The organism is Oricola nitratireducens (assembly GCF_014904745.1).
Classification (GTDB): Bacteria; Pseudomonadota; Alphaproteobacteria; order Rhizobiales; family Rhizobiaceae; genus Oricola; species Oricola nitratireducens.
The window spans coordinates 111,105-168,775 of record NZ_JACZCS010000008.1; the positions used below are offsets into that span (position 1 = coordinate 111,105).

49 protein-coding genes (2 of these 49 cut by a window edge) are annotated in these 57,671 nt (G+C 63.9%); 27 read left to right on the forward strand and 22 right to left on the reverse strand.

Annotation, left to right across the window (positions count from 1 at the left end):
• Positions 1 to 1,072, forward strand: partial view of a phosphoserine transaminase gene (locus IG169_RS04780; RefSeq protein WP_210325860.1) — the 3' portion only. 107 nt of this gene lie to the left of the window's left edge; the window shows 1,072 of its 1,179 coding nt (coding positions 108–1,179); its start codon lies off the left edge, out of view; the stop codon is at positions 1,070 to 1,072.
• Positions 1,073 to 1,138: 66 nt separating this feature from the next.
• Complete coding sequence (gene serA, locus IG169_RS04785) at positions 1,139 to 2,734, forward strand: phosphoglycerate dehydrogenase (protein WP_193175019.1); 1,596 nt, start codon at positions 1,139 to 1,141, stop codon at positions 2,732 to 2,734.
• A 209-nt stretch (positions 2,735 to 2,943) separates the two neighbouring features.
• On the opposite strand, the gene IG169_RS04790 is transcribed toward serA, so the two are convergent.
• Positions 2,944 to 3,342, reverse strand: a complete 399-nt coding sequence (locus IG169_RS04790; RefSeq protein ID WP_193175020.1) for a VOC family protein — start codon at positions 3,340 to 3,342, stop codon at positions 2,944 to 2,946.
• 243 nt (positions 3,343 to 3,585) lie between these two features.
• Positions 3,586 to 4,500, reverse strand: a complete 915-nt coding sequence (locus IG169_RS04795; RefSeq protein WP_193175021.1) for a DMT family transporter — start codon at positions 4,498 to 4,500, stop codon at positions 3,586 to 3,588.
• A 192-nt stretch (positions 4,501 to 4,692) separates the two neighbouring features.
• Between IG169_RS04795 and IG169_RS04800 the strand changes: the two genes are divergently transcribed.
• The gene (locus IG169_RS04800; protein ID WP_193175022.1) at positions 4,693 to 5,991 is read left to right on the forward strand and encodes an adenylosuccinate synthase; all 1,299 of its coding nucleotides are present in this window, start codon (positions 4,693 to 4,695) and stop codon (positions 5,989 to 5,991) included.
• Positions 5,992 to 6,032: 41 nt separating this feature from the next.
• Entirely contained in the window at positions 6,033 to 7,619 is a 1,587-nt protein-coding gene (locus tag IG169_RS04805; protein WP_193175023.1) for a hypothetical protein, read from the forward strand.
• Between the two features lie 72 nt (positions 7,620 to 7,691).
• Here the strand turns inward: IG169_RS04805 and rpoH are convergent, their stop codons facing one another.
• On the reverse strand, positions 7,692 to 8,591 hold the full coding sequence (rpoH, locus tag IG169_RS04810) for an RNA polymerase sigma factor RpoH (protein ID WP_193175024.1): 900 nt from the start codon (positions 8,589 to 8,591) through the stop codon (positions 7,692 to 7,694).
• Between the two features lie 169 nt (positions 8,592 to 8,760).
• Entirely contained in the window at positions 8,761 to 9,804 is a 1,044-nt protein-coding gene (locus IG169_RS04815; RefSeq protein ID WP_193175025.1) for an RluA family pseudouridine synthase, read from the reverse strand.
• Positions 9,805 to 9,857: 53 nt separating this feature from the next.
• On the opposite strand from IG169_RS04815, the gene IG169_RS04820 reads away from it, so the two are divergent.
• The 7 genes from IG169_RS04820 (at position 9,858) to IG169_RS24315 (ending at position 18,077) form a co-directional block, all read left to right on the forward strand.
• Complete coding sequence (locus IG169_RS04820) at positions 9,858 to 10,199, forward strand: DUF6476 family protein (protein ID WP_193175026.1); 342 nt, start codon at positions 9,858 to 9,860, stop codon at positions 10,197 to 10,199.
• A gap of 171 nt (positions 10,200 to 10,370) precedes the next feature.
• On the forward strand, positions 10,371 to 11,465 hold the full coding sequence (locus IG169_RS04825; RefSeq protein WP_193175027.1) for an ABC transporter ATP-binding protein: 1,095 nt from the start codon (positions 10,371 to 10,373) through the stop codon (positions 11,463 to 11,465).
• Between the two features lie 90 nt (positions 11,466 to 11,555).
• Positions 11,556 to 12,683: an extracellular solute-binding protein gene (locus IG169_RS04830; protein ID WP_193175028.1), complete on the forward strand. Its 1,128-nt coding sequence runs from the start codon at positions 11,556 to 11,558 to the stop codon at positions 12,681 to 12,683.
• Positions 12,684 to 12,750: 67 nt separating this feature from the next.
• Positions 12,751 to 14,031, forward strand: coding sequence for an ABC transporter permease (locus IG169_RS04835; RefSeq protein ID WP_193175029.1), 1,281 nt, complete (start codon positions 12,751 to 12,753; stop codon positions 14,029 to 14,031).
• A 10-nt stretch (positions 14,032 to 14,041) separates the two neighbouring features.
• Positions 14,042 to 14,896, forward strand: a complete 855-nt coding sequence (locus IG169_RS04840) for an ABC transporter permease (protein WP_193175030.1) — start codon at positions 14,042 to 14,044, stop codon at positions 14,894 to 14,896.
• A gap of 155 nt (positions 14,897 to 15,051) precedes the next feature.
• A complete protein-coding gene (locus IG169_RS04845; RefSeq protein WP_193175031.1) occupies positions 15,052 to 16,284 on the forward strand; it encodes a M24 family metallopeptidase in 1,233 nt (410 codons plus the stop codon).
• A 113-nt stretch (positions 16,285 to 16,397) separates the two neighbouring features.
• Positions 16,398 to 18,077, forward strand: a complete 1,680-nt coding sequence (locus IG169_RS24315) for a SulP family inorganic anion transporter (RefSeq protein WP_193175032.1) — start codon at positions 16,398 to 16,400, stop codon at positions 18,075 to 18,077.
• Positions 18,078 to 18,174: 97 nt separating this feature from the next.
• Here the strand turns inward: IG169_RS24315 and IG169_RS04855 are convergent, their stop codons facing one another.
• The 3 genes from IG169_RS04855 to IG169_RS04865 all read right to left on the reverse strand — a co-directional run bounded on the left by IG169_RS04855 (position 18,175) and on the right by IG169_RS04865 (position 20,519).
• Positions 18,175 to 19,023, reverse strand: coding sequence for a class III extradiol dioxygenase family protein (locus IG169_RS04855; protein ID WP_193175033.1), 849 nt, complete (start codon positions 19,021 to 19,023; stop codon positions 18,175 to 18,177).
• A gap of 12 nt (positions 19,024 to 19,035) precedes the next feature.
• Positions 19,036 to 19,392, reverse strand: a complete 357-nt coding sequence (locus IG169_RS04860; RefSeq protein ID WP_193175034.1) for a protocatechuate 4,5-dioxygenase subunit alpha — start codon at positions 19,390 to 19,392, stop codon at positions 19,036 to 19,038.
• A gap of 257 nt (positions 19,393 to 19,649) precedes the next feature.
• Complete coding sequence (locus tag IG169_RS04865) at positions 19,650 to 20,519, reverse strand: amidohydrolase family protein (RefSeq protein ID WP_193175035.1); 870 nt, start codon at positions 20,517 to 20,519, stop codon at positions 19,650 to 19,652.
• 177 nt (positions 20,520 to 20,696) lie between these two features.
• Between IG169_RS04865 and IG169_RS04870 the strand changes: the two genes are divergently transcribed.
• The 13 genes from IG169_RS04870 to IG169_RS04930 all read left to right on the forward strand — a co-directional run bounded on the left by IG169_RS04870 (position 20,697) and on the right by IG169_RS04930 (position 36,928).
• Complete coding sequence (locus IG169_RS04870) at positions 20,697 to 21,935, forward strand: LysR family transcriptional regulator (RefSeq protein WP_193175036.1); 1,239 nt, start codon at positions 20,697 to 20,699, stop codon at positions 21,933 to 21,935.
• Between the two features lie 131 nt (positions 21,936 to 22,066).
• Positions 22,067 to 23,011, forward strand: coding sequence for a Gfo/Idh/MocA family oxidoreductase (locus IG169_RS04875; protein ID WP_193175037.1), 945 nt, complete (start codon positions 22,067 to 22,069; stop codon positions 23,009 to 23,011).
• A gap of 161 nt (positions 23,012 to 23,172) precedes the next feature.
• On the forward strand, positions 23,173 to 24,465 hold the full coding sequence (locus IG169_RS04880) for an NAD(P)/FAD-dependent oxidoreductase (protein WP_193175038.1): 1,293 nt from the start codon (positions 23,173 to 23,175) through the stop codon (positions 24,463 to 24,465).
• A 71-nt stretch (positions 24,466 to 24,536) separates the two neighbouring features.
• Positions 24,537 to 24,737 (forward strand): YgaP family membrane protein, encoded by a 201-nt coding sequence (locus tag IG169_RS04885; protein WP_193175039.1) that lies wholly within the window; start codon positions 24,537 to 24,539, stop codon positions 24,735 to 24,737.
• 289 nt (positions 24,738 to 25,026) lie between these two features.
• Positions 25,027 to 27,870 carry a molybdopterin oxidoreductase family protein gene (locus IG169_RS04890; RefSeq protein WP_193175040.1) on the forward strand — a complete coding sequence of 948 codons (2,844 nt, stop codon included), beginning with the start codon at positions 25,027 to 25,029 and terminating at the stop codon, positions 27,868 to 27,870.
• The gene (locus IG169_RS04895) at positions 27,867 to 28,616 is read left to right on the forward strand and encodes a 4Fe-4S dicluster domain-containing protein (RefSeq protein WP_193175041.1); all 750 of its coding nucleotides are present in this window, start codon (positions 27,867 to 27,869) and stop codon (positions 28,614 to 28,616) included. Before IG169_RS04890 ends, IG169_RS04895 begins: the two co-directional genes overlap by 4 nt.
• On the forward strand, positions 28,616 to 29,542 hold the full coding sequence (locus tag IG169_RS04900; RefSeq protein ID WP_193175042.1) for a dimethyl sulfoxide reductase anchor subunit family protein: 927 nt from the start codon (positions 28,616 to 28,618) through the stop codon (positions 29,540 to 29,542). Before IG169_RS04895 ends, IG169_RS04900 begins: the two co-directional genes overlap by 1 nt.
• A 78-nt stretch (positions 29,543 to 29,620) precedes the next feature.
• Positions 29,621 to 31,087, forward strand: coding sequence for a M81 family metallopeptidase (locus IG169_RS04905; RefSeq protein ID WP_193175043.1), 1,467 nt, complete (start codon positions 29,621 to 29,623; stop codon positions 31,085 to 31,087).
• A 28-nt stretch (positions 31,088 to 31,115) separates the two neighbouring features.
• Entirely contained in the window at positions 31,116 to 32,228 is a 1,113-nt protein-coding gene (locus IG169_RS04910; RefSeq protein WP_193175044.1) for an acetoin utilization protein AcuC, read from the forward strand.
• Positions 32,229 to 32,332: 104 nt separating this feature from the next.
• Positions 32,333 to 33,376, forward strand: coding sequence for a radical SAM protein (locus IG169_RS04915; RefSeq protein WP_193175045.1), 1,044 nt, complete (start codon positions 32,333 to 32,335; stop codon positions 33,374 to 33,376).
• A 7-nt stretch (positions 33,377 to 33,383) separates the two neighbouring features.
• Positions 33,384 to 34,523, forward strand: coding sequence for a geranylgeranyl reductase family protein (locus tag IG169_RS04920; RefSeq protein ID WP_193175046.1), 1,140 nt, complete (start codon positions 33,384 to 33,386; stop codon positions 34,521 to 34,523).
• The gene (locus IG169_RS04925) at positions 34,520 to 35,809 is read left to right on the forward strand and encodes a radical SAM protein (RefSeq protein ID WP_193175047.1); all 1,290 of its coding nucleotides are present in this window, start codon (positions 34,520 to 34,522) and stop codon (positions 35,807 to 35,809) included. The genes IG169_RS04920 and IG169_RS04925 overlap by 4 nt, the downstream gene beginning before the upstream one ends.
• Positions 35,810 to 35,845: 36 nt before the next feature.
• On the forward strand, positions 35,846 to 36,928 hold the full coding sequence (locus IG169_RS04930) for a lipoyl protein ligase domain-containing protein (protein ID WP_193175048.1): 1,083 nt from the start codon (positions 35,846 to 35,848) through the stop codon (positions 36,926 to 36,928).
• A 97-nt stretch (positions 36,929 to 37,025) separates the two neighbouring features.
• Here IG169_RS04930 and IG169_RS04935 read toward each other — a convergent pair whose 3' ends face one another.
• The 8 genes from IG169_RS04935 to IG169_RS04970 all read right to left on the reverse strand — a co-directional run bounded on the left by IG169_RS04935 (position 37,026) and on the right by IG169_RS04970 (position 44,028).
• A complete protein-coding gene (locus IG169_RS04935) occupies positions 37,026 to 37,697 on the reverse strand; it encodes an outer membrane protein (RefSeq protein ID WP_193175049.1) in 672 nt (223 codons plus the stop codon).
• A gap of 220 nt (positions 37,698 to 37,917) precedes the next feature.
• The gene (gene speB, locus IG169_RS04940) at positions 37,918 to 38,889 is read right to left on the reverse strand and encodes an agmatinase (RefSeq protein WP_193175050.1); all 972 of its coding nucleotides are present in this window, start codon (positions 38,887 to 38,889) and stop codon (positions 37,918 to 37,920) included.
• A 26-nt stretch (positions 38,890 to 38,915) separates the two neighbouring features.
• Positions 38,916 to 39,677: an SDR family NAD(P)-dependent oxidoreductase gene (locus IG169_RS04945; protein WP_193175051.1), complete on the reverse strand. Its 762-nt coding sequence runs from the start codon at positions 39,675 to 39,677 to the stop codon at positions 38,916 to 38,918.
• Positions 39,674 to 40,453: an SDR family NAD(P)-dependent oxidoreductase gene (locus IG169_RS04950; RefSeq protein ID WP_193175052.1), complete on the reverse strand. Its 780-nt coding sequence runs from the start codon at positions 40,451 to 40,453 to the stop codon at positions 39,674 to 39,676. The genes IG169_RS04945 and IG169_RS04950 overlap by 4 nt, the downstream gene beginning before the upstream one ends.
• A gap of 7 nt (positions 40,454 to 40,460) precedes the next feature.
• Entirely contained in the window at positions 40,461 to 41,231 is a 771-nt protein-coding gene (locus IG169_RS04955; protein ID WP_193175053.1) for a creatininase, read from the reverse strand.
• Positions 41,232 to 41,245: 14 nt separating this feature from the next.
• On the reverse strand, positions 41,246 to 42,061 hold the full coding sequence (locus IG169_RS04960; RefSeq protein ID WP_193175054.1) for an ABC transporter ATP-binding protein: 816 nt from the start codon (positions 42,059 to 42,061) through the stop codon (positions 41,246 to 41,248).
• Positions 42,058 to 42,882, reverse strand: coding sequence for an ABC transporter permease (locus IG169_RS04965; RefSeq protein ID WP_193175055.1), 825 nt, complete (start codon positions 42,880 to 42,882; stop codon positions 42,058 to 42,060). Before IG169_RS04965 ends, IG169_RS04960 begins: the two co-directional genes overlap by 4 nt.
• Positions 42,883 to 42,963: 81 nt before the next feature.
• Positions 42,964 to 44,028 (reverse strand): ABC transporter substrate-binding protein, encoded by a 1,065-nt coding sequence (locus tag IG169_RS04970; protein ID WP_193175056.1) that lies wholly within the window; start codon positions 44,026 to 44,028, stop codon positions 42,964 to 42,966.
• Positions 44,029 to 44,155: 127 nt separating this feature from the next.
• Here IG169_RS04970 and IG169_RS04975 point away from each other — a divergent pair, with 127 nt between their 5' ends.
• The 3 genes from IG169_RS04975 to IG169_RS04985 all read left to right on the forward strand — a co-directional run bounded on the left by IG169_RS04975 (position 44,156) and on the right by IG169_RS04985 (position 49,284).
• Positions 44,156 to 44,770, forward strand: coding sequence for a TetR/AcrR family transcriptional regulator (locus IG169_RS04975; RefSeq protein ID WP_193175057.1), 615 nt, complete (start codon positions 44,156 to 44,158; stop codon positions 44,768 to 44,770).
• Between the two features lie 120 nt (positions 44,771 to 44,890).
• Positions 44,891 to 46,186: an efflux RND transporter periplasmic adaptor subunit gene (locus tag IG169_RS04980; protein WP_193175058.1), complete on the forward strand. Its 1,296-nt coding sequence runs from the start codon at positions 44,891 to 44,893 to the stop codon at positions 46,184 to 46,186.
• Positions 46,183 to 49,284 (forward strand): efflux RND transporter permease subunit, encoded by a 3,102-nt coding sequence (locus tag IG169_RS04985; RefSeq protein ID WP_193175059.1) that lies wholly within the window; start codon positions 46,183 to 46,185, stop codon positions 49,282 to 49,284. Before IG169_RS04980 ends, IG169_RS04985 begins: the two co-directional genes overlap by 4 nt.
• An 8-nt stretch (positions 49,285 to 49,292) precedes the next feature.
• Here the strand turns inward: IG169_RS04985 and IG169_RS04990 are convergent, their stop codons facing one another.
• From IG169_RS04990 to IG169_RS05020, 7 genes are all read right to left on the reverse strand, one after another.
• A complete protein-coding gene (locus IG169_RS04990; RefSeq protein ID WP_193175060.1) occupies positions 49,293 to 50,261 on the reverse strand; it encodes an SLAC1 anion channel family protein in 969 nt (322 codons plus the stop codon).
• A gap of 123 nt (positions 50,262 to 50,384) precedes the next feature.
• Positions 50,385 to 50,510: a cytochrome bd-I oxidase subunit CydX gene (gene cydX, locus IG169_RS04995; RefSeq protein WP_193175061.1), complete on the reverse strand. Its 126-nt coding sequence runs from the start codon at positions 50,508 to 50,510 to the stop codon at positions 50,385 to 50,387.
• Positions 50,511 to 50,525: 15 nt separating this feature from the next.
• Positions 50,526 to 51,689 carry a cytochrome d ubiquinol oxidase subunit II gene (gene cydB, locus IG169_RS05000; protein ID WP_193175062.1) on the reverse strand — a complete coding sequence of 388 codons (1,164 nt, stop codon included), beginning with the start codon at positions 51,687 to 51,689 and terminating at the stop codon, positions 50,526 to 50,528.
• Positions 51,690 to 51,694: 5 nt separating this feature from the next.
• Positions 51,695 to 53,305, reverse strand: coding sequence for a cytochrome ubiquinol oxidase subunit I (locus tag IG169_RS05005; protein ID WP_193175063.1), 1,611 nt, complete (start codon positions 53,303 to 53,305; stop codon positions 51,695 to 51,697).
• Between the two features lie 119 nt (positions 53,306 to 53,424).
• A complete protein-coding gene (gene cydC / locus IG169_RS05010; RefSeq protein WP_193175064.1) occupies positions 53,425 to 55,089 on the reverse strand; it encodes a thiol reductant ABC exporter subunit CydC in 1,665 nt (554 codons plus the stop codon).
• Positions 55,086 to 56,783 (reverse strand): thiol reductant ABC exporter subunit CydD, encoded by a 1,698-nt coding sequence (gene cydD / locus IG169_RS05015; protein ID WP_193175065.1) that lies wholly within the window; start codon positions 56,781 to 56,783, stop codon positions 55,086 to 55,088. The genes cydC and cydD overlap by 4 nt, the downstream gene beginning before the upstream one ends.
• Positions 56,784 to 56,959: 176 nt before the next feature.
• Positions 56,960 to 57,671, reverse strand: the 3' end of a protein-coding gene (locus IG169_RS05020) for a DHA2 family efflux MFS transporter permease subunit (RefSeq protein WP_193175066.1). 845 nt of this gene lie beyond the right edge of the window; the window shows 712 of its 1,557 coding nt (coding positions 846–1,557); the start codon falls outside the window, past its right edge — the gene reads right to left on this strand; its stop codon occupies positions 56,960 to 56,962.

Here is a 57,671-nt window from a genome sequence, read left to right on the forward strand (position 1 = left end):
CGCGCTCGGCCGCTCCCACCGCTCCAAGCCAGGCAAGGCGAAACTCGCCGAAGCGATCGCGCTGACGCGCGAGATCCTCGGCGTGCCGGCGTCGCACCGGATCGGCATCGTGCCGGCTTCCGACACCGGCGCCGTCGAGATGGCGCTGTGGTCGATGCTCGGCGCGCGCGGCGTCGACATGGTGGCGTGGGAATCCTTCGGGTCCGGCTGGGTCACCGACGTCGTCAAGCAGCTGAAGCTCGACGACGTGCGGCGCATTGAGGCCGGTTACGGCGAACTGCCCGATCTCTCCACCATCGATTTTTCCCGCGACGTCGTCTTCACCTGGAACGGCACGACCTCCGGTGTGCGGGTTCCGAACGCGGACTTCATCCCGGCCGATCGGGAGGGCCTGACGATTTGCGACGCGACCTCGGCGGCGTTTGCCCAGGCGCTCGATTTCGACAAGCTCGACGTGACCACCTTCTCCTGGCAGAAAGTGCTGGGCGGCGAGGGCGGCCATGGCGTTCTCATCCTGTCGCCGCGCGCCGTCGAACGGCTCGAAAGCTACACGCCGGCATGGCCGCTGCCGAAGATCTTCCGCATGACCAAGGGCGGCAAGCTGATCGAGGGCATCTTCAAGGGCGAGACGATCAACACGCCGTCGATGCTGTGCGTCGAGGATTATCTCGACGCGCTTAACTGGGCGAAATCGCTCGGTGGGCTCGGCGCGCTGATGGCGCGGGCGGACGCCAACTTCAAGGTCATCCAGGATCACGCCGACGCCAGCCCGTGGCTGGAGAACCTCGCCGTCGATCCGGCGACGCGCTCCAACACCTCGGTGTGCCTGAAGATCGTCGATCCGGCGGTCACCGCGCTGTCCGACGAGGATCAGGCGGCGTTCGCCAAGGGCATGGTCTCGGCCCTCGACAAGGAAGGCGTCGCCTTCGATCTCGGCGCCTATCGCGACGCGCCGCCCGGATTGCGCATCTGGGCCGGGGCGACCGTCGAAGCCTCCGATCTCGCGGCGCTGATGCCGTGGCTCGACTGGGCGTTCGAAACCCAAAAGGCAGCGCTCAAGGCTGCCGCCTGACCCGATTTCCGGGCGGCCGCCGGCCGCCCTCTTTCCCCGCATTCATATCCATCGAAGGAGGCCTTCATGGCACCGCGCGTACTCGTATCGGACAAGCTGTCCGAAACCGCCGTTCAAATCTTCCGCGATCGCGGCATCGACGTCGATTTCCAGCCGGATGTCGGCAAGGACAAGGAAAAGCTGCTTGAAATCATCGGCCAGTATGACGGCCTGGCGATCCGTTCGGCGACCAAAGCCACCGAGAAACTGATCGAAGCCGCGACCAATCTCAAGGTCATCGGTCGCGCCGGCATCGGCGTCGACAATGTCGACATCCCGGCCGCCTCGCGGCGCGGCATCATTGTGATGAACACGCCCTTCGGCAATTCGATCACGACCGCCGAACATGCGATCGCGATGCTCTTCGCCGTCGCACGCCAGCTGCCCGAGGCCGACACCTCGACGCGGGCCGGCAAGTGGGAGAAGTCGAAATTCATGGGCGTCGAGATCACCGGCAAGACGCTGGGTCTCATCGGCTGCGGCAATATCGGCTCGATCGTCGCGCAGCGTGCCATCGGCCTGAAAATGCATGTCGTCGCCTACGATCCGTTCCTGTCGCCGGAAAGGGCGCAGGAACTGGGCGTCGAAAAAGTGGAGCTGGACGAGCTGTTCGCCCGCGCCGACTTCATCACGCTGCACACGCCACTGACCGACAAGACCCGCAACATCATCGACGCCATGGCGATCGCCAAGATGAAGAACGGCGTGCGTATCATCAACTGCGCGCGCGGCGGCCTGATCAAGGAAGAAGACCTCGTCGCCGCGCTGAAGAGCGGCAAGGTGGCGGGCGCCGGCATCGATGTGTTCGAGGTGGAACCGGCCACCAAGAACGAGCTGTTCCACCTGCCGAACGTCGTCTGCACGCCGCATCTGGGCGCCTCGACGATGGAAGCGCAGGAAAATGTCGCGCTGCACATCGCCGAGCAGATGTCGGACTACCTGCTGAAAGGCGCGGTCACCAACGCGATCAACATGCCGTCGATCTCGGCGGAGGAAGCGCCGCGGCTGAAGCCGTTCGTCAAGCTGGCCGAGGTGCTGGGCGCATTCGTCGGCCAGGTGACCGAGAGCGCGATCAAGGAGGTCGAAATCCTCTATGATGGCTCGACCGCCGAGATGAACACCAAGGCACTGACCAGCGCGGCGCTTGCCGGGCTGATCCGGCCGCAGGTCGCCGACGTGAACATGGTTTCCGCGCCGGTGATGGTGAAGGAACGCGGGATCATCGTTTCCGAGGTCAAGCGCGACAAGACCGGCGTGTTCGACGGCTACATCAAGCTGACGGTGAAGACGGCGAACCAGACGCGCTCCGTCGCCGGCACGGTGTTCTCCGACGGCAAGCCGCGCTTCATCCAGATCAAGGGCATCAATCTCGACGCCGAGATCGGCCAGCACATGGTCTATACGACCAACAACGACGCGCCGGGCATCATCGGCCTGCTCGGCACCACCTTCGGCAAGCACGGCGTCAACATCGCCAACTTCCAGCTCGGCCGCAATCGGCCGGGCGGCGACGCCATCGCGCTGCTCTATGTCGACGAGCCGGTCAGCGAGGCGGTGCTGGACGAAGTGCGCGCCTTCCCGGAGATCCTGTCGGCCAAACCGCTGGTCTTCGACGTGAACTGAGGCCTGTTGTTATTCACGCCTGAAGGGGCTGCAAACAGCGCCTTTGTGCGCTTCCGGTGCTCACGTACCTTTATGTACGCTCCGCTCCGGTTCTCCGAAGGCACTGTTTTCGCCGCCTACAGCCGCGAATCCCAACAGGCCACAGGCTTTGGTGAACGGCATTTTGCCTTGGCGGCCTCGAATCCGAACGGTTCGAGGCCGCACTGCGTTTATTTCCTGAATTTCCTGATCGCATCCGCGCTGACGGGCGTGAAAAGATTGACCAGTGCGCCGTCGGGATCGCGAAAGAGCAAAGAGCGGTTTCCCCAGGGCAGGGTCTTCGGCTCCTGGACGACATCGTTCAGAACCGGTTTCAGGCGCTCGTATTCCTTGTCCACGTCGTCGACGAGGAATTCGACGATCGTGCTGCGATTGGCGCCGGGCCGGGTATCGCCGGCCTCGAACATCTGCAAGGTGCGCGTGCTGCCGATCGCCAGGGTGCAGGAAGGGGTCGCGATTTCGGCGAAATCCTCGCCGAACCATGATGGCGCGAGGCCGGTCACCTGCCCGTAGAATCCGGCCAGGCGTTGGATGTCTCCTGTAATGATGCGTATCGAGACGAAATTCATTGTAACTTTCCCTTGGCGACGAGCGTTTGTGCGGAGATTCGCGCCGGATCGTAGCCGAGGCCTCCTGACACCCTTCCGTCAGGAGACAGCCCGCCATGCCATGTCATGGCGGGGATGGCTCAAAAGTGATCGCCGCCTGCTTCGGCCGGCGGCTTTTTCGTGCTATCCTGATGGCACCAATCCGGTTGCTGCCCGGACGCGCCACAATAGGACAAAAAATTTGACCCATCGCGCGGTCCGACGTCAGCGGCCGGATTTGCTTGTCCGCCCCGCACTTCTCTCGGAAAGCCATATCCCGCCGATGACCAGCGCCAGCGCAATGGCGTGATAGGGATGGAACCGCTCGCCCAGGATCGCGATGGCGAGCAGGGTGCCGAACACCGGCACCATGTTGATGAACAGGCTGGCGCGGTTGGGACCGATCAGTTCGACGCCGCGCATATAGAAGACCTGCGACAGGATCGACGGGAAGATCGCCGTGTAGGCGGCGACCGCGAAACCGGTCATGTCAGGCATGACGCCTCCGCGCGACAATTGTTCCCACACGGCAAACGGCCAGGACGTCACCATGGCCGAGAACGACATCACGACCATCAATGTCTGCCAGTTGACCGCGGGCTTGTAGCGCAGCGCCACGGTGTAGCCGCCATAGGCGAGGATGGCGATCAGCATGATCGCATCGCCGCGGTTGATATCGAGGGCGGCGAGGCGCGCGAGGTCGCCGCCGGAGGCGGTGACCGCGACGCCAACGAGAGACAGCAGAAAGCCGAACACCTGCACCGGCCCGACGCGCATGCCGAAAAGCGCGAAATTGGCGATGAAGATCACCATCGGCATGCCGGACTGCTCGATCGTGACATTGATCGCCGAGGTGTGCTGCAAAGCCGAATAGAGGGCGAGGTTGAACAGCGAAAAGCCTGCCGCGCCGAGCGCGAGCATGACCGGCAGGCTTCTGCGCGCCCGCGGCCATTCCTTCTTCAGATGCGGGAAGCCGATCGCCAGGATGACGACAAAGGCCATTGTCCAGCGCACGGCGGTCAGCGTCATTGGCGGGATGTGGCCGACCGCAAGCTTGCCGGCGACGGCATTACCGCCCCAGAACAGGGCTGTGGCCGTCAGCAGGAGATAGGCGGCGCGGCTTGCGGAAGGGGCGGCCATGCGGGGTATCCGTGAAGGGAAGGGGCAGGCGTGTGCTAAACGAAAGGGCACGGGAGGTAAACAAGGGCGCCGGAGCCGTATTTCAATGTTTTTTATGCGGATAGAGGTTTTGGGCGAATTGCCTATCGCGCTTTCGCGGGTCAACGTCTAAAACGCCGCGGGTTTGACACAATAATTCGGGATTGAAGCGAAATGACCAATGTGGTGGTGATCGGCAGCCAGTGGGGCGACGAGGGCAAGGGCAAGATTGTCGACTGGCTCTCCGAGCGCGCCGACGTGGTCGTGCGCTTCCAGGGCGGCCACAATGCCGGCCACACGCTGGTCATCGACGGGATCAGCTACAAGCTGTCGCTGCTTCCTTCCGGCGTCGTGCGCGAGGGCAAGTTCTCCGTCATCGGCAATGGCGTCGTTTTCGATCCGCACGCCTTCGTGGCGGAACTCGGCAGGCTGGCCGATCAGGGCGTCATCGTCGGGCCGGACCGGCTGCGCATCGCCGAGAACACCGCGCTTATCCTGTCGGTTCACCGCGAACTCGACGGCATCCGCGAGGACGCGGCGTCGAATTCCGGCACCAAGATCGGCACGACGCGGCGCGGCATCGGCCCCGCCTACGAGGACAAGGTCGGACGGCGCGCCATCCGCGTCATGGACCTCAAGAACATGGACACGCTGCCGGCCAAGGTCGACCGGTTGCTGACGCATCACAACGCGCTTCGCCGCGGACTCGGCTACGACGAGGTGGCGCACGAGACCCTCATGGAGGAACTGCGCTCGGTCGCCGACACGATCATTCCCTATATCGATCGCGTCTGGAAAATCCTCGACGACTATCGCCGCCGCGGCGCGCGCATCTTGTTCGAGGGCGCGCAGGGCACGCTGCTCGACATCGATCACGGCACCTATCCGTTCGTGACCTCCTCGAACACCACCGCCGGCCAGGCCGCGACGGGTTCCGGCATGGGTCCCGGCAGCGTCGGCTATGTGCTCGGCATCACCAAGGCCTATACGACGCGCGTCGGCGAGGGGCCGTTCCCGACCGAACAGGACAATGAGGTCGGCCAGTTTCTCGGCGAGAAGGGCCACGAATTCGGCACGGTGACCGGGCGCAAAAGGCGCTGCGGCTGGTTCGACGCGGTGCTGGTGCGCCAGGCGGTGGCGATCAACGGGATCACCGGCATTGCGCTGACCAAGCTCGACGTGCTCGACGGACTGGACGAAATCAAGATCTGCGTCGGTTACAAGCTCGACGGCGAGGAGATCGATTATCTTCCGGCCAGCCAGGGCGCGCAGGCGCGCGTCGAGCCCATCTACGAGACCGTGGAAGGCTGGAAGGCGACGACCGCGGGCGCGCGGACATGGAACGATCTGCCCGCCCAGGCGGTGAAATATGTTCGCCACATCGAGGAATTGATCGGGGCGCCGGTGGCGTTGCTGTCGACGAGCCCCGAGCGTGATGACACGATACTTGTGACCGACCCTTTTCAAGACTAGGTTACGGGACATAAGAAGAAACCGCACAACGGATTGAATACATGGCAGATTTTGAGGCCGTCCTCAGAAAAACGCTGGATGGAATGACCGATCCCGCACCGGAAGTACGTGCGAAGGTCTATGACCGCGCCCGCGCGACGATCAACCGGCAGATCGAGGCGATGGAAAAGCGGCCGTCCGAGCAGGCCATCCAGCGGCAGTTTGAAAAGCTTGAAGCGGCCATCGCCGGCATCGAGGCGCGATACGCCGCGCCGGAGGCGCCCGTCGAAACGGTGGACGGCTCCGATCTCGATCACCTGTTCGAGGACGACGTCGCGGCCCCTGCCGCCGAACCCCGCGAGCCGGAGCCCGAGCCCGAGCATGAGCCGGTGGTCGAAAGCTATCGGGAGCCAGAGTCCGAAAGCCGGCAAGAGCCGGAGCCGGAAATGGCCGAGAGCTGGCAGCAGCCGGAGGCCGGAGAAGAAAAGGATCCGCTGGCGGAATTCCTCGCCGAGCAGGAAGCCGCGGCCCATGCTGAGCTTACCGCCGAGCCCGAAATACGCGAGGAACCGCGCGCGGAAATCCGGCACGAGGAGCCCGTGCGCAAGCCGGCGGCCGCGCCGCCGGCAAAGGCGGGGCGCGGTCCGCTGATATGGATCGGCGCGGCAGTTGCCGTGTTGCTGATCGCGGGTATCGCCGCCTATGCGGGCCGCGACACGATCATGGCGATGTTCGGTTCGTCGGGCGAGACACAGATGGCCGGTGGCGTTCCGGTTCGCGAAGTGCCGAGTACGACCGTGACGCCGGAAGACACCGATCAGGGTACGGACACCGGACAACCGGCCGATGCCGCGCCGGCGGACGAGACCGACGCGCCGGAGAAATTCACCCAGCGGCTAACATCGGACGGACAGGAAGTCGACAGCGGCCCGGCGCAGTCGCCGGGTACGGAAGGCGAGGGCACGTCGATTGCCGGTCAGACCGGCAATGCCGGCGACCAGATGGCAAGCGGCGGCGACAGTGCGACCGCCGGTGCGCCGGCGGCGGATGCGGCCGGCAGTGGCGACCAGGGGACGCTGCCGGTCGGACAGCGCGCGATCTTCTATCAGGAACGCACGGGCTCGCAGGCCGGCACGGCTGAAGCCGGCGCCACGGTCTGGTCTGTCGTCCAGGAGTCGCCCGGCGGCGACCTGCCGCCCGAACCGGCGATCCGCGCCGAAGCGAGCATCCCGGAACTCGACCTGACGATGGAGATGACGATCCGGCGCAACGCGGACGAAACCTTCCCGGCAAGCCACGTGATCGAATTGCTGTTCCGGATGCCGGACACGTTCGAGGGCCGGGGCATCGCCGACGTCCAGCGCATCACCTTCAAGGGCACCGAACAGGATCCCGGCAACGCGCTGATCGGTGTCGCGGCGCCGCTCGACACGAACATCTTCCTGATCGCGCTGACCGACGCGCAAACGGCGATCGAGACCAATCTCAACCTGATGCAGCGCGAAGAATGGATCGACATTCCGATGCAGTATGTCAGCGGCCGGCGCGCATTGATCACGCTGGAAAAGGGCATCCCGGGCGAGCAGGTCTTCAACGAGGTGCTGTCCGCCTGGAAAGAAAAGACCGACACCACGGCCACGCAGAACTGAGAAAGCGGCAGGTCCGAAAACAAAAAGGCCGGGCGAAAGCCCGGCCTTTTCCGTTTCGTTTTGTGGTTGCGGTCAGGCGACCGGACGCAGCGCCTTGGCCTGTTCGGCGGCGGCGGCCTTGACCGCGTCCTGAACCTTCTCGAAGGCGCGGACCTCGATCTGGCGCACGCGTTCGCGCGAGATATCGAACTCGCCGGACAGTTCCTCGAGCGTCAGCGGATCCTCGGCGAGGCGGCGCATCTGGAAGATGCGGCGTTCGCGGTCGTTGAGGACGTTCATCGCCTCGTGCAGCAGGGCGGAGCGCTGCTCGCGCTCGTCTTCCTCGATCAGCATCTCTTCCTGGCTGTCGCTGTCGTCGACGAGCCAGTCCTGCCACTGGCCGTTCTCGCCGTCGGTGGCCTTGATCGGCGCATTGAGCGAGGCGTCGCCAGCCATGCGCTGGTTCATCGACAGCACTTCCTCTTCGGAGACGTGCAATTCGGTCGCGATCTGCTTGACCTGCTCGGGATTGAGGTCGGCGTCGCCGAGCGCGCGGATCTTGTTCTTCGCCTTGCGCAGGTTGAAGAACAGGCGTTTCTGGTTGGCGGTCGTGCCCATTTTCACGAGGCTCCAGGACCGCAGGATGTATTCTTGGATCGAAGCCTTGATCCACCACATGGCATAGGTCGCAAGGCGGAAGCCGCGTTCGGGTTCGAAGCGCTTGACCGCCTGCATGAGGCCGACATTGCCTTCCGAGATCACTTCGCCGATCGGCAGGCCGTAGCCGCGATATCCCATCGCGATCTTGGCGACGAGACGCAGGTGGCTGGTGACGAGCTGGTGAGCGGCGTCGGGATCGTCATGCTCGTGATACCGCTTGGCGAGCATGTACTCCTGCTGCGGCTGCAGCATCGGGAAACGGCGGATTTCCTCAAGGTAGCGGGTCAGGCCGCCTTCACCGCCGTAAAGGCTGGGGAGACTTGATTGGGCCATTCGTAAAGCACCCTTTCATTTTGCGAGGTTCCCGCGAAATTGCGGCAAACACTGGGCGCGCCCGTCGTTTCGACCGGGCGCATACAAGATGGGAGCGCAAGTCTGCTTACACTCCCACATTTGCCAAGTAAGCCTTGATCGGGGCGGTTTCAAGGCTTGTAGACGGGTTTCAGGTCTTGCCGAAGGCTTGGCGGAAGCCCGACGCAAGCTCCGTCATGTCGGCGGGAAGCGGGGACTGGAAGGTCATCAGTTCGCCGCTTGCCGGATGTTCGAACGCAAGGCTCGCCGCATGCAGCGCCTGACGGGTGAAGCCGGACACGGCCTCGCGCAATGGCGAAGGCAGGGTGTTGGCCTTGGTCGAAAAGCCCTTGCCGTAATCCTGGTCGCCGATAAGCGGATGGCCGACATGCGCCATGTGGACACGGATCTGGTGGGTCCGGCCGGTCTCGAGGCGGCACTCGACGAGGCTTGCGACGGGGCTGGCGCCGGTCGGATCGCCATAGCGTTCCAGGACCTTGAAATGGGTCACGGCATAGCGCGCGTCGGGCTGTGTCTCGCCGACGACAGCCTGTTTCATCCGGTCGCGCGACGACCGGCCGAGAAAGGTCTCGATCGTACCGGTCATCCGGTCCGGGGCGCCCCAGACAAGCGCGAGATAGGCGCGGCGCATGCCGGTGGTCCGGCCGTGATCGGCGAATTGCGCGCTCAGGGCCTGGTGGGCGCGATCGTTCTTGGCGACGACCATGACGCCGCTCGTCTCCTTGTCGAGGCGGTGGACGATGCCCGGCCGTTTCACTCCGCCGATCCCGGACAGGGTGTCGCCGCAGTGGGCGAGGAGCGCGTTGACGAGGGTTCCGGAAGGGTTGCCGGGTCCGGGATGAACGACCAGCCCCGCAGGCTTGTCGATCACGATCACGTCGGCGTCCTCGTAAAGGACCGAGAGCGGGATCGCCTCCGGCGCCGGCTCGGGATCTTCCGGTTCGGGCAGGGCGAGTTCGACGCGATCGCCGGCGCGCAGCTTGCGTTTCGGCTCGGCCACGGTTTCGCCGTTGAGGCGGACCCGGCCCTGCTCGATCAAATGCTTGATGCGGTTGCGCGACAGGGTTCCGGCGCAGGCTCCCGTCAGCCACTGGTCGAGGCGGGCGCCCGCAGCGGCTTCGTCGGCGGTGAAGGCTTCCAATTCGCCCTCGCGTTCGTTAAGGCCGGTTCCCATGGTCACTTCATCATTTCTTCCGGCCGGACGGCCGGTATCCGGGCTTCGACACAATGGCTGATCCAGCAGACGATTTCGACGACGACAAGCCGCTCGATCCGGCGATGGAGAAGGTGCGGCGCAAGCTCGCCCGGCTCATGGCAGTTTCGATCGGCATCATGCTGGTCGGCCTTATGGCCGTGCTGGGCGCGGTTGTCTACAAGTCCGCTGGCAGCGGTGTGCCGCAGGGGACGATGGAGGCGGTGATCGACCTGCCGGACGGGTTCACCGTTTCCGACACCGCCGTCTCGGACAATCGCATCCTGTTCTTCGGCACGACCGGTGACGGCGCCACCCGCGTCCTCATCTATGACGCGAATTCGGCAAGCCTGATCGCCAATCACCGCGTGCAATAGGTGCGCGCATGCGCCGAACTGCGTAATTTAATGGCGGAATCAGGCACATGACGAAAAAAAACGCAGCTATCTCTTTACAAGCGGCAGACAGTTTCGTTTTCATGTTCCCCACGGGCATGGATCGAATGGGTTTGGGCCGTTTGTGCGCGGGATGGCCGGCAGGGAGACAACATGAGCGAAAACCGGGGTGCGGCTGTCCGCTACGAGAGCGTGCAGAAAAGTTACGATGGTGAGAACTTAGTCGTCAAAGATCTCAACCTAGACATTGCCCGGGGCGAGTTTCTGACCATGCTCGGGCCTTCCGGCTCCGGAAAAACCACCTGCCTGATGATGCTGGCCGGCTTCGAGCCCGCCACCCACGGCGAAATCTTCCTCAACGACCGTCCGATCAACAATGTGCCGCCGCACAAGCGCGGCATTGGCATGGTCTTCCAGAACTATGCGCTGTTTCCGCATATGAGCGTGGCGGAAAATCTCGCCTTTCCGCTGCAGGTGCGCGGCATGGACAAGTCGGAGCAGCAGGCGAAGGTCAAACGCGCGCTCGAGATGGTCGAGCTCGGGACGTTCGGTTCGCGCAGACCGGCGCAGCTTTCGGGCGGCCAGCAGCAGCGCGTCGCTGTCGCGCGGGCGCTGGTGTTCGACCCCGAACTGGTGCTGATGGACGAGCCGCTGGGCGCGCTCGACAAGCAGCTGCGCGAGCAGATGCAGTACGAAATCAAGCACATCCACGACAATCTCGGCGTGACGATCGTCTATGTGACGCATGACCAGACGGAAGCGCTGACGATGTCAGACCGCGTCGCGGTGTTCAACGACGGCGTGATCCAGCAGCTTTCCTCGCCGGACGCGCTTTACGAAAGCCCGCAGAATTCCTTCGTCGCGCAGTTCATCGGCGAGAACAACAAGCTGAACGGCCGCGTTACCGCCGTCGACGGCAGCGAATGCGTCGTCGAGGTCCCCGGCGGGATCAGCCTGAAGGCCGACGCGGTGAACATTTCCGGCGTCGGCTCGAAGACGACGCTGTCGCTCAGGCCGGAACGCGTCGAGCTGCAGCCGGAAAAAGAGATGGACAACATGATCGACGGGAAGGTCGAGGAACTGATCTATCTCGGTGACCACATCCGCGTTCGGATGAACGTCGCGGGAAACCGCGAATTCGTCGTCAAGGTGCGCAACCGCGGGGAGCGGCGGCAGATCGCCGAAGGCGATACGGTCAAGATCGGCTGGGCGGCATCCGACTGCAAGGCGCTCGACGCCGTTGCATGAACCTGAATTTGCCGGGATCGCATCCGCGCCCGGCAAAATGGTTGTGGCGGTCAGTCATGCCGTCCGACCTTCATCGAAAGGGAGAAAGTGATGAAACTGAAACTCATGCTACTTGCGACCGTCGCTGGCGTCGCATTTGCAGCACCGGCCGTTACGGAAGAGCTGCCGCCCTGCGACAATTGCTCTGATTCCATGACCATCGTGTCCTGGGGCGGTGCCTACTCGAAATCGCAGCTCAAGGCCTATCACGAGCCCTACCAGGCGCTGACCGGCATCACGATCGTCAACGACGAATCGTCGAACGAGGCCGTCGCTAAGCTGCGCGCCATGAACGAGGCCAACAACATCACCTGGGATCTCGTCGACGTGGAAGGCCCGGACGCCGTGCGCCTTTGCGACGAGGGCCTGGCGATGCCGATCAATGCGGACGAACTGCTCGCTCCGGCTCCGGACGGCACGCCCGCTTCGGAAGACTTCGGCGATTCGCTGATCTCCGATTGCTTCATCCCGCAGATCGTGTTCTCCACGACCTTCGGCTACCGCACTGACGTTGCCGCATGGAACGGCAAGGTGCCGACCTCGGTCTGCGACGTCTTCGACCTCGAAAACTTCCCCGGCAAGCGGGCGCTTGAAAAGCGCCCGAAGAAGAACATCGAGTGGGCGCTGCTCTGCGACGGTGTTGCGAAGGCGGATCTTTATGACGTGATGGCAACCGACGAGGGCATCGACCGCGCGCTCGCCAAGCTCGACACGATCAAGAGCGACGTGATCTGGTGGTCGGCCGGCGCCGACACGCCGCAACTTCTCGCCGACGGCGAAATCGTCATGGGCTCGACCTATAACGGCCGCCTGTTCTCGGTGATCGAGGAACAGCACCAGCCGGTCGCGATGCTTTGGGACTACCAGGTCTTCGATTTCGACGGCTGGATCATTCCGGCCGGCTTGCCGGAAGACCGCCTGAACCGCGTGAAGCACTATCTGCGCTTCGCGACCGACACGCAGCGCCTCGCCGACCAGGCCAAGTACATCTCCTACGGCCCGGCACGCGCATCGTCGGCGCCGCTGGTCGGCAAGCATGCCGAACTCGGCATCGAGATGGCGCCGCACATGCCGACCGATCCGGCCAACATGAAGAACATCCTGGTCAACAACATCGACTGGTGGGCCGACTATTCCGACGACGTCGACGCCAAGTTCCAGGCTTGGCTGGCGAAGTAAGTTATCATGCACATGCGGTGCGGCGGATTTCCGCCGCACCGCGAACCGCAAACCGCAGGGTCATTCGATGAGCAGCACTTCCACCGACCATATGGACGCCCCCTCCGACGGGATCATGCGTGCTGCTGATGGAACGCCCCTGAAGAAATCGCTGGCGCGGGCGCTGCGGCGCGAGAAGCTGAGAAGTTTCCTGCTTATCCTGCCGCTGCTGGCGTTCATCATCCTCAGCTTCCTCATGCCGATCGCGGACATGCTGTTCCGGTCGGTCGAGAACGGGATCGTGAAGGAGACGATCCCGCAGACGGTCGCGCTTCTGAAGACATGGGATCCGACCACCGGGGAAGCGCCAGGCGAAGAGGTGTTCGCCGCGTTCCACGAGGATTTCGTCAAGGCTTACAAGGACAAGTCCCATACGCGCCTCGGATTGCGGCTCAACTACGACGAGCCCGGCATGTCCGGCCTGTTCCGCAAGACCGGGCGCAAGGTGGCCAAGATGGAGCCGCCCTACAAAGATGCCTTCATCAAGGTCGACAAGGACTGGGGCAAGGTCGAGACATGGGCGGTGATCAAGCGCGCCAGCCCGGTCCTGACCGACGGCTATTTCCTGAGCGCCCTGGACGCCAAGAGAACGTCCAACGGCATCGAGATGCTGCCCGAGAAGGAACGGATCTATCTGTTCCTGTTCAAGCGAACGATGATCCTCTCCATCGTGATCACCGTGTCATGCCTGCTGCTCGGCTATCCGATCGCCTATCTGCTCGCCAATCTTCCGCTCAGGACATCGAACATGCTGATGATCCTGGTGCTGCTGCCGTTCTGGACGTCGCTGCTGGTGCGCACCTCGGCGTGGAAGGTGCTGCTGCAGCAGCAAGGCGTCATCAACGATTTCCTGGTCTGGATCGGCGTCATCGACGACGCCAACCGCCTGATCATGATCAACAACCAGACCGGCACGATCATCGCGATGACGCATATCCTGCTGCCGTTCATGATCCTGCCGCTGTTCTCGGTGATGAAGACCATCTCGCCGTCCTATGTGCGGGCGGCGAAAAGCCTCGGCGCAAACGACTGGACGGCATTCTGGCGGGTCTATTTCCCGCAATCGGTGCCGGGCATCGGGGCGGGCGCGATCCTCGTCTTCATCCTGTCGATCGGCTATTACATCACGCCGGAACTGGTCGGCGGCACGAGCGGCATCTTCATCTCGAACCGGATCGCCTACCATATCTCGACGTCGCTCAACTGGGGGCTCGCGGCCGCGCTCGGCACGATCCTGCTGGCGCTGGTGATGCTGCTCTTCTACGTCTACGACAAGATCGTCGGCATCGATAACGTGAAGCTGGGCTAGGAGAACCACGATGTCCGCACTTCCGCCCTATGCCTCGACGGCGCAGATCTCCTGGTATTACGGTTTCCGCGTCATCTGCGCGCTGATCTTCTTCTTCCTGATCTTTCCGATCATCGTGATCATGCCGCTGTCGTTCAACGCGGAGGATTTCTTCACCTTCACGCCGAAGATGCTGGCGCTCGATCCTGCGGGCTATTCGCTGAAGCACTACCAGGACTTCTTCACCAATCCCGACTGGCAGCAGGCGCTGTGGAACTCGGTGCGGATCGCGCCGGTGGCGACGCTTCTGGCGACCTCTTTCGGGACGCTTGCCGCGATCGGCCTCAGCCAGAGCCATGTGCCGTTCAAGTCGGCGATCATGGCGATCCTGATCTCGCCGATGATCGTGCCGCTGATCATCTCGGCGGCGGGGATGTATTTCTTCTATTCGCGCATCGGGCTGCAGGGCACCTATTGGGGCGTCGTGCTGGCGCATGCCGCACTCGGCACGCCGTTCGTCATCATCACCGTGACGGCGACGCTGGTCGGTTTCGACCGGTCGCTGACGCGGGCTGCTGCTTCCATGGGCGCCGATCCGGTGCGCACCTTCTTCAAGGTGCAGATGCCGCTGATCCTGCCCGGCGTGATCTCCGGCGCGCTGTTCGCCTTCATCACCTCCTTCGACGAGGTGGTGGTGGTTCTGTTCCTCGGCTCGGCCTCCCAGAAGACGCTGCCCTGGCAGATGTTTACCGGGCTGCGCGAGCAGATCTCGCCGACGATCCTTGCCGTGGCGACGATCCTGGTCGTGATCTCGGTGGTGCTGCTGACGGTTCTCGAGCTGTTGCGGCGGCGCTCGGAGCGGCTGCGCGGTCTCGCGCCGAGCTGACGCCCGTCGCAATCAGACAAACCGATGTCATTGCCGGATATGGCGTTTTGAACACGCCGTCATAATATCCTCGCGCCGGTTTCACTTCCCGGCTCGGCCAACGTTCGCGGCAATAGGGCCGCGGGCCATCAGGCCCAACGAAGCGAACCTCAAACATGACGATCAAGACCAGCACCGAAGACATGCTGCATGTCTTCCAGTGGAAGAATGGCGACAAGGAATGGTCGCCGTTTTCCGACACTGAGATGGACCGGCGGCAGAACGCCATGCGGGGCCATCTCGCCGCACAGGACATCGACGCGGCGGTTTTTACTTCCTACCAGGGCATCTGCTACCATTCCGGTTTCCTGTACTGCCAGTTCGGCCGCAAGTTCGGTTTCGTGCTGACGCAGGACAGCGCGACGACGGTCAGCGCCGGCATCGACGGCGGCCAGCCGTGGCGGCGCACGCATGGCGACAACATCATCTATTCGGACTGGCGGCGCGACAATTTCTTCACGGCGCTGAAATCGCTGATTCCGGCCGGCGCGAAACGCATCGGCATCGAGTTCGACCATGTCTCGCTCGATTATCGCCGCCAGCTGGGCGACGCATTTCCAGGCGTCGAGTTCGTCGACGTGTCGGAAGCCTCGATGTGGATGCGCACGATCAAGTCGGGCGAGGAGCAGGCGCTGATCCGCGAAGGCGCGCGGATCTGCAATGTCGGCGCGCGCGCGGTTATGGGCGCGGTCGGGGAGGGTGTGCCGGAATACGAGGTGGCGCTCGCATCGACCAACGCGATGGTGCGCGAGATCGGCAAGAGCTTTCCCTTCGTCGAGCTGATGGACACCTGGACGTGGTTTCAGTCGGGCATCATGACCGACGGGGCACACAATCCGGTGACAAACAAGAAGGTGGCGCGCGGCGACATCCTGTCACTGAACTGTTTCCCGATGATCTTCGGCTACTACACCGCGATCGAGCGGACCCTGTTCTGCGAGGAAGCATCCGACGCGCATCTCGACCTGTGGGAGAAGAACTGCGCGGTGATGAAAGCGGGCTCGGCGATGATCGCGCCGGGGCGGAAATGCTCGGAGATCGCGCTGGCGCTCAACGAGATGTATCGCTCATGGGACCTGTTGCAGTACCGCTCGTTCGGTTACGGCCATTCCTTCGGCGTGCTGTCGCATTATTACGGCCGCGAGGCGGGCGTCGAACTGCGCGAGGATGTCGACACCGTGCTGGAGCCGGGGATGGTCGTGTCGATGGAGCCGATGATCATGATCCCGGAAGGAACGCCCGGGGCGGGCGGCTATCGCGAGCACGATATCTTCATCATCACCGAGGACGGGGCGGAGAACATCACCAATTTCCCCTACGGACCCGAGGAGATGATCATCAAGGCATGACGTTGGCGGTCCGCGTCGATCTTGACGCGATCCGCCGCGACTTCCATCATGCCGGCAACACGGCATTGCAGCGATAATGCGAAGCAGCCCGACGGCGAGAGGACGCAAGACAAGTGACCGGCGATACGCGCCGCATAGGTCCCTTCTTCTCGTCGCTTGCGGGCTACCGGGCGTTATGGCTCGCAAGCGATGCGAAAGCGGGCCTCTTGCTTGCGGCGATTGCCCTGCCTGAACAATTCGCGACGGCCCGGCTGGCGGGATTGCCGCCTGTCGCCGGGCTGTTGGCCTTCGCCGCCGGAACGCTGGCCTTCGCGGCGTTCGGCCGGCACCGTCTGATGTCGGTCGGCGCGGACTCCACTATCGCACCCATCATCGCGGGCACCCTGTCTGCCCTAGCGGTCGCCGGATCGGCGCAATATGCGAGCTTCGCAGCAGTGTTGGGGGTGCTGGTCGGCGTTATCTTGATGTCGTCGTACAGATTTCACCTCGGATGGGTCGCCGACCTCCTTTCCATCCCGGTCACGACGGGGCTGCTTGCCGGCATCGCCTGTCACATCGTCGTGGGCCAGGTTCCGACGGTTCTCGGTCTGCAGATCTCTCCGGGCTCCCTTCCCGCAACCGCGGCCGCCATTGCCGGGCAACTCGGCGAAGCGCAGATGATCCCGCTGATCATCGCCGGCTGTGTGCTGGCCATAACGTTGCTGGTGCAGGCGACGGACAGGCAGATTCCCGGACCGCTCATTGGCCTCATGGCGAGCGGCGTCGCAGTCTGGTGGTTCGGGCTGAAGGCCAGCGGGCTCGATACGCTCGAGGATCTCGCCATATCGCCGCCATCGTTTTCGCTGGCGATTCCGAACCTGTCCGACTTCGCCACGCTGTTGCCGCTGGCGCTTGTCGTCTCGCTTTTGTGCATGATCCAGACGTCGAGCGTGATTCAAGCCTTCGGCGGCCATGATGCGGACCCCGAGACCGTATCGCGCGATTTTGCCGCGATTGGCGCCGGTAATGTCCTTGCCGGGCTAATCGGCGCCTTTCCCGTCAACTCCAGCCCTCCGCGGACCGGAATCGTCGCGGAGGCAGGGGGATTGACCCAATTGAGCGGATTGCTGGCGATCCTCGTTTGCGGTCTGGTGGTCGCGTTCGGCAGCACCGCCTTTTCATATGTCCCGCAAGCCGCCTTGAGCGGCGTGTTGCTGTTCGTCGCCATCCGGATCATCCGCGTTGCGACGATCCGCCGGATATGGCGTCAAAGCCCCGTCGAGGCCGGACTGGTATTCGGAAGCGCGGCTCTCGTCGTGTTCCTGCCGATCGGGGTCGGGGTCGGGCTTGGAATCGTCCTGTCACTGATGCACAGCCTTTACACGATCGCCCGTCCGAACTGCCGTGAGTTGTTCCGTGTCGAGGGTACGACAATCTGGTGGGCCGACATGCCGGACGCTCGCGGCGAGCGTGTGCCCGGCGTGCTCGCTTTCTCGCTGGCGGCGCCGCTCAATTTCTTGAGCACGAAGTTCATTCTCGGGCAATTGACCCGGGCGATCGAAGGGATGCCGGACCCCTGCAAGCTTGTGGTTCTGGAAGGCAACAGCGTGGTCGACATCGATTTCACCGGGGCCGAACTGTTGCGGGAGCGGATCGAGATGCTGCGCGGGAGCGGAATAACGGTCGCCCTGGCGCGGCTTGAATCGGTTAGGGCGATACGGGCGGCGAGACGCACAGGGTTGATCGAGTCACTCGGGCCGGATCATGTTTTCCGCTCTGTCGAGGAAGCCGTGCGGGCGCTCGGACCGCAGTGACGCCCGCTTGCCGTCGCCGGGTGATCATCAGCCGCAAGATCCATGAAAAACGCCCGGGCGAGATGCCCGGGCGTTTTTGTCGGCCAGTGCTTGCCGATTACGCGGCGCATTCCAGCAGCAGCGTGCCGGCGGCGGTGTTGGAAATCGGGATGTGGTAGTTGCGGGTGATCTCGTTGACGTCGTCGCCGAGCGCGCCGCGCATCATCATCCACATCAGGAATTCGGTGCCCTGTGCGCCGGCCTTCTCGACCAGCTCCATGCGGGTGATCTTGGTCAGTTCCTCGGGATTGTGGACAATGTTTTCCAGGCAGTACTGGTCGAACTCCTTGTTGATGAAGCCCGCCCGCTGTCCGTCGAGCTGGTGCGACAGGCCACCGGTGCCCAGAACAACGATCTTTGCATCCTCGGGGAAGGAACGCAGGGCCTTGCCCAGCGCCTTACCGAAGTTCAGGGCGCGGTGCAGCGTCGGAATCGGATGCTGCACCGTGTTGGCCGAAATCGGCACGGCGCGCGGCATGTCCGGATTGTTCGGCGCGCCCGGCCAGAAGAGCTGCATCGGCACGACGAAGCCGTGATCGACAGCCAGTTCCTGGCAAGAGGTGATGTCGAACTCGTCGGCGACCATCGACTCGATGATGTGCCAAGAAAGTTCCGGTGCGCCGGGGAACGGATCGAGCGACGGCAGGCCCCAGCCTTCGTCCTCGTTCTTGTACTCGTGCGCGGCGCCGATCGCGAAGGTCGGCATCTGGTCGAGGAAGAAGCCGAGGCCGTGATCGTTGTAGATGTTGATCACGTAGTCGGGCTTGTGCTCTTTGATCCACGCATGAACCTTCGGATAGCCTTCGAAGAAGGGTTTCCAGTAGGGATCGTCGTAGAGTTCCTTCTGGATCGCGTTGCCTACCGCGGGAATGTGGGAGGTGGTGATGCCACCGAGAATCTTTGCCATGGTCTGTCCTCCTTACGCCTGACTTTTCAGGAATTCCTTGAATTCCTCGGTGGTGCGGCCGGTTTGCAGGCCGCCGACATCCTGCACCGACAGCTTGAAGATGCCAGCGAACTTGGCGAGGTAATAGATGTTGCCGCCGGCGTCGATCAGCCCGAGAATGTCACGGTCGCGGACCGCCTTTTTCTGCTGATCGTTGAGGCCGTATTTTTCCATATAAGCCTCTTCGTCGGCCACGAAGGCGTCGCGGTTTTCCTTCTTGTTGAACGAGTAGCACATCTTGTTGAGCGCATAGCCTTTCATTGCCTGCTTGCCGTCGAAGATCGTCGTACCCGGAATGTCGATGTGATAGTCAAAACCTGGCTGGTCCATGGTCCGTTCCTCCTGCATTTCATTTATGTATACGCAGGCGCCGCGAGAGGCGGGTTTGACCTAAATCAAGTGGATCCGGCGAGGGTATGAGAATGAATGCCCATTACGCAAAACTTATATGTACTTTCCCTCGCTCCATGCGGGGCCTGCCGCCGAAAACCTGGATTTTACCACAAAAAATGCCCGGATGTGCGGGGCATCCGAGCCAATATGCGTTGCGTGCGGTTTCCGGCGGACGCCACGGGCGTCCTGTGTGCTCAGCTCCAGTATAGCCGCATTGGATTGTCGACGAGCAACGCCTGCTGTTCGGCGGCGGACGGTGCGATCCGCGGAATGAAATCGACCAGCTTGCCGTCGTCGGGCATGTGGGACTTCATGTTCGGGTGAGGCCAGTCGGTGCCCCAGATTACGCGGTCGGGGAACGTCTCGACGAGTTTGCGCCCGAAGGGAACGACATCGTCATAGGGCGGACCGTCGACAGTCAATCGCTCGGGGCAGGTGACCTTGGTCCAGATCGTGTCGACATCCGCCATAAGATCGACGAAGCGCTGGAAATCGGGATGATCGACGCCCTTGGTGACGTCCGGCCGGCCCATGTGATCGACGACGATGGTCGTCGGAAGCTGTTTCAGGAACGGAATCAGACCTTCAAGATCCTGCGCCTCGAAATAGACGACGATATGCCAGCCGAGCGTGGCGATCTTCTCGGCGATGGAGAGGAAGACCTCCCTCGGGGTGTTGTCGACGAGGCGCTTGACGAAATTGAAGCGCACGCCGCGCACGCCGGCCTCGTTCATCGCCTTCAGTTCGTCCATGGAAATGTCGGGGCCGACCGAGGCGACGCCGCGGGCCTTGCCGCCGGCGGCGATCAGGGCATCGACGAGGGCGCGGTTATCGCGGCCGTGGCAGGTCGCCTGGACGATGACGTTGCGTTCGAAGCCGAGATAATCGCGCAGTTCGAACAGCTTCTCCTTCGGCGCGTCGCAAGGAGTGTATTTGCGTTCCGGCGCATAGGGGAATTTGTCGGCGGGGCCGAAGACATGGCAATGCGCATCCACGGCACCGGCAGGCGGAACGAAAGCCGGTTTCGAGGGATTGGGGTGGAAAGGCAGGTAATCAGCGTCCATGGGTCCCGTTTCGTCCGTTTTGTCTTGCGGCGCATTGATCTGCCGCAAATTCATTATTGCGCCTTGTCGGCGGATTGGTCGAGAAAATGCGCCAATTGCTGGCATTTTCCCATTCCAAATAGTTCGCCGGATATAAAATATTGCTATAGCAAGCTCCAAAGGAGATTTCTGGCCGCCATGAGGCTGAGCGTTCCCAATATTCGTCACCTGCGGGTGTTTCGCGAAGTCGCCCATTGCCACAGCGTCAGCATGGCGGCCGAAAGGGCAGCGCTTTCGCAACCCGCCGTCACCCAGGCGGTGGCGAAGCTGGAGGAGGAACTCGGGGTTCCGTTGTTCGAGCGGCGCCGGGACGGCATGTTCGCCACGGAGGTCGGGACGCGGTTCCTCGGGCGCGTGGAACGGGCGCTCGATCATCTGCAGGCCGGCGCGCGCGAGGCATCGCGTCTCGGCCTGCGGCAGAAGGCGCGCGGCTTCGCCGATTTCGACCGCCTGCTGACGGCGGCGCAGCTCAGGGCACTGATCGCGGTATCGGAGGCGAAGAATTTCTCCATGGCGGCGCGCAATCTCGGCATCTCGCAACCGTCGATCCACCGGGCGGCGCGCAACCTGGAGCGGTTGTCGGGCATCAAACTGTTCGAAAGCGCGCATGACGGCATCTCGCTGACGCCGGCGGCGCATGTCCTTGCGCAGCGCACCAAGCTGGCGTTGTCCGAACTGCAGCAGGGCTTCGACGAGGTCGACGATTTTCTCGGCCAGGATTCAACCCATATCGCCGTCGGGGCGCTGCCGCTGGTGCGCACCTTCATCCTGCCGACGGCGATCGATCTCATGGTGCGCCATTCCGAGCGCGTACAGATCCGCGCGGTCGACGGGCGCTATGACGAATTGCTGCAGGGCGTGCGCCAGGGCGATCTCGATTTCCTGATCGGGGCATTGCGCGATCCGCCGCCTGTGGACGACATCATCCAGGAGCGGTTGTTCGACGATCCGCTGGCGCTTGTAACCGGCCGGAATCACCCGCTTGCCGGCCGGCAATCGGTGACGATCGACGATGTTCTGCGCTTTCCGTGGGTCGCGCCGCCGAAGACGACCCCGGCGGGAAGTTATTTGTATAACACGCTGAAGATCCAGGACCTGCCGGAGACGCCGGTACGCGTCGTTTCCAGTTCGCTTGTACTCTTGCGCGGCCTGTTGATGACCGGCGACTACATCACGATCATCTCGCTGAGCCAGATCCGCCATGAACACGAGCAGGGAATCCTGGTACCGCTGCCGATCGAACTGACGGACAGCGCCCGCGCGATCGGGCTGACCTACCGGCGCGACTGGCGTCCGACCAAGACGCAGCAGCAGTTTCTCGGCTATCTGCGGGAGGTGACGGGGTCGATGCGGGCGGCAAACACCGCTATTGAATAAATGAATGACGGCCGAAGAGATTGAATACCCAATCCAATCAAGGAGATGGTAAGCAAGCGGGAAATTCGGCCAGCGGGACCGGCGGCCTCGCCCGGTCGCGCGGCCTGTAATCGTGAGCTGGAGGATCAGACATGAAGCTATGTGTTGCCGGCGCCTATGGCGCTTTCGGTTTGAAGCACCTGGACGCGCTGTCCAACATCGAGGACGTCGAAGTCACCTCGGTGATGGGGCCGACCAGGGCGAAGATCGACGCATTGGCCGGCGAGCGCGGCATCGGCCATGCGGCCACGGACCTCGCAGAATGCCTCGCCCGCGACGACGTCGATGCGGTGATCCTTTCCACCCCGACACAGATGCATGCGAGCCAGGCGATCCAGTGCATGGAAGCGGGCAAGCACGTGCTGGTGGAAATCCCGATGGCCGACAGCCTCGCCGACAGCCAGGCGGTGGTGGCCAAGCAAAAGGAGACCGGCCTGATCGCGATGGCCGGGCAGGTGCGCCGGTTCAATCCGTCGCACCAGTGGATCCACAACAAGATCGTGGCGGGCGAACTGAAGATCCAGCAGATGGACGTCCAGACCTACTTCTTCCGCCGCTCCAACATGAACGCCAAGGGCGAGCCGCGCAGCTGGACCGACCACCTGCTCTGGCACCATGCCTGCCACACCGTGGACCTGTTCCAGTACCAGACCGGCGAGACCTGCTCGCAGGCTTTCGGCCTGCAGGGTCCGATCCATCCGGAGCTGGACATCGCCATGGACATGGCGATCGGCATGAAGACGCCGTCGGGGGCGATCTGCACCCTGTCGCTCTCCTTCAACAATGAAGGGCCGTTCGGCACCTTCTTCCGCTATATCTGCGACAACGGTACCTATCTGGCGCGCTATGACGACCTTTTCGACGGCTACGACAAGCCGGTCGACCTGACGGGCGTGGCGGTGTCGAACAACGGCATCGAACTGATCGACCGGGAGTTCTGCTCGGCGATCAGGGAAGGCCGCGAGCCGAACGGTAGTGTTGCCCAGGTCTTGCCGGCCATGGAGACGCTGGATCGTATCGAACGGTCCTTCGGCTAACACACCAAGAATCGATCTGGCGGCGCAAAGCCTGTCACGCCCGTCCGCTGGAGCTCCGGCGGGCGGGTTTTTGCGTTTGATGTCGATCAATGAGTGGATTTCGCTAGATATGCCATAAGCGGTATGAGAAATTAACTTTTTGACTAATTTGGAGGAGCGTCATGGCGCATGTCGTCGTTCTTGGTGCCGGGCTTGGCGGCACCATCATGGCTTACGAGGTCCGCGAGGAACTCGCGAAAGAGCACAAGGTTTCCGTGGTCACGAACGGAAGCAGCTATTCCTTCGTGCCGTCCAATCCCTGGGTCGCGGTCGGCTGGCGCGACAAGGACGCGATCGAAGTCGACCTGACCTCGGTGATGAAGCGGCGTAAGATCGACCTGCATCCGCAGGGCGCCAAGAGATTGCATCCCGACGAAAAGCGGATCGAGCTCAATGACGGAACGTCGATCAATTACGACTATCTGGTGATCGCCACCGGGCCGGAACTTGCCTTCGACGAGATCGAGGGGCTCGGACCGGAAGCGCATACGCAGTCGGTCTGCCATGTCGATCACGCGGTGCAGGCGAAGAGCGCTTTCGACAAGCTGGTGGCCAATCCCGGCCCGGTCGTCATCGGCGCCGTTCAGGGGGCGTCCTGCTACGGACCGGCCTACGAGTTCGCCTTCATCCTCGACAAGGCGCTGCGCGACGCCAAGGTGCGCGACCGCGTGCCGATGACGTTTGTCACCTCCGAACCCTATGTCGGCCATCTCGGCCTCGACGGCGTCGGCGACACGAAGGGGCTTCTCGAGAGCGAGATGCGCGACCACCACATCAAGTGGATCACCAATGCCAAGGTCGACAAGGTCGAAGAAGGCATGATGCATGTGACGGAGGTCAACGAGGACGGTTCCGACAAGGCGAAGCACGAATTGCCGCAGGTCTTCACGATGATGCTGCCGGCCTTCCGGGGCGTCGAGGCGGTGTTCGGTCTCGAGGGACTGACCAATCCGCGTGGCTTCATCATCGTCGACGAACACCAGAGCAACCCGAAATACCCCGAAATCTTCGCGGTCGGCGTTTGCGTCGCCATCCCGCCCGTCGGCAAGACGCCGGTTCCGGTCGGCGTGCCGAAGACCGGCTTCATGATCGAATCCATGGTGACGGCGACGGCGCACAATATCGGCCGGATGGTGCGCAACGAGAAGCCGGATGCGCGCGGCACGTGGAACGCCGTCTGTCTCGCCGATTTCGGCGACTCGGGCATCGCCTTCGTGGCGCAGCCGCAGATCCCGCCGCGCAACGTCAACTGGTCGTCGTCGGGCAAGTGGGTCCACCTCGCCAAGGTGGGCTTCGAGAAGTACTTCCTGCACAAGATCAAGTCGGGCAAATCCGAGCCCGCCTATGAGCGTCTCGCCATGCAGGTGATGGGCATCCAGAAGCTGAAGGAAGTCAAGATCGACGCTGGAGAGTAACGCCGCGAGGGGCTCTTGAACCGGGCGCAATGCGGTACGATATATGCAAAAAAACATATGGAAACGGACTAATGTCTCTCGATAAAATGGTACTCGCATTCGCCGGCGTCATGACGCTGCTCTCTGTCGTGCTCACTGTCTACGTGTCGCCGTACTTCCTGTGGTTCACCGTGTTCATCGGGCTGAACCTGCTGCAGTCGGCGTTCACCGGGTTCTGCCCCGCGGCGATGATCTTCAAGAAGCTCGGCGCCAAGGCCGGCAACGCGTTTTAAGCGAAACAAAGAAGGGAAGGCACGCTTTCCCTCCTGACATGAACCGGACACGCCGTGGAAACGCGGCGTGTCCTTTATTTTGCGAGGCCGCGCGCCTCCCGCACCCTCCATCCAGCCGATTATTCCGACGTAACAGCGCCCGAGCCGGCCGGAATTTTCGGAAAACATACGGGGGCGAAATTGACCTATCGTGCGTTTTCGACGTATGCCATATTCGGTATATTAATTTCGTGACCGCAAACCGGAGGGGGCGGCGGTCGCGGAGTGCCAGGGAGGCTTGCCGAACCGCATGAACGCGCAACCTGATCTCGATCTCTCGCCGCTTGTGTCCGACGAGATCCGCCAGACGACCTGCTACATGTGCGCATGCCGCTGCGGTATCAATGTGCATCTGAGAAACGGGCCGGACGGGCGCAGGATCGTCAGCTACATCGAGGGCAACCGCGATCACCCGACCAACCGGGGCGTTCTGTGCGCCAAGGGATCCTCGGGGATCATGCAGCATTATTCGCCGGCCCGCCTGCGCAAGCCGCTGAAGCGCAAGGGCCCGCGTGGATCCGGCGAGTTCGAGGAGATCTCCTGGGACGAGGCGCTGACGCTCGCCACGGACTGGCTCAAGCCGATCCGCGAGACCGACCCAAAAAAACTCGCCTTCTTCACCGGCCGCGACCAGTCGCAATCCTTTACCTCGTGGTGGGCTCAGGCCTTCGGCACCCCCAACTATGCCGCCCATGGCGGCTTCTGCTCGGTCAACATGGCGGCCGGCGGCATCTACACGATGGGCGGGGCGTTCTGGGAGTTCGGCACCGCCGACTGGGACCGCACGAAGATGTTCATGATCTTCGGCGTCGCCGAGGATCACGATTCCAATCCGATCAAGATCGGATTGTCGAAGCTCAAGAATAACGGCGCCAAGATCGTCGGGGTCAATCCGGTGCGTACCGGCTACAACGCCATCGCCGACGAGTGGGTGGGCATTACGCCCGGTACCGACGGGCTGTTCATTCTCGCCCTGATCCACGAATTGCTGCGCAACGGCAGCGTCGATGTCTCCTATCTGGTGCGCTACACCAACGCTCCGTGGCTGGTGATCGAGGATCCCGGCGCGCCGGACCACGGTCTTTTCGCGCGTGACAAGGACGGCAATCCGCTGGTCATCGACCGGCGCACCGGCAAGCCCGCCTCGGCGGAAGACAATGACGCCAAACCCGACCTCAAGGGCGAGGCGACGCTTTCCGACGGACGCAAGGCGCGGCCCGCCTTCGAGATCATGGCCGAGAAATATCTCGACGGATCCTATGCGCCGGCGGCGGTCGCCGAGCAGTGCGGGATCGCCCCCGGAACCATCGAGCGGCTGGCCGGCGAACTGGCGCATGCCGCTTTCGAGGAAGAGATCGTTCTCGACCGGCCCTGGACCGACTGGCGCGGCCGCAAGCACGACAAGATGATCGGCCGTCCGGTCAGCTTCCACGCCATGCGCGGCATCTCGGCCCATTCCAACGGTTTCCAGACCGCGCGCGCGCTGCACCTGTTGCAGATCCTGCTCGGTTCGGTGGAAACGCCCGGCGGCTTCCGCTTCAAGCCGCCCTATCCCAAGCCGGTCGAGGGACACCCCAAGCCGCATACCGGCTACAAGCCGAACACCCCGCTCGACGGACCGCATCTCGGCTATCCGCTGAGCCCGGACGATCTGCAGATCAACGAGGACGGCAGCCCGCGGCGGATCGACAAGGCGTTTTCCTGGGAAGCGCCGATGTCGGCGCACGGGCTGATGCATATGGTCATCGCCAACGCGGCGGAGAAGGACCCCTACGGCATCGACGTCCTGTTCCTCTACATGGCCAACATGGCCTGGAACTCGTCGATGAACACGGCCGGCACGATGGAGATGCTGACCCGTACCGACGAGAACGGCGACTATGTGATCCCCAAGATCATCTATTCGGACGCCTATTCGTCGGAGATGGTGGCCTTCGCCGACCTGATCCTGCCGGACACGACCTATCTCGAACGCCACGATTGCATCTCGCTGCTCGACCGGCCGATCTCCGAGCCCGACGCGGCCGCCGATGCCATCCGCTGGCCGGTGGTCGAGCCCGATCGCGACGTGCGCGGCTTCCAGACCGCCCTGCTCGATCTCGGCGCGCGGCTCGGCCTGCCGGGCTTCGTCGAGGAAGACGGCATGCCGCGTTACAAGGACTATGCCGACTACATCGTCCGGCACGAAAGGCGGCCCGGTGTCGGCCCGCTGGCCGGCTGGCGCGGCAATGGCGAGGAGGCGGGGCGCGGCGCGCCCAATCCGGACCAGCTCAACAAATATATCGAGAACGGCGGCTTCTTTACCGCCCACATTCCCGAGGAAGCCCAGTTCTTCAAGCCCTGGAACAAGGCCTATCAGGACTGGGCGGTGTCGGTGGGCCTGTACGACAAGCCTCAACCCTACGTGTTCAGCGTCTATTCGGAACCGCTGCGCAAATTCCAGCTTGCCGCCGAGGGGCATGGCGACAGGCAACCGCCCGACAATATGCGCGACCGTATCAGCCGGGCCTTCGACCCGCTTCCGGCCTGGTATCCGCCCTACGAGGGCGAACTGATCGACACGAGCGAGTTCCCCTATCACGCGCTGACCCAGCGGCCGGCCGCGATGTATCATTCCTGGGGATCGCAGAACGCCTGGCTGCGGCAGATCCACGGCGAGAACCCGCTCTACGTTCCGGAGAAGATCGCGAACGAGGTCGGTCTGAAGAATGGCGACTGGGCCTGGGTGACCTCGCATCACGGGCGCATCCGCGTGCCGGTGCATGTCACCGCCGCCTCCAACGAGAAGACCTTGTGGACATGGAACGCCATCGGCAAGCGCAAGGGCGCCTGGGCGCTCGGCGAGGGCGCGCCGGAAACGGAGCGCGGCTTCCTGCTCAACCATCTGATCCACGAATTGCTGCCGCCGAAGGGCGATGGCATGCGCTGGACGAACTCCGACCCGGTGACCGGCCAGGCCGCATGGTTCGACCTGCGGGTGCGCATCGAAAAGGCGGCCGACGGCGAGGAAAGCCTCTCGCCGGATACCGGATCGCAGAAATCGCCGGTCGGGACCGGCCCTGCCACCGTGGCGTTCGGAAAGGCCTGGAAATGACGACGCTGCCCCAATCGACAGCCAAGAAACTCGGTCTTGTCATCGATCTCGACATCTGCGTCGGCTGCCATGCCTGCGCGGTCGCGTGCAAGGAGTGGAACACCGGCGCCTATGGCGCGCCGCTGTCGGACCAGGACGCCTATGGCGCCGAGCCGTCCGGAACCTGGCTCAACCGTGTCCACTCTTACGAGGTCAAACCGAAGGAAGGCCCGGCGCAGATCATCCATTTTCCGCGCTCCTGCCTGCATTGCGAGGACGCGCCCTGCGTGACCGTGTGCCCCACCGGCGCAAGCTACAAGCGCGCCGAGGACGGCATCGTGCTGGTCAACGAGGACCGCTGCATGGGCTGCGGCTTGTGCGCCTGGGCCTGCCCCTACGGTGCGCGCGAAATGGACATGGACGCGGGCGTGATGAAGAAGTGCACGCTGTGTGTCGACCGCATCTACAACGACAACATTCCGGAGGAGGACCGGGTGCCTTCCTGTGTACGCACTTGCCCCGCCAATGCGCGCCATTTCGGCGATTTCGCCGATCCGGACAGCGCGGTTTCGCGGATGACTGCCGAGCGCGGCGGTTTCGACCTGATGCCGGACCAGAAGACGCGCCCGGTCAACAAATACCTTCCGCCGCGCCCCAAGACCGACGCCACGCAAACGGCCGGCGGCTGCGGCAAACCAGCAACAGCGACGCCGCAGCCGGGTGGATTGCTCGGCTGGCTCGATCGCGCATTGGCGGTGATTGACTGATGCATCCAGCTCTCTCCGTCATCGTTTTCACCACACTTTCCGGCATCGGCTTCGGCCTGATGACGCTGCTCGGCATCGGCCTCGGCGCGCATGACCTGGCCTTCCGCTGGACAGCGGTCGTGCTGGCATTCGCGTTCACTGTCATCGGGTTGTTGTCGTCGGTGCTGCATCTGAAAAGCCCGTCACGGGCGATATTCTCCTTCTCGCAGTGGCGATCGTCCTGGTTGTCGCGCGAAGGCGTGCTGTCGGTCCTGACGCTCGGCGTCTTCGGGCTTTATTCGCTGGCATTCCTGTTCATGGACATGCGCGTTGCCGGGCTCGGCATCGCCGCCGCCGTGCTGGCGCTGGTGACCGTCTATTCGACCTCGATGATCTATGCGCAATTGCGCACGGTTCCGCACTGGGCGACATGGCTGACATCGGCGGCCTTCCTGTGTTTCGCCGCTGCTGGTTCCCTGTTGTTGCTGGCGGCACTGCTCGCGGTCTTCGGCGCGGCGGGCGCACGTCAAACCGCTCAATACGCTCTTGTCGCCCTCGTCGTGGCATGGGCGGTCAAGGCGCTCTGGTGGCGGCGCGCGGCGCGGACCACGCTCGATAGCGCCGGCTCGGGGATCGGCCAGGCGACCGGTCTCGACCGGATCGGCACGGTGCGGCCGTTCGAATTGCCGCATACGTCGCCCAACTATCTGATGCGCGAAATGGCGTTCCAGGTCGGGCGCAACCGGGCGCGGGCGTTGAGGCGGGTGGCTGTCCTCGCGGGCGCGCTTCTTCCCGCCCTGCTGGTGCTTCTCGCGCTGGTGACCGGGCCGCTGGCAGCGCTGCTGGTGATTGCCGTTCTCGTTCACCTCGGCGGTATGCTGGCGGAGCGCTGGCTGTTCTTCGCGGAAGCGCGGCACGCGGTCTCGTCCTTTTACGGCGTCCAGTAGCGCGGTCTTTCCGCCGGTCCTTGCGATAATGCGCGCCGTCGTGTCTTGCGTTCGAAGCGGAAGCATCACGGGGTATCCATGAAAATCGGCGTGGCGCAGTTCTGGCATGAGGCCAACTCCTTTGCGGCCAATCCCGTCGGGCTTGCCGCTTTCGAGGAGAGGACCTGGCTGCGCGGCGCCGAGGTGGCGCCGGGGTTTAAGGGGTCGGCGACCGAACTCGGCGGCACGATCGGCTGGGCGGACGAAAAGCACGATACCGAACTGGTTTTCTCGCGCTGCGCATCGGCCACGCCGGGCGGCCCCGTGGAGCAGGCGATTCTCGACCGGATCGTCACCGAGATCACGACGGACACGGTCTTCGATGCCGTCGACGGTATCTATTTGTCGCTGCATGGCGCTTCGCTCGGCACGAAGGAACCGGCACCGGAAGAGCGGCTTGTCGCAGGACTCCGGCACCGATTTCCGGACCTGCCGATCGTCGCCTCCTTCGACATGCATGCCTGCCCGACCAGTGCGACGGCGGCGATGCTGAACGGCGCGACCGTCTATCGCAGCTATCCGCATGTGGACATGGCCGAAACCGCCGTCGCGGCGCTGGAGCTTCTCGCGGACATGATCGCGAGCGGCGTGCGGCCCAAGGTGGTGCACCGCACGATCGATCGCGTGTTGCCCAGTTTCCGGATGGCGACGGCGCCGGGTTCGCCGATGGCGGAGATCGAAGCGATTTCGCAGGACATCGCCGCGGCAACCGGGGAAGGCGTTTGTTGCGCCTATCCCTTCGCCAGTTTCGCCTATGCCGACACACCGGCGGCGGATGCCGGCGTTCTGGTTACCTGTCTCGATCAGCCGGAAGGCGAGCGCGTGGCGGAAACGGTTTGCGACGCGATGTTCGCACGGCGCGGCCGGTTCCGACCGGACCTGCCGGACGCGGCGAAGGTGCTCGCCGCGCGGCCCTGGGCGGACGGCCGCCGGGTCGCGATCCTCGAACCGTCGGACAACCCGCTTTCCGGCGGTGCGGGCGACACGCCCGGGCTTCTTTCGGCCGCGCTCGCCTGCGACCTGCCCGAGGGAACGGTCTTCGCCTTCTTTCACGATCCGGCCATGGTCAGGAAGGCCGCGGATGCGGGAACCGGCTCCCGTATCCGGGCGATGCTCGGTGGCCGTCACGGCGGCGGTTTCGGAGCGCCGGTACCGGTCGACGCCGTCGTGGCCCGGGTGACCGACGGACGTTTCGTCAATGCGGGGCCGATGGAGCGCGGCCGGCCGGTAACGCTCGGTGCGACGGCGGTCCTCGAAACCGGTCCGCTGCGCATCATCGTCACGTCGCTTTGCCAGTCGCCCAACGACCTGAACTATTTCGCGCTGCACGGGATAGACCTGACCCGCGTCCCGCTGCTCCTCGCCAAGGCCAAGAACCATTTCATGGCGGCGCTCGGCCCGGCGTTCGATGCCGTTATCCAGGCCGAGACGCCGGGACCGGCAATGGCCGATGTCAGCGCCCTGCCGTTCCGCCACATTCCGAAGCACCGCTTCGATCTGGACTGACAACCGCTGCCATCGGAAGGACGTTTTGTTGCGACCCGAATTCATTTCCAGCGAGATCTACCGGCAGACCGGATATTCCGGGAACCATCCGCTCGCCATCCAGCGTATCGGCTCCGTGCTGACCTTGTGCGAGCAACTCGGCTGGCTCGCGAAGTCGGGGCCGGATGCCTATGTGCAAAGCCCGGTGGCGACGCTGGAGGACCTGCTGAAATTTCACACACGCGATTACGTCGCCGCCCTGCAGGCTGCGGAGGCGCGCGGCGGCGCGACGCCGGAGGAACGCGAGACATACGCGCTCGGCACGCTGGAGAACCCGATCTTCAAGGGGCTCTTCAACCGCGCGGCGACCTCGGTCGGCGGTTCGATCCACGCCGCGCGCCGCGCCGCTGAAGGCCGTATCGTCTATCACCCGTCGGGCGGCACGCATCATGGCTTCAAGGACCATGCCTCGGGGTTCTGCTTTTTCAACGATCCGGTCTTCTCGGTCCTGACCTTTCTCGAACAGGGCCTGGAGCGTGTGCTCTATGTCGATCTCGACGCCCATCACGGCGATGGCGTCGAGACGGCTTTCGCCGATGACAAGCGGGTGTTCCTGATCTCCGTTCACGAGGAGAAGCGCTGGCCATACACCGGCACGCTCGACGACCGCGCCGGCGGCAATGCGTGCAACCTGCCGGTGCCGAAAAAGATGAATGACAGCGAACTGAATTTTCTCATGCGCGAGGCTGTGCTGCCGCTCGCAAAAAGGTTCGAGCCGCGGGCGCTGGTGGTCACTTGCGGGGCGGACGCGCTTATGGGCGATCCGCTGTCGTCGCTGGAACTGTCGAATTCCTGTCTTTGGGATGCGGTGATGGCGCTGACGGAAACCGTGCCGGCCTCCGTCATTCTCGGCGGCGGCGGCTACAATCCGTGGACCGTGGCGCGCTGCTGGACGGGGCTCTGGGGCCGCATCGCCGGCAAGGAGATGCCGGAAAAACTGCCAGCGGAATCTGTCGCCTATCTGGAAAGCCTCGAATGCGATCTGGTCGATGACGAGGACGACATGCAGCCCTGGTGGACGACGACGCTCGTCGATCCGCGCAATGACGGTCCGGTGCGCCCGGAATTCGGCGAGATCGCCAAGGCCGTATTGGCGCCCTAGTCTTCTGTTCGGTATATTGTGCCGGGCCGATATAAAGCGTGTTGCGGCCATTGGGGAATGGACGTTATATTACTTTTTCGGAATATGACGTGGGAGGCGTTGTGATGAGCGGTTGGCTTGACCGTATCCAGACGATCGAAGACCTGGAGGATGCCGAATTCGACGCCGGCCTCGTCGCCGAAATGGAGCGCGCCGTCGCGGAACGCGCGCCGGGTCCGATCCGGTTTTCGACCCCGACCTTCAAGGAATACGACAATTCCGAGATCAAGGGCTGCGGCAAGAACTCGTTTCCCGCCTTCTCGATCACTGCCGGCGCCTGCGCGCTCGACTGCGACCATTGCCAGGCGAAGATCCTCGAGCCGATGATCCCGGCGACCAAGCCGGACATGCTCGACCGCAAGGTGCGCGCCCTGATCCAGTTGCAGGACCTGCAGGGTTTCCTGCTGTCGGGCGGCTCCAACCGCAAGAACGAGATCAACTACGAACGCTTCTATCCCGTCATCGAGGGGCTGAAGCGCGATTTTCCGCATCTGAAGGTTGCGATCCACACCGCACTGACCGACGAGGTCGGCGCGAAGCGCATGGAATCGGCCGGTGTCGACACGGCGATGATGGACGTCATCGGCGCGCAGGAGACGATCGAGCAGGTTTACCACCTCGACCGGCCGGTGGAGGATTTCGAAAAGACGCTGGCCGCATTGTCCGCGACGAACATGGAGATCTCGCCGCATATCGTGGTCGGGCTGCATTACGGCGAGATTCTCGGCGAAGCGAACGCGCTCGACATGGTCGCGCGGCACAATGTCAACGCGCTGGTGCTGGTCGTCATCATGCCGTTTTACGCCAAGCCCGGCACCTTCAAGACGCCGAGTACCGGCGATGTCGGCCGCATCTTCCTGGAAGCGCGCCAGCGTCTCGCCGACAAGCAGGTGCTGCTCGGCTGCGCGCGGCCTCCGGGCATGCACAAGCGCGTCACCGACGCCTATGCGGTCATGGCCGGCCTCGACGGCATCGCCTTTCCGGCGGAAGGCGCGGTCGCGGTTTCGCGGGCGATCGGTCGCGAATTCAACCAGGAGCACGCTTGCTGCTCGATCAAGATCGGCGCCAAGATTGGCGGGAGCCGCGCCGTCTCTCCGTGCGCGGCGTGAGGCGCGCATGACCAGTGACGCAGGTTTCGATGTCGATGTGCTTGTCGTCGGGCTCGGCCCGGCGGGCGCATCGGCGGCCGCCGCAGCGGCGGAGAAGGGCCTGAGCGTCCTCGCCATCGAACGCAATGCCGAACCCGGCCTGCCTGTGCAATGCGCGGAATTCGTGCCGATGATGATCGGCATGCAGCTTCCCGAGATGGGCGACAGCCGCGTCCAGGCGATCAGTGAAATGCAGACCTTCATCGGCGGCGAAGAGGCCGTCGTGACGCCGGATTTCCGCGGCTACATGGTCGATCGCGCCCGTTTCGACCAATATCTGATCGCACAGGCACAAAAGGCCGGTGCGCAATGCCGCTTCGCCACGTCGTTGCGCGGCCTCGATGCCAACGGAATGGCGACGATCGGCGACGGCGAGACGGTCAAGGCGAAGCTCGTCATCGGCGCCGATGGCCCGCGCTCGCGCGTCGGCGAGGCGATCGGCGCGGTGAACACGGAGCTGGTCGAAACGCGGCAGATCACGCTCGACCTCACCGATCCGCACGCCGCGACGGACATTTTCCTCAATGCCGAGATCGTCGGCGGCTATGCCTGGCTGTTCCCGCGCGGAGATGTCTGCAATCTCGGCCTCGGGGTTACGGCTGAACACAAGGCGCGGCTGAAGCCGTTGCTCGATGCGCTGCATGCGCAACTGGTCGCCGAAGGCCGCGTCGGCGAGACGATTATTCGCCATACGGGCGGGTTGATTCCCGTCGGCGGTCTTGTCGGGCCGGCGGGCATGCTCGGCGAAACGGCAGTTCTTCTGGCAGGCGATGCGGCGGGGCTGACCAATCCGGTCACCGGCGCGGGCATCCCCTCTGCCGTCATGTCCGGTAAAAGCGCCGGGGTGGCCGCCGCCGGTTTCGTTGCCGGCGATGCGGACGCGCCCGGCGACTACGCCGAGGAACTGGACGACATTTTCGGGCCGTCGCTGGCGCTGGCGCTCAGCCGCCGCCGCGAGATCCTCGACACCTACCGGCAGGGCGGCCTGCCGGACAAGGGCGACATGCGCAAGTCATGGATCGCCTTCCCGCAATACTGGAAGAAGGACGCGGCGGGCATACCCCTGTCGCAGACCGGACAAACCCTGGAGGCCACGCAAGCGATATGACCTGTCTTAAGCCGGAAAACGCGATGCCGGGCGCCAAGGGTGCCGGCGGCTCGGATTTCAATCCTTTTGCGCTGATGGAGCCGCGCGCGCCGGGCCGCGTGCCCGTCGAGATGAAGAACGGCAAACCGGTGAAGGAAGCCAACCTGACGCCGGAAGGGCTCTATCGCCCCGATTACCGGGTGATGACGCCGCATATGCGCTCGCCCGAGTATGTGCAGATGTCGACCGCCGCCGCGATCACGCTGGGGCTGGTCGAGGGCCAGATGCACCGCTGCGCCTGCACGCGCTGCCTGAACCTGCTCTTGACCTATCCGGAAGGCTGCCGCGCCAACTGCGCCTATTGCGGCTTGGCCCGTCATCGCGAGGCCGAACGCAATTATGCCGACCGCAACTTCATCCGGGTCGACTGGCCGGCGGTGTCGATGGACGAGATCGTCGATCGCGTCGCCGCCGATGTCGAGGGCTCGCCCTTCCACCGCATGTGCATCTCGATGATCACCCATCCGAATTCGGACGAGGACACGGTGACGGTGCTGAAGAAATGGGTCGACCGGATCGACCCCGACGCGATTCCGATCTCGATCCTGTCGAACCCGACGACGATGACGCGCAACGACGTCCAGACGCTGCGCGACATGGGCTCGGACATCTTCACGGTGGCGCTCGACGCCGCCACACCGGAACTGTTCGACCGGACCCGTGGCAAGGGTGTGCAGTCGCCGCATACCTGGAAGAAATACTGGGAAATCATGCTCGAGGCGCGCGACATTTTCGGGCCGAAGAAGTTCGGCGCGCATATCATCGTCGGCATGGGCGAGACCGAGCACGACGTGATGAAGGTGGTGCAGGAACTGGTCGATCTCGGCGGCCACAGCCACATGTTCTGCTTCTTCCCGGAGAAGGGGTCGCTGATGGATCACCTGCCGGCGACGCCGCGCGACCAGTGGCGCCGCGTCCAACTGGCACGTTACCTCGTCGATTATTGCGGTGTGCGCATCGAGCACATGACATTCGACGAGGAAGGCCGGATCGCCGATTTCGGCCTGCCGAAGTCGGAACTCGACGGAATCGTCGATGCCGGTATCGCGTTCCGTACCTCGGGCTGCCCGGGCAAGTTCGCCGACGACATCTCGGCCTGCGACCGGCCCTATGGCGACAGCCCGCCGAGCAATATCGCGAGCTATCCGTTCCCGCTTGAGGACGTCGACATCCGCAAGGTGCGGAGCCAGTTGCAGATGGACCGGCCGGGCGAAAGCTACGAGCCGGGCGAAGAGTTCGACGACTGACACGCGGACGCTGCGCCGCGGCCGAGGGAGGACAGCATGACCAAGACATTCCGGGTGATCGACACCGGCGTGCGCCATTGCCGCGCGCAGATCGCGTTCGACCAGGCGCTGATCGAGACACACAAGGCGGGCCAGATCCCCGACACGGTACGGTTCCTGCAATTCCCGCCCTCGGTGCTGGTCGGCCGGCACCAGGCGATCTCGCACGAACTCAATCTCAATGCCTGCCGGGCGGCCGGCGTCGGCATCGGCCGGCGGATCACCGGAGGCGGCGCGCTCTATCTCGACGAGGGCCAGTTCGGCTGGGAGCTGATCTTCCACAAGAACACGCTCGGTATCACCAGCCTCGGCGACCTGGCGCGCGAAATCTGCGAGGCGGCCGCCGCGGGCCTGTCGAAGCTCGGCGTCGACGTCCGCTACCGGCCGCGCAACGACCTCGAGGTCGACGGACGCAAGATCGGCGGCACCGGAGGGTTCTTCGACGGCGACACGATCTTCTACCAGGGCACGACGCTGGTGGAGATGGATGGCGCCAAGATGGCCTCGCTGCTCAACATCCCGGCCGCCAAGCTGGCCAAGCGCGGCCAGTCGAGCGGCGCGCAGCGCGTCGTCACGCTGAAGGAACTGTTCGACGGGGCTCCGCCGCCGGTCGGCGAGGTGCAGCAGGCGATGCTGGAGGGGTTTGCGGAGAAACTCGGCATTTCGCCCGAATGGGGCGCGATCACGCCGGCCGAGGAAGCGGCGGCGCGGTCGCTCTTCGACAGCGAGATCGGCCAGGACGAGTTCGTCTACGAGATCGACGACCAGAAGAATTCGCCGGGCGTGCTGACCGGCAGCCATACCGGGCAGGGCGGCACGATCACCGCCTATCTGCGCCTCGAAGGCGCGAACCAGGACCGCATCCGCGAGGTGCTGATCACCGGCGATTTCTTCGTCACGCCGCCGAAGACGATCTACAATCTGGAGGCTGCGCTGCGTGGTGTCGCCGTGGCCGACGTGGCGCAGGCGACAGAGGATTTTTTCACAAACGCCAATGTCGGGTTGCTGACGGCGGCGCCGGCGGATTTCGCCGAGGCCGTCCTCAATGCGGCTTCGACGGGTGAACTCGTGCCCGCCTGACCCTTACGGCTCAGGCTGTTTTCGCGGTCAAAAATATCGGCAAGATTCCAATCCGCACCGCTCGTATCAGAAAAAAGCGGTGCGGATAGTTCCTCGGTCAGAAATGCCAGTTCAGCCCGCCACGCACCACGACAAAGTCGGTGATCGGCGCTGCAACCGGGATAGCCACGGTATAACTGGAGTCATTCAAATCAACGTAAAGCGCCTCGGCTTTAAGCGAGAGATGATTGTTTACACCGACCTCGACGCCACCACCGGCCGTCCAGCCCGAAACCCATTCATCGGAACTAAATCCACCTGCGACCTGTCCGGCCTTCACTTGGGCGAATGCGGCACCGCCGGTCACATAGGGAAGGAACTTGCCGTAGGCATAGCCAATGCGGGCCCGGGCCGTCGCGAATGCGTCGATATCGGTGTAGCAAACCGAGGGGCAACCCGCGACCGTGCTACCGTCGATATCGGCCTTGGCGATATCGCCCTCGACGCCAAAAACCATCTGGTTACGTTGCCAATTGTAACCCAGCGTGCCGCCGATCAGCCCTCCCTCGATATCAAAGCCGTCGCTACGAGTACCGAGAGTATCCACGTGGTAGCCGTTGGCAGAGCCGTAACCGCCCTGCACACCGGCATAAATCCCGGACCAATCGTAGACCGCCATGGGAGCCGCAGGCTCCATCACGGGGTCGGCCGCCGACATCAGATCAGCAGCATTTGCTCCGGTCGCAATCAAGGTGATCGCAGCCGCGGAAGTCATGAGAAGTCGCAGCATTGTTGTTCCCAATTCTGAGTTCGCCGATAAGTTGTAGGTAAATAATCACAATTGTCCGAGCAATACTGTAGGAAACGCGCAACACCTGGTTCCAAATTCACGCTGGGGAAACGTGGCTGATCGGCGCCATTCCTGAATCAAGATCCCTGATATTTCCCGCTGATCAGTTCTTTCCGCAATATGATTCGGTGCGTCTTTTGGTGCTGTCCGATTTGCTGGATCAAGCCTTTTTCCCGGCGACGGCCCGCGCCATGACGCAGAGCATCTCGAACATCAGCGACGCGCCGAGCCATGCCGTGCCGCCGGCATTGTCGAAGGGTGGCGAGACCTCGACGAGATCGGCGCCGATGATGTTGACGCCTTCGAGTTCGCGCACGACCTGGATCGCCTGATAGGAGTTCGGCCCGCCGATCTCCGGCGTTCCGGTTCCGGGTGCAAAGGCCGGATCGACGAAATCGATGTCGTAGGAGACATATGTCGGGTCGGTACCGACGATCTCGCGCGCCTCGGCCATCACGTCCTCGATGCCGCGCTTGAAGAACTCCTCGATGGGGATGACGCGAATGCCGACGGAATCGGCGAAGTCTCGATCCTCGCGGTCATAGGTGGTGCCGCGGATGCCGATCTGCACCACGCGCTTCGGTTCGAGCAGACCCTCCTCGACGGCGCGGCGGAACGGCGTGCCGTGGGTGTACATCGAGCCATTGAAATAAGAATGGAACAGGTCGGTGTGGCTGTCGAAATGGATCATGCCGACCGGCTTGTCGGAGGCGAGGCCGCGCAGGATCGGCAGGGAACAGAGATGGTCGCCGCCCGCCGTCAGCGGGACGATGCCGGCTTCCCTGACGCGCTTGTAGAAGCGGGTGAAGCGGTCGAGGCTGTCCTGGACGTCGGCCGGGTTGGGCGCGACGTCGCCGATATCGGCGCAATTGACGAGCTCGAACGGCCGCACGCCGGTGGCGCCGTTTTCGGCGCGGATCATGGTCGAGAGATCGCGCAACTGGCGCGGGCCGTGACGCGGGCCGGGGCGGTTGGTCGTGCCGCTGTCCCAGGGCGCGCCGATGATGCCGATCTGCACGTCGGCGATCCTCGGATCGTCGGGGCCGACATGGGGCAGGCGCATGAAAGTCGGCACCCCGGCGTAGCGGGGCAGGTCGAAGCCCGAAACGGGCTGGAAGAAAGTGTCGCTCATCGTCAGTCTCCGGACAAATCTGGAAATCAATACATCGCGCTGCCGCCATTGGCGCCGTAGCACTGGCCGGTCACGAAACTCGCGCCGTCACCGGCAAGGAATACCGCCAGCGCCGCGATCTCGCTTGGTTCGGCGAAACGCGCCAGCGGGGTCGCGAGATCCTTGGCGAGCGCCTCCGGGCTCATCGATTGCGGGCTGGTCATGTCGGTTTCGACCGGGCCGGGGGCGATCGCGTTGACCAAGATCTTCGGCGCGAGTTCGCGCGCCAGCGACCGGGTCAGCGAAACGATGCCGCCCTTGGAGGCGCAATAGGCGCTCATCTCCTCGCGGCCGAGAAAAGCGAGATCGGACGAAATGGTGATGATCCGGCCGGCCGGCGCAGTGACGGGCCGCGCGAGCATCATCCGCGCGGCCTCGCGCGCCGTCAGGAACGCGCCACGAAGATTGACGGAAATGACCGCATCGAAATCCGCCGCGCTCGTCTCCAGCAGCGGCGCCTCGCGAAGGATGCCGGCATTGGCGACGGCGATGTCGAGCGTGCCGAGATTTTTGGCGATCTTCGCGAACAGGGCGACAACGTCCGTCTCTGTCGACACGTCCGCCTCGAGGGCAAGCGCCTTGGCGCCTGTTTGCCTGAGTTCGGAAAGCGTGTCGCCGGCGCGCGGATCGCCGTTGTGGCAGATGGCGACATCGGCGCCTTCGCGCGCGAAGGCCAGCGCGATGGCACGGCCGATGCCGCGCGATCCGCCGGTGACCAGAGCCGTGCGCCCGGCAAGCGATCCGCTCATGCCAGAACCTCGCCGCGATCCACATTGATCGCCTGGCCGGTGATGTTGGCGGCGGCGTCGGAGGCGAGGAAGAGATAGAGGCCGGCGACATCGGCCGGCTGCATCAAACCGCCGATCGCCTGCGCGGCGACGATCTCGTCGAGCAGGACGTCCGGTTTGGCGCCGGTTTTTACGGCCATGGAATTCAGCGAGCGCATCGCGGCTTCGGTCTTGACCCAGCCGGGGCAGACCGCGTTGACAGTGATTGCGCGGGGGCCGAGTTCCTTTGCCCATGTGCGCGTCATTCCGATCAGGGCGTGCTTGGAGGCGATATAGGCGGAGAAGTCCGGCACCGCCGTCTTGCCCCAGATCGACGAGGTGATAACGATCCGGCCGCCATCGGGGATCTTCGCTATCGCCGCACGGGTGACGTTGTGGGTGCCGGTGACATTCACCGCCATGACGCGGGCGAAGGTGTCGTCGATCGCCGGATCGGCATCCTGTAGCGGTGTCGGGCGTTCGAGCCCGGCATTGTTGACCAGGACGTCGATGCGGTCGAAACCGGAAAGCGCGTCGGCGACGGATTTGCGGTCGGTGATATCGCAGGCAATGGCGCGAACCGGGCGCTTCGCCATGTCCGACAGTTTTTGCGCGGCCTCGTGGACGAGGTCGTTTTCGGCGAGGATCGCCAGATCGGCGCAGGACGCGGCGAAAGCCTCGGCGATGCCGTAGCCGATGCCGCGGCTCGCGCCCGTCACCAGCACGGTCTTTCCGGAAAAGTCGAATGCCGCGCGCATTGTCGCCTCAGCCCAGTTCGTAGAATTCGCGCTTCACCGCCGCCGTGATGTCGCGACGGTACTGGGCGGCGATGATGGCGCCCTTTTCCGGGCTCGCGCCCCTGGCGGAGATCAGCGAGCCTTCCGGCGCCACCCATTCGCGGCGCGGCGGCCAGACATCATAGCACGGCGCGTCTGCCGCTTCGTTGTCGGGCACCTTGTCGAACCTGACCAGCTCGGGGTGGAAATTCATCATCAGCGAGGTTTCGAGCACGGCAGCGTGTTCCAGTTCGATACCGGGGTAGCCGTCGGGGAAGACCGCGGCAAGGGTTTCCTCGGTGAGGAATTCCCAGTGCTGCAGGCACATCACGCGGACGCCCTTGTCGGCGATTTCGCGCATGGCAAGGTCGATGCCCTCGTTGAGGAACCAGAGGTTCTCGTAATTGCCGTCGAGAACGCAGATGCGGCGCGCGCCATGGCGTACCAGTTCGCGGATGACGTCGCGCACCACGGCGGACAGCGTAGCGCCGTCAAGGCCGGTTGAGCCCGGAAAGAACGGGCCGCCGGCCGAACGCGTCATTGACTTGTAGCCGTAGGTCACCGGAGCGGCTACGACGCCGCCGACCTCGGTCGCGACTTCGCGGGCGATCGCCGAGGGCAGCAGGTAGTCGACCGACATCGGCAGATGGGGGCCGTGCTGTTCGAGCGCACCGGTCGGCAGGAACACGACGGGATTACTTTCCAGCGCGGCTGCGTATTCCGGCCATGTCATTTCCGACATCATCACCGACGAGGTCATGGGTACTCCTTCGCTTAGTCCTTGGCGCCTTCTTCGCGCATCAGGCGCATGATCTGGCGTTCGATCTCGCTGTAGCCATCGAGATCGATGACCTTTTCCTTTTCGGTGATCCGCTTCCCGTTCTTGAATTCGGGGACGATCTCGCATTTCACGCGGCCGGGATGGCGCGACATGAAGACGATCTTGTCGGCGAGGAAGATCGCTTCCTCGATATCGTGGGTCACCATCACGATGGTGGTCCTGGTGCTCTCGGCGATCTCGACGAGCAGTTCCTGCATGTGCCAGCGGGTCTCGGCGTCGAGCGCGCCGAAAGGCTCGTCCATGAGCAGGAGCTCGGGACCGTTGGCGAGCGTGCGGGCGATCGCCACACGCTGGCGCATGCCGCCGGAAAGCTGGGTCGGATAGGCGTCGGCGAACTTCGTCAGCCCGACCAGCCTGATGTAGTGGTCGGCGCGGTCGCGCCGCTCGCTGGCTGGCACGCCGTTGATCTTCATGCCGAACTCGACGTTCCTGCGCACGCTCATCCAGTCGAACGACGTGTAGGCCTGGAACACCATGCCGCGGTCGCGGCCGGGACCGTCGATGTGGCGGCCCTCCAGCATGAGGTCGCCGGATGTCGGCGTCTCGAGGCCGGCCATCATACGCAGCACGGTGGACTTGCCGCAGCCCGACGGGCCGAGGATGACGCATATCTCGTTGCGGCTGACGCCGAAGGAGACGCCGGTGATGGCTTCGAGCGTCTTTCCCTTGCCGAGATCGAACGATTTGGAGATGCCGTCCAGCGTCAGGATCGGCGCCTGTTCGGCCGCTGCTTCCTTGGCGGGGCTCATCGCCGTTTCTCCTGGATATAGGGGAAGAGCTGGCGGTGCAGGCGCACGAAGAGGAGATCGAAGATCAACCCGAGCGCGCCGATCACGATGATGCCGGCCATGATCTCGTCGGTGTGGAGGAAGCGGCGGGCGCGCATCATCATGGCACCGATACCTGTGGTCGAGGCGACGATCTCGGCGATGACAAGGTAGGTCCAGGTGACGGCGAGCATCTGGCGCATGGCGATGACGATTTCCGGCAATACCGCGGGCAAAATGACCGAGCGGACCGTGACGTAGCGGTTGGCGCCGAGCGTCAGCGCGGTTTCGACGAGTTCGTGGCGGACATTCTTGGTGTGGTCCATGACGAGCGTGATCAGCAAGAAGACCACGCCGATAAAGAGCAGGGCCAGTTTTGGCGTTTCGCCGGTGCCGAACCACATCAGCAGAATCGGGATGAAGGACGGTGCGGGCAGGTAACGCCAGGCCGAGACGAAAGGATTGACGATTCCCTCGACGGCCGGGAAGGAGCCCATCATGACGCCGAGCGGAATGGCGACGATCGAGGCTAACAGAAAGGCGATCAGCACGCGCATGATGCTGATCAGGACGTCCGCAGCGAATGCGCGCTCGGCGAACAGATCATAGATCGTGAAGAGGACTTTCTGCGGTGCCGGAACGAGAAGCTCGTTGACCATGCCGCTTGCCGAAGCCGCGGCCCAGATCCCGAAGAACACGACCCATATGGCGATGGCGGAAAGGACGGCCTGCCGTTTCGAGACGGGCTTTCTGACTTCGAGAAAGTGGCGCCGCCTGGGAGGCGCGCTGACAGATTCCGACATGGGGCCCTCACTGGCTTCCGGCGCGGTTGCGAGGAAAAGTGCGGTGCGCGGGCCGAAACCCGCGCGCCGCAATCACACACATCAGTTGGCCGTGAAGGACTGCCGGTAGCCGCTGGCCACCAGATCGCCCATCAGGCTGCAGTCGATGCCTTTCGCGGCATCGATCTTGTTATTCATCAAGCCGAGCTTGATCCACCAATCGTTGGTGAGCGAAACCACATCGGCCATCGAGCCGTTGGCGAGACCGAACGGGGGCTCGCCGTCGAGAACGCCGCAGACGCGGGCGGACTCGTCGAAATCGTACATGTAGATGCCGCCCTCGAAGCTCTTGCCGTTGGTGCCGATCACGAAGCCGACGTCTTCGGCCGGCCACTTCAGGTAGTCGGCGATGAGCTGGTTGGTTTCCTCGGTGTGGTCATGCCAGTAGCCGAGACCATCCCAGCGCGCCTTCAGGACGGCGGCGGCCGCCTTGCGGTTCTTTTCGATGAAGCCCTTGTTCATGAACATGGAGTCCATGAAGATGCCGGTCTTCAGCATCGCCGGGTCGGCGGTGTTAACGACGCTGCGTGCGCCCGGCATCGCCTCGAGGACCTTGGTGATCCAAGGTTCGTACATGTAGGCGGCGGACAGGTCGCCCGACAGCATCGGACCGACGGCCTCGTCGGCGTTGAGGTTGACCCATTCGACCTGGTCCGGTGCGATGCCCTGGCTGTCGAGCCACAGGCCCATCAGCAGGTGGCCGATATAGGCCTGCGGAGCGGAAACCTTCTTGCCGGGGAGATCTGCCGGCTCGACGTCCGGCGCCATGATGATGTGGTCGACGCCGTAGGACGGGTTCATGAAGGCAACGTTGACGACATCGGTGCCGCTGTCGACGGTGAGCGGGATGTAGTCGGCCGTGCAGCCGTAGACATCGATCTGGCCGGCCGCCAGAGCCGAGTGGCCGCCAAGCGGATCCTCGAAGATGGTCAGGTTCAGGTCGTAGTCGGGGATGAGGTTCTTCTGCCGGGCGACCTCGAGCATGGCGTAGCCCGGCCACGAGACGCAGATCCCGACATTGATCGTTTCCTTCGCTTGCGCGGCAGGCATGGACAGGGCGGTCGCCATGGCGGCGGCACCCACGAGAGAGAGGAACTTGTTCAGCATTGTGCACACTCCAGGTGACGAGACGCTCCCAATCTAGGCATATAAAAAAATGAATATCAATAAAATTTTTAGTGGAGTAAAAGTTTTTATTGTGGCACAAGAAAATGCAACCGAACGGACCTGATTCATGTCGAGCCTGAGAGAGCGCCAGAAGAGCAATCGCCGCCGCAACATCCTGCAGGCGGCGCGCGGGCTTTTTTCCAGCAACGGATTCGATGCCACGACAATCGAGATGATTGCCGAGAAGGCGGAGGTCTCGAGCGTGACCGTCTACAATTACTATGGTACCAAAACCCATCTGCTGCTCGCGCTGGTTGCTGAGAGCGACACGCTGCTGATGGAGCGGATCGGGGCCGTTCTTTCCGATCCGCCGGACGACATCGTCGAGGCGTTCGCCGCGTTTTCCGAGGTGATCCGCGATCACGCGCTGTCGTTCCTGACCAAGCCGTTGTGGCGGCAGGTGATCGCAGCGAGCATCATCGAGGGCAACTCAAACTTCGGTCGCGCCTATGCGCGGCTCGACCGCGAGCTTGCCCGGCAGCTCTCCCTGATCCTTGCCAAGCTTCGCGAGCGCGGCCATCTCAGGACCGATTCCGATATCGACATCCTCGGCGAAAGCCTGTTCCATCTGCAGAATGCCCGCTTCACCCAGTTCATCTCGATCGATGAACTCAAGAACGAAACGGTCGACCGGTATTTGCGCGAGGACATCGCGGCCTTGCTGTCGGCGTCGCCAGCCTGACCGCGCGACACAGGTAAATCGTAATAGCGGCTATCCTGTTGCGGGAAAACGTCTTTCGGCACTTTGCAAGACATGGGGCCGCGCTTAATCTCCTCCCGTAAATGCGGAGGGGAGCCCCTGATGACAAGCTGGTTGACAATTTTCTCGCGTGCGGCGGCCGTGGCGGTTCCCCTGGCGGCCGGGGCGCTGACGATCGCCTATTCCGACGTGATCAAACAGGCGCCGGCCGGCAAGGAGCGCTCGCCGCAGCCGACGCCGGTGCGGGTCATCACGCTGCAGCCGACGGACCTGGTTCCGCGCGTCACCGGTTACGGAACGATCGCCCCGGCGCGCGAATGGCGCGCGGTCGCCCGCGTGGAAGGCGAAGTGGTGCAGACCTCGGACCTGCTGGCCAATGGCGAGATCGCCGAAGCCGGCACGGAACTGCTTCGCATCGACGATACCGATCTCCGCCTGTCGCTCGCCCAGACCGACGCGCAGCTGGCGGCGCTGGACGTGAAGGACGAGACGCTTTCGGCTAGCCTGGAGATCAACAAGTCCGATCTCGAACTGAGCCGGAGCGATCTGAAGCGCCAGGAGGACCTGAATACCCAGGGCATCGCGACACAGGCCGCGCTCGACCAGATCCGGCGCCAGGAACTCGCTGCCCGCTTGAAAGTTACCGACATCGAGAACCAGCTGGCGCTCAATTCCGCCGAGCGCGAGGTCCTGAAGGCGCAGCGCGCCATTGCCGCGCGTAGCCTGGAATTCACCACCGTTACCGCGCCTTACGACGTGCGCATCGGCAGCGTCGAGGCCGAGGAAGGCCAGGTCGTGACGCGCGGCCAGACGCTGTTTACCGCCGAGGGTATCGACGCGGTGGAAATCGCCGCGCAGTTCTCGATCGGCCGGATCGGACCGCTGGTGCGTTCGCTCGGCAAGGGCGCGACGGTGATGACGCTCGATGCACGCGTTCGCCTTCCCGTTCCCGGGCACACGGTTACCTGGGACGCGACGGTCGCGCGGGTCGGCGAGGCAATCGACGCACGCACGCAAAGCGCCGCTGTCGTCGTGCGGGTCGACCAGCCGATGGCGCAGGTGCAGGCCGGACAGCGGCCGCCTCTGCGGCGCAACATGTTCGTCGAGGTGGAACTGAGCGCGCCGCCACGCAAGGCGCTGGTCGCGCCGCGCGACGCTGTGCGCGGCGGAGAGGCACTGGTGGTGACCGAAGAGGGCACGCTCGAAAAGCGCCCGGTCACGGTGGATTACAGCATCGATTCCGTTTCGGTCATTACCGGCGGGCTGAAGGCGGGCGACAGGCTGGTGGTCACCGATCCCGCCATCGCGGTGCCGGGCATGAAGGTCAAGCCGGTCGAGGACAAGGCGCTGAAAGCCGAGATCGGCAGAATGGCGATGGGCCGGGAGACGGCGGAATGATCAGGCTTTTCGCCGCGCATCCGACGGCCGCCAACATCCTCATGCTGGCCTTTCTGGGGCTGGGGCTGTTCGCGCTGCCGACATTGCAGCGCGACACGTTTCCGCTGATCCCGCCATCCGACGTCGAGGTTCGCATTTCCTATCCCGGCGCATCGCCGGCCGAAGTCGAGACGGGCATCTGTCAGGCCGTCGAGGATCCGATCCGGGCGGTCGAAAACCTTGCCGAACTCTCCTGCCTCGCGCGCGACAATCTGGCGATCGTCACCGCCGAGATGGTCGAAGGCGCGGACATGGGCCGGTTCCATGATGACGTGAAGGCGGCGGTGGCCGGCGTCAGCAGCCTGCCCGACAAGTCGGACGATCCCGTCACGCGGATCGTCGAGCGCGTGGCGACGGTGGCCTCGATTGCGGTGACCGGCCCTGATGACCCGAAGGTCCTGCTCGCCTATGCCGATCAGTTGGCGGAAAGGCTGAAGGCCGATCCGGGAATTTCGCAGGCGGCCGTGTTCGGGTTTTCCGACCGTGAGATTTCCGTCGAGATCGAGGCGAACGAATTGCAGCGTTACGGGCTGACCATCGCCGACGTCGCAAGCGCGCTCACCCGCAACAGCCTCGACATGCCGGCCGGCACGATGGAGGGCGAGCAGGGCGACGCGTCGATCCGGTTCATCGGCGAGCGGCGCAATCCGGCCGAACTCGCAACCATTCCGCTGACGGGATCGTCGGCGGGCGGCGAGGTGCTGCTCGGCGACGTGGCGAAGATCAAAACCGGGTTTTCCGATCCCTCGCAGGCGTCCTATTACAACGGCAAGCGCGCGGCGATCGTCACCGTCAGCAAGTCCGAGACGCAGGACGCGCTGAAGGTCATGGCGGCGTTGCAGCGGGTGATGGCGGCGGCGCAGGCCGAGGCGCCGGGCAATATCGAACTGGCGATCTCGCAGGATTCCACCTCCAATATCCGCGACAGGCTGCAGATCATCACCTCGAACGGTATCCAGGGCCTCGTCCTCGTGCTGGTCGTAATGTGGCTGTTTTTCGGATTCCGCTTCTCGTTCTGGGTGGCGATGGGCCTGCCGGTGTCGTTCCTCGGTACGATCTTCGCGATGCAGGTCTTCGGGCTGACGATCAACATGATGACCATGGTGGCGCTGCTCGTCGCCATCGGCCTGCTGATGGACGACGCCATCGTGATCTCGGAGAACATCATCCGGCGGCGGCAGGCGGGAGAGACGGCCCTCAAGGCGGCGATCAACGGCGCGGGGCAGGTGATGCCGGGCGTGTTCGCGTCCTTCCTGACGACGGTGATGATCGTCGGACCGCTCAGCTACATGTCGGGCAATATCGGGGCGGTGCTGAAATACATCCCGATGGTTCTGGTCATGACCCTGATCATCAGTCTGGTCGAGGCCTTCCTGATCCTGCCGAACCACATGCATCACACGCTGAAAGGCGACCTGTCGCCGGGCCGTGTCAGCCGGGCGGTGAACGGCGTCTTCGACCGCATCCGCGACAGCGTGATCGTGCCGCTGTCGGGGCTGACGCTGCGGTTCCGCTACTTGACGCTCGGCATGGCCGGGTTCCTGCTGCTGTTTTCGTTCGCGCCGTTCGCCGGCGGGTTCATCAAGTTCCAGAGTTTCCCGACGCTGGAAAGCGACACGGTGGAGGCGCGGCTGCTGCTGGTCCAGGGCTCGCCGCTGGCCCGTACGGAGCAACGGGTGGGCAAGGTCGTGTCGGCGCTGACGAAGCTCGATGAGGAACTGACGCCGCAACAGCCGAACGGCATGCCGCTGGTGCAGAGCTACACGATCTCCTACGGGGTCAATGCGGATGCGCCGGAAACCGGGCCGCATATGGCGACGGTCAGCGCCAGCCTGCTGCCGGCCGGCGTGCGCACCACGGAAGTCACCGACATCGTCGACCAGTGGAAGAAGCTGACCGGACCGATGCCGGACATGGCGGCGATGCGCTTCACCGACAAGGAACGCGGCGTCGGCGGCAAGCCGATCGACATTCGCCTGCAGGGGCCTGATCTATTGGCGCTGCAGGCCACAGCGCGCGAGATGCGCAAGTTCTTCCTCGGTTTCGCCGGCGTGCGTGACGTGACCTACGACCTGCAGCCGGGCAAGCCCGAATTCATCATCACGGTGCGGCCGACGGCGGCGAGCGCGCTCGGCGTGACCGCGCAGGGCATCGCCACGCAATTGCGCGCCGCTTTCCGCGGCGATACGGGGCTGGTGGTGCGCGACGCGCTGGGAAGCCTCGACATCACCGCGCGGCTCGATCCCGGCGACCGCAACACCGTCGCCGATCTCGCCGAAATCCGCGTCGCCGGGCCGGACGGCGCGCTGGTGCCGCTCTCGGCGGTGGCCGATATCACCGAAAGCCGCGGCTATGCGAGCATCCACCGCATCGACGGCCAGCGCACGGTCTCCGTGCAGGGATCGATCAATCCCGCCGTCGCCAATGCGCGTGAATTGATGGCGGCGCTGAAGAAGGATTTCCTGCCGAAACTGACCGACAAGCGGCCGGACGTGAAGGTCACGATCGTCGGCGAGGCCAAGGACACGGCGACGACCGGATCGTCGCTCAGCCGCAACCTGCTGATCGGGCTGATCGGCGTTTTCCTGATCCTGTCGTTCCAGTTCCGCAGCTTCATCCAGCCGCTGGCGGTGTTCGTGGCGATCCCGCTCGGGATCATCGGCGTCGTCTGGGGCCACATGGCGTTGGGGATGCAGCTGTCGCTGCCGAGCCTGGTCGGGCTCGCGACGCTGGCCGGCGTGGTGGTGAACGACTCGATCCTGCTGATTGCCTTCATCAAGGAACGTTTCAACGACGGCGACGACATGATCGAGGCGGCGCAAAACGCCGTGCGCGACCGGTTCCGCGCGATTTTCCTGACGTCGCTGACGACCGTGGTCGGGCTCGGGCCGCTGTTGTTCGAGCAAAGCACGCAGGCGCAGTTCCTGCGGCCGATCGTGGCGAGCCTCGCCTTCGGGCTGACCGGCGCGACGCTGCTGGCGCTGTTCGTCACGCCGGCGGTCTTCGTCATCCTGCACGATCTGCGGCTGATCCGCAGGGACGAGGCGCCGGAAGCCTGACGGGACGATTATTCCGGAACGCAGATATTGCGTTGCCTGATCGCGCGGGCCGTGCGGATCAGAAGGCCGGCGACGATGACGATCAGGCCGGCATAGAGGAAGCCGGCAACGAACTGGTGACCTTCGGAAGCGGTGTGCTCCGCATAGAGGAAGGACGCGATCGTCAGCGCGGCAACCGGGAAGGACAGCGCCCACCAGGACAGCGCGAAGGGGATCTGCGCGAATTTGCGGAACTGCGTCAGCACGACTCCGGCAAAGACGAAGCCGACATTCAGCAGGATGCGGGCGAAGGCGTCGATCTCGCCGGTCAGGCGGAAATAGGCGACGAATGCCACCGCCGGCGGGGCGATCAGGATGACGAGGGTCGGGACGAGGCGCGCGGGCAGCGGATCGTGGAAGATCAGCCGGTTCATCACCAGCGTCAGGAGCACGATCCAGAAGACGAGCCCGGCGGAAAAGAACAGCCACGAAAGCTCGGTGTAGCCGAGCGCCGCGCCGGAGACCGGAACGATCACGTTGCCGACCGCGGGTATGAACCAGGCCGGGCTCAGATGTCCCGGCTGGAAGGCGCGGTGGCCGATCCAGTTGGCGACGACGGTGAGGGTGAGCGCGCCCTGGGCGAGCATGCCAGCCCACCACAGGACGGTCGCGATGTCGCGATGGTGCGGCAGGATGGCGATGGACAGCAGCAGCACCGAAATCGAGATCGTCGGAAAGAAGGCGATCTTGACCGGATGGTTCCACTCCTCGATCACCGCCTTGCGGTGGATCAGCAGTTTCGAAACATAGATTACCGAGATTGCAAGCATGATCGTGGCGGATACGGCCAGGATGATGAGCGAGGCCGTCGCCTTCGCGCCGAGCGCCGTCTCGGCGGCGTGGGTGGCGAGCGTCAGGCCGAGCATGCCCATGACGATCGCGAAGAAGGTCACCGGGAAGTTTTCGAGCCGATCATCGGAGAAGTTCGGTTTTTGCATTTTGCACTCCTGTCGCACGCGGCCCGGCGTCGGCTCCTTCGCCATATATAGCAGGGACGGCGAAGCGTCCCGGCCGCGGCGCACGCCGGCAGTGGCGTGACGTCGCAATCCGGCGGACGCGGTTTACCGTTCGATCGGGGCGTCGTCCTCGGTCAGTTTACGGTCTTCCTGCAGTTCGAGCCACATCGCGTTCACGACCGCGAAGAGCGCTGCGACCGGAAGACCGAGGAGCCAAGTGAAATACCACATCGTTGTCTTCCTTCTTCAGTAAACGCTGTCGCTGTTTTCGGTGACGGAGGTCTCGGTCACCTTGCCCCACAGCACCTTGTAGACCCAGGCGGTGTAGAGGAGGATGATCGGCATGAAGATCACCGTCACGACCAGCATGACGAACAGCGTCAGGTGCGACGACGAGGCGTCCCACACGGTCAGCGACGATCTCGGATCTATCGAAGACGGCAGGATGAACGGGAACATCGTCAGCCCGACCGTCGAGATGACGCCGAAGATGCCGAGCTTCGACCACAGCAGCGTCGAGACTTCGCCGTGGCCGCGCAGGCCGCGTATGGCCATTGCCATGCCGAGGAACCCGAGGACAGGCGCAATGGCGATCCACGGGCGGACCACGTAGGCGGCGAGCCAGCTCCCGCCCTTGGCCACATCCGAATATAGCGGGTTGGATGGGCCGTCGGCGACAACCGGGCCGACGATCGCGTAGCCGTCGATGCCCAGGTATAGCCAGATGCCGGCCAGCGCGAACCCCAGGAAGGCGATGAGCCCCATGACGGTGCCGATGGAGCGGGCGCGCGCGGCGATCGCGCCCTCGGTCTTGACCGTCAGCCAGGCCGCGCCATGCATCAGCAGCATGCCGAAGGATACCAGGCCAGCGAGAATGGCGAACGGATTCAAAAGGCCAAGAAACTTGGCGTAGAACGTGCCGTCATACATCGGCAGCAGATCTTCGGTCAGGTGGAACGGCACGCCCTGCAGGACGTTTCCGACCGCGACGCCGAAGATCAGCGCCGGAACGGCGCCGCCGACGAAGAGCGCCCAGTCCCAGCCGCCGCGCCAGGCCGCGCCGTCGCGCTTGGACCGGTACTTGAAGCCGACCGGCCGCAGGATCAGCGCCGCCAGGATGGCGAACATGGCGAGATAGAAACCGGAGAAGGACACCGCGTAGAGCGGCGGCCAGGCGGCGAAGATCGCGCCGCCGCCGAGGATGAACCACACCTGGTTGCCTTCCCATACCGGGCCGACCGTGTTGATCACGACGCGGCGTTCGATATCGGTTTTTGCGACAAAGGGCAGCAGCGCGCCGACACCCATGTCGAAGCCGTCGGTGAGCGCGAAGCCGATCAGCAGTACGCCCAGAAGCAGCCACCAGACGACGCGCAGAAGTTCAAAACTGACGAGTTCGTAAAGGATCATCTCTCTTACTCCGCTGGCATGGTGACCGGGACGTTGCCGTCATGGGTCCGCAGGCGATGTTCGTGGCGCGCCATCCAGGCCTTCGTCTCCGCGACGTCCATATACGGGCCCTTGCGGATGTATTTGACCATCAGCCCCATCTCGATGATGAACAGAATGGTATAGAAGGCGACGAAGCCGGCGAGCGTGATCACCAGGTCGCCGATGCCCAGATGCGAGACCGACAAGGCGGTCGGCAGGACGCCGTCGACCGTCCATGGCTGGCGCCCGAATTCGGAGACGAACCAGCCGAGTTCGGCGGCAATCCATGGCGTCGGGATAATCGCGACCCCGAAATAGAGCGCCCAGCGCGGGAATTGCATCTTCCTGAAAGATGCGAGGTAGAAGAAATAGGCCATCACCGCGATGAAGGAGAAGCCGAGCGCCACCATGAAACGGAAGGCCCAGAATAGCGGCCATACGGTCGGAACAGTGTCATTGGCGGCCTGCAATATCTGATCTTCGGTGGCCGTGCGCGGATCCTCGACATAGCGCTTCAAAAGCAACGCATATCCGAGATCGGCGCTGTGTTCCTCGAACCTGCCACGGACATCAGGGGCGACCTCGCCGCGATCGGCGCGGATGGTCATCAGCGCGTCATAGGCGATCAGGCCGGAGCGGATGCGTTCCTCAGACCGTTTGACGAGCTCCTCGATGCCGGGAATGACCGTGTCGAGCGAGCGCGTTCCGATCAGGCCCATGGCCCATGGAATCTTGATGGCGTAGTTGGTTTCGCGCGCTTCCTGATCCGGTATGCCGAACAGGGTGAACGGAGCTGGCGCCGGTTCGGTCTCCCACATCGCCTCGATGGCCGCGAGCTTCATCTTCTGGTTCAGCGAGGTGTCATAACCGGACTCGTCACCCAGGACGACGACAGACAGAGCCGAGGCCAGGCCGAAGCTTGCCGCCACCGCGATGGAGCGGCGGGCCAGTTCGCAATGGCGTCCCTTGAGCATGTACCAAGCCGAGACGCCGAGAACGAAGACCGCGGCCGTCACATAGCCGGCGGAAACGGTGTGGACGAACTTGGCCTGCGCGACCTCGTTGAACAGCACGTCGTAGAATGAGGTCATCTCCATGCGCATGGTCATCGGATTGAACTTGGCGCCGACCGGATTCTGCATCCAGCCATTGGCGATCAGGATCCAGAGCGCGGAGAAATTCGAACCGATGGCGACAAGCCATGCGACGATTAGGTGCTGGACTTTCGACAGCTTGTCCCAGCCGAAGAAGAACAGGCCGACGAAGGTCGCCTCGAGGAAGAAGGCCATCAGCCCCTCGATCGCGAGCGGTGCGCCGAAAATGTCGCCGACATAGTGGCTGTAGTAGCTCCAGTTCATGCCGAACTGGAATTCCATCGTGATCCCGGTGGCAACGCCGAGAACGAAGTTGATACCGAACAGCGTGCCCCAGAACTTGGTCATCTGCCGCCAGATCGGACGGTTCGTCATCACATAGACCGTTTCCATGATCGCGACGATCACCGACAGCCCGAGCGTGAGCGGGACAAAAAGGAAATGATACATCGCCGTCATCGCGAATTGCAGGCGAGACAGCTCAACGACACCGAACTCCATTGCGGGTTCCTTTCTCGTTTGCGGACATGCATCCGGCTGCATGTCGCGGGGTGAGTGTTCGCATGCCCCGGCCACGGCCGGCATTGATACAAATCAAAAAGGCGCATCCATGTTGCATCTTATCGGCGCAGCCTGACCGTGCGATTGGCGAATGCCTGTTCGACCTGGCGATGAGACGCGATCAATATGGCGGAATCGGGCAGGAATCGACGGACCCCGGCGAGCACGGTTTCGGCGGTCGCTCGATCGAGGCCTTCCGTCGGCTCGTCAAGCAGGAGAAGGCGCGGCCGGCGCAAGAGAACGCGTGCAAGGGCAAGGCGGCGGCTTTCTCCGCCGGACAGTCCGGACCCGGATTCTCCGAGCCGGCTTTCGAGGCCGCCGCGTTGCGAAATGACCATGTCGAGCCCGGCGGCGGCGAGTGCTTCCCAGGCATCGGCGTCGGTGATGTCCGGGTTTGCCAGGCGAAGCGCGTCGCGAATTGTTCCGCTCAACAAGGCGCTTCTTTGCGGCAAGAGCGTAACCGTTTCACGCAGTTCTTTTTCGTCCCACCGGCCGATCGGCAACCCGTTCAACTCGGCCGATCCGCTTTCGGGAATCAAAACGCCGGCGGCGATGTGCAGAATGGTGGATTTGCCGCTTCCGCTGGAGCCGGTGAGAGCGCAGATCTCGCCTTGCCGCAAAACGAGGTCGAAACCGCTTATAACCGGCGATGCCGCGCCCTGGTGACGGAAGCCTATGCCCCGCAATGAGAGGACGGTTCCTGTGTCGATTTGTCCTGGCGGATTTTCGACACTGGCGCGCGAAGGCAGTTCAGGCGTTTGCAACATGCGCGCGACGCGGCGCGCGGCGTCGGCCATCTTGCCGTATTCCGACAAGCCGCGACGCAGCGGTACGATCGTTTCCGCAAGCGCGAGCGTCGCGAAAAAGCCGAGCGCGGCAAGCGCAGGGTCGCTTCGTCCGGACCGTGTAAGCCAGACGGCGGTGACAAGCGCGCCGGCGGCGGCGATTGTCTCGGCAAGCGACAGGACGAAGCCACCGGTGCGTTCGATCCGGTCGTTGCGGCGCATCGCGGCGCGCATGCGTTCCTCGGCGGTATGAACATGCTCCCTCTGGGCGGCGAGCCTGCCGAAGACGGCGAGTTCGCTTCGCGCGTGCAGCAAGTCGACGAGGCGCATGCGGAAGGCGTTCAATGCGAGTTGTGCCGACCGCGACGGACGCCGGGCCCTGGCGAGAACCAGCGCCAGCGCGATACTCGCGCCGGGCAGGAAACTCGCCGACAGCCAGACGACGATCGCCGGATCGACGAGATACCAAAGCGCAGCGAAGGCGATCGCGATCGCCAGCGTTCCGGCGACAACCGGGATGAAAAGCCGCAGGGCGATCCCGTCGAGGGCATCTACGTCGAGGGTCAGCCGGTTGAGCTGTTCGGAGGCCCGCAGGGCCGATTGTCGCGGGGCCGGGAGCCGCGCCAGCGCGGCCAGCAACTGGACGCGCAGCCGGGCGAGGCCGCGCAAGGTCGCGTCATGCGTCAGCATGCGCTCGCCGTAGCGCGCGGCCGTGCGCCCGAGCGCGAGAAACCGGACGCCGGCGCTCGGCCGGAAGACGTCGAAGAGAATGCCTGCGCCCGCGAGGCCGGCAACACCGGCAGCGGTGATGAACCAGCCGGACAGGCCGAGGAGACCAATACCGGCGAGAAGTACGGTCGCGGAGAGGGCCATGCCGCGCAGGAGGGACCACCATTCGAGCGACCAGATGCGTCGCGCTATCTGCAGCAGCGCAATCATGACGTCGCCTCAAGGGCGATTGTCTGATCCATGCGCCGCGCGAGGCGCATGTCATGGGTCGCAACGATGAGCGTCGCGCCGCGGGCGGCAATGGCGAGCAGTCCGTCGATGACGGCATCGGCCGTCTCGTCGTCAAGATCGGCGGTGGGTTCGTCGGCAAGGACGATATCGGCGCCGGAATATAGTGCGCGCGCCACGGTTAGCCGCCGCGCCTCACCGCCGGAAACGCCATATCCGGTTTCGCCGATGCGGGTGTCGAGGCCGCGCGGCAATGCCTGGACTATTCCAGATGCGGAGGCCCCGGCCAGTGCCCGTTCAAGCCGGGCGTCGTCGCGCTCCGGCCCGGCAAGCAGCAGATTGGCGCGCAAGCTCGCATTGACGAAATGCGGCATCTGTCCGATCCAGGTGAGGCGCGCGCGCCAGGCGTCGGCGGACGTTGCGTCGAGCGGTTGCCCGGCGACCCCGATGTGGCCTTCGGCGGCTGGAGCGAGGCCCGCCAGAAGCGACAGCAGGGTCGTCTTGCCGCTGCCGCTCTGTCCGGTGATCGCGACCGCCGATCCGGCGCCGACATGAAAATCCGGAAAACGGATGGTGCGATCCGATGGCGTTCTCCAGGCGAGCGCACCGACATCGACCGTTGCCGGGCCGGTGAGCGGCGTTGCGGGCTTTCCGTCACCGACGATGCCGAGGGCGTATTCGCGTTCGACGGCCGCGATCTCGCCGGCGACGGCCAGCGCCGCGGCCTTGTCGTGCCAGGCGGCGGCAAGGTCGCGCAGCGGCTGGAAGAAGTCCGGCGCGAGCAGGAGCAGAAATATTCCCTGCGATACCGTCAGCGGCGTCGCGTAGGCGCCGAAGGAAAACTCGCCGATCAGTGCGAAGCCGACATAGACCGCGACGAGCGCAACGCCGATGGCGGAAAACAGTTCGAGGACCGCGGAGGACAGGAAGGCGATGCGCAGGACTTCCATCGTCTGGCGGCGCAGGCGGTCGGCCGCCTGGTCGAAATCGGCGACGGCCCTGCGCGTCGCGTCGAGCAGGCGGAGATCGGCGAGCGCGCGGATGCGTTCCAGCAACAGCGCGTTCATGCCGCCGATTTCCTGCATCTGGCGCTCGCTGGCGTCGCGGGCGGCGAGGCCGACAAGCGCCATGAACACCGGGATGAGCGGCCCCGAAACGAGCAGCACCAGCCCGACCGCCCAGGAAATGGAAAAGGCGACGATCAGCAGGACGAGCGGCACGGCCCGCGTGCGCGCCATGGCGGGCGCATAGCGCGTAAGATAAGGCGTGACGGCCGACAGCTTGTCGGCGGCGAGGCTGGCGATCTCGGCGGAGGAGAATGCGCCGGCGACGACCGCCGACTTGCGGCTTTCGGCTGCCACGAGCGCCCCGCGCGCTTCGGCGATCGCCTCGTCGGCGGCGGCGAAGGCGAGGCCCTCGGCGTAACTCGTGACGGCGGCGCGGGTGATGCCGATGGCTAGGAACAGTCCAACCGCGCTCCAAACACCGAGGAAACCCGGTTCCCGGGTCACCAGCATGGCCAGAATCTGCGCGGCGCAGGCGGCCTGGGGAATCCACAGCAATGCCGAGACGACCGAGAGCGCGGATGCCGCGTTCAGGCGGCCGTGAACCGGCCGGCGGAGCCTGCGCAGGCGCTCGGACGCGCCGTCGTGCTCCTCCGTTTCTGTGATGCTCATGGGTCTGCCCGGATCCGGGTGGATGATGTTTGCGGCCTGCAGGCAGGCCGCGTCCTTTCAAATGGTCCCGAACGCAACGAAATCGAGCGGTCGATTTGTCGCGGGCAAGACGCCGACCGCAACGATCACCGAATTGACGCCGCGGTCAAGGATGTTTGCTGCGGCGAGGAGCCGCCTCAAGCGCCGTGTCGTTCGGTCTGACCGTCGCCTTTTCTCCCGTCCGGGTTGCCTGTTCCGCGAAGCAGCAGGACGAGGGGGGCGAGCAGGACGAAGCTGCCGGAGATGAAGACGAATGTATTGACGAAGCCGATCATCGCCGACTGCTCGGTCAGTTGCCGGTAGAGGATCGCGATCGTTTCGGGCGACCCCAGTTTCAGATGCAGATGCGCGAGCCAGGCCAGCATGTCCGGGTTCGAGGGCACGAGATTCGTGGCGAGGGCGCCTTTGGCTTCGGCGATCTTGCGTGTCAGTACGGTGCTTGCGATCGAGATGCCGATGCTCGAGCCGATGGTGCGGCTGAGATTGAAGATGCCCGACCCGAAATCGGTTTGCGACCTGTGCAGGGTGGCGAAGGCGAGCGTCGACAGCGGCACGAAGATCATCCCCATGCCGACACCCTGCACCATGGAGGGCAGTACGATCCAGAAGACGTCGGCCTGGAGATTGAGGACGCCCATCATGAAGGACCCGACTGCCGACAGGGTAAGCCCGGCGGTGACGAGATAGCGTGGATCTGTCCTGTTGATCAGGCCGGCAACGGTGAACATGCCGACGGCCGCGGCGAGGCCGCGCGGCGCCATGACGAGCCCGATCGTCTCGGGCGGGTAGCCGAAAAGCTGGCTCATCATGATCGGCTGCAGGGCGATGGTGCCGAACATGCCGAGCCCG

Excerpts from the sequence above, each read along its gene's own strand:
- serA (WP_193175019.1), top strand. The coding sequence starts at position 1,139 with ATGGCACCGCGCGTACTCGTATCGGACAAGCTGTCCGAAACCGCCGTT.
- IG169_RS04790 (WP_193175020.1), bottom strand. The coding sequence starts at position 3,342 with ATGAATTTCGTCTCGATACGCATCATTACAGGAGACATCCAACGCCTG.
- IG169_RS04795 (WP_193175021.1), bottom strand. The coding sequence starts at position 4,500 with ATGGCCGCCCCTTCCGCAAGCCGCGCCGCCTATCTCCTGCTGACGGCC.
- IG169_RS04800 (WP_193175022.1), top strand. The coding sequence starts at position 4,693 with ATGACCAATGTGGTGGTGATCGGCAGCCAGTGGGGCGACGAGGGCAAG.
- IG169_RS04805 (WP_193175023.1), top strand. The coding sequence starts at position 6,033 with ATGGCAGATTTTGAGGCCGTCCTCAGAAAAACGCTGGATGGAATGACC.
- rpoH (WP_193175024.1), bottom strand. The coding sequence starts at position 8,591 with ATGGCCCAATCAAGTCTCCCCAGCCTTTACGGCGGTGAAGGCGGCCTG.
- IG169_RS04815 (WP_193175025.1), bottom strand. The coding sequence starts at position 9,804 with ATGGGAACCGGCCTTAACGAACGCGAGGGCGAATTGGAAGCCTTCACC.
- IG169_RS04820 (WP_193175026.1), top strand. The coding sequence starts at position 9,858 with ATGGCTGATCCAGCAGACGATTTCGACGACGACAAGCCGCTCGATCCG.
- IG169_RS04825 (WP_193175027.1), top strand. The coding sequence starts at position 10,371 with ATGAGCGAAAACCGGGGTGCGGCTGTCCGCTACGAGAGCGTGCAGAAA.
- IG169_RS04830 (WP_193175028.1), top strand. The coding sequence starts at position 11,556 with ATGAAACTGAAACTCATGCTACTTGCGACCGTCGCTGGCGTCGCATTT.
- IG169_RS04835 (WP_193175029.1), top strand. The coding sequence starts at position 12,751 with ATGAGCAGCACTTCCACCGACCATATGGACGCCCCCTCCGACGGGATC.
- IG169_RS04840 (WP_193175030.1), top strand. The coding sequence starts at position 14,042 with ATGTCCGCACTTCCGCCCTATGCCTCGACGGCGCAGATCTCCTGGTAT.
- IG169_RS04845 (WP_193175031.1), top strand. The coding sequence starts at position 15,052 with ATGACGATCAAGACCAGCACCGAAGACATGCTGCATGTCTTCCAGTGG.
- IG169_RS04855 (WP_193175033.1), bottom strand. The coding sequence starts at position 19,023 with ATGGCAAAGATTCTCGGTGGCATCACCACCTCCCACATTCCCGCGGTA.
- IG169_RS04860 (WP_193175034.1), bottom strand. The coding sequence starts at position 19,392 with ATGGACCAGCCAGGTTTTGACTATCACATCGACATTCCGGGTACGACG.
- IG169_RS04865 (WP_193175035.1), bottom strand. The coding sequence starts at position 20,519 with ATGGACGCTGATTACCTGCCTTTCCACCCCAATCCCTCGAAACCGGCT.
- IG169_RS04870 (WP_193175036.1), top strand. The coding sequence starts at position 20,697 with ATGAGGCTGAGCGTTCCCAATATTCGTCACCTGCGGGTGTTTCGCGAA.
- IG169_RS04875 (WP_193175037.1), top strand. The coding sequence starts at position 22,067 with ATGAAGCTATGTGTTGCCGGCGCCTATGGCGCTTTCGGTTTGAAGCAC.
- IG169_RS04880 (WP_193175038.1), top strand. The coding sequence starts at position 23,173 with ATGGCGCATGTCGTCGTTCTTGGTGCCGGGCTTGGCGGCACCATCATG.
- IG169_RS04885 (WP_193175039.1), top strand. The coding sequence starts at position 24,537 with ATGTCTCTCGATAAAATGGTACTCGCATTCGCCGGCGTCATGACGCTG.
- IG169_RS04890 (WP_193175040.1), top strand. The coding sequence starts at position 25,027 with ATGAACGCGCAACCTGATCTCGATCTCTCGCCGCTTGTGTCCGACGAG.
- IG169_RS04895 (WP_193175041.1), top strand. The coding sequence starts at position 27,867 with ATGACGACGCTGCCCCAATCGACAGCCAAGAAACTCGGTCTTGTCATC.
- IG169_RS04900 (WP_193175042.1), top strand. The coding sequence starts at position 28,616 with ATGCATCCAGCTCTCTCCGTCATCGTTTTCACCACACTTTCCGGCATC.
- IG169_RS04905 (WP_193175043.1), top strand. The coding sequence starts at position 29,621 with ATGAAAATCGGCGTGGCGCAGTTCTGGCATGAGGCCAACTCCTTTGCG.
- IG169_RS04915 (WP_193175045.1), top strand. The coding sequence starts at position 32,333 with ATGAGCGGTTGGCTTGACCGTATCCAGACGATCGAAGACCTGGAGGAT.
- IG169_RS04920 (WP_193175046.1), top strand. The coding sequence starts at position 33,384 with ATGACCAGTGACGCAGGTTTCGATGTCGATGTGCTTGTCGTCGGGCTC.
- IG169_RS04925 (WP_193175047.1), top strand. The coding sequence starts at position 34,520 with ATGACCTGTCTTAAGCCGGAAAACGCGATGCCGGGCGCCAAGGGTGCC.
- IG169_RS04930 (WP_193175048.1), top strand. The coding sequence starts at position 35,846 with ATGACCAAGACATTCCGGGTGATCGACACCGGCGTGCGCCATTGCCGC.
- IG169_RS04935 (WP_193175049.1), bottom strand. The coding sequence starts at position 37,697 with ATGCTGCGACTTCTCATGACTTCCGCGGCTGCGATCACCTTGATTGCG.
- speB (WP_193175050.1), bottom strand. The coding sequence starts at position 38,889 with ATGAGCGACACTTTCTTCCAGCCCGTTTCGGGCTTCGACCTGCCCCGC.
- IG169_RS04945 (WP_193175051.1), bottom strand. The coding sequence starts at position 39,677 with ATGAGCGGATCGCTTGCCGGGCGCACGGCTCTGGTCACCGGCGGATCG.
- IG169_RS04950 (WP_193175052.1), bottom strand. The coding sequence starts at position 40,453 with ATGCGCGCGGCATTCGACTTTTCCGGAAAGACCGTGCTGGTGACGGGC.
- IG169_RS04955 (WP_193175053.1), bottom strand. The coding sequence starts at position 41,231 with ATGACCTCGTCGGTGATGATGTCGGAAATGACATGGCCGGAATACGCA.
- IG169_RS04960 (WP_193175054.1), bottom strand. The coding sequence starts at position 42,061 with ATGAGCCCCGCCAAGGAAGCAGCGGCCGAACAGGCGCCGATCCTGACG.
- IG169_RS04965 (WP_193175055.1), bottom strand. The coding sequence starts at position 42,882 with ATGTCGGAATCTGTCAGCGCGCCTCCCAGGCGGCGCCACTTTCTCGAA.
- IG169_RS04970 (WP_193175056.1), bottom strand. The coding sequence starts at position 44,028 with ATGCTGAACAAGTTCCTCTCTCTCGTGGGTGCCGCCGCCATGGCGACC.
- IG169_RS04975 (WP_193175057.1), top strand. The coding sequence starts at position 44,156 with ATGTCGAGCCTGAGAGAGCGCCAGAAGAGCAATCGCCGCCGCAACATC.
- IG169_RS04980 (WP_193175058.1), top strand. The coding sequence starts at position 44,891 with ATGACAAGCTGGTTGACAATTTTCTCGCGTGCGGCGGCCGTGGCGGTT.
- IG169_RS04985 (WP_193175059.1), top strand. The coding sequence starts at position 46,183 with ATGATCAGGCTTTTCGCCGCGCATCCGACGGCCGCCAACATCCTCATG.
- IG169_RS04990 (WP_193175060.1), bottom strand. The coding sequence starts at position 50,261 with ATGCAAAAACCGAACTTCTCCGATGATCGGCTCGAAAACTTCCCGGTG.
- cydX (WP_193175061.1), bottom strand. The coding sequence starts at position 50,510 with ATGTGGTATTTCACTTGGCTCCTCGGTCTTCCGGTCGCAGCGCTCTTC.
- cydB (WP_193175062.1), bottom strand. The coding sequence starts at position 51,689 with ATGATCCTTTACGAACTCGTCAGTTTTGAACTTCTGCGCGTCGTCTGG.
- IG169_RS05005 (WP_193175063.1), bottom strand. The coding sequence starts at position 53,305 with ATGGAGTTCGGTGTCGTTGAGCTGTCTCGCCTGCAATTCGCGATGACG.
- cydC (WP_193175064.1), bottom strand. The coding sequence starts at position 55,089 with ATGATTGCGCTGCTGCAGATAGCGCGACGCATCTGGTCGCTCGAATGG.
- cydD (WP_193175065.1), bottom strand. The coding sequence starts at position 56,783 with ATGAGCATCACAGAAACGGAGGAGCACGACGGCGCGTCCGAGCGCCTG.